Below are 57,671 nucleotides of genomic sequence, written 5' to 3' on the forward strand. Positions count from 1 at the left end.
TCGGGATTAATGTTGTGGAGCGTGTCGCCTTACAAGAGGGAAATAATCCACATAATCATGGATATTTAAAAACGAAGGCTAATAAGCTAGGCCATATGTTTGACACGTCTTTTATCAAGTAACCTGTCAGTAATAGGTATATACAGAGTAAAAAGCCATCTGAAAGGAGATGGCTTTTTATTTACAATGGTTTTTACAGGTATTTATTCACGATGCTGTCAATTTTACCTGCTGACTTTAAATTGCTGAGTCGTTGGTTGATGAATTTTTGTAGCTCTGGATCCATTTTGGGATCAAATGCTAAATAAATAGGGTAGTCGGGAATGACACTATTAAATGACGCCATGTTGAATTTATCTTTATTTTTATTCTGCTTGTTTAAGTTATATTTAATTCGTGACTCCATCTCGACGAAAGCGGTATCGCCAGGCAATTTATCGATGACCCGAAAAGCAGCACTATAGTCTTTGACGCGTAGTTCTTCGATATCACCTTTTTCAATATAGGGCTCTAGCTGTGGATAGTCGAAACCATGCAGCAATACCACTACCTTGTCTTCGAGATCTTGCATGGTGTTGAAATTAAAGGGCGTGCTATTACTGCTTAGCAGTACATGATGGACATTGTAGATGGGGCTGTCCGATAAGTTTTCGGCTTGTACGCCACCCCAGCTAGGGCTACCGTATGTGATCCAGTTTGACTCACCGCCCGCCTCCAATAAGGTGATCATGCGGTTGAAAGGATAGGTGTGGTACTCGATTTCGTACGGGCTTTCCTCAAAAATGGTTTTAACGATATCAGTGACAATTCCTCGGTGGTTATTGCCATCTTCAATCTGGAAAGGTTCAGCTTGCTTTGCGATAACGTAGTAATTGACGGTTTCTGCATGCTCAGCGTAGCTGGTGACAGCATATAGTGAAAGATTTGCTGCTATGGTTAATGAGAGCAATGTTTTTATCTTCATTTTCGTTCCTTGTCTAAATATTCCGTTTTGAAGGTCTATTATTAGGTTAGTAGAGTAATAGGAAGATGCGAGTTTAAGGATGAAGGACGTGACAAGGCCGTTAAAAAAAAGTCGTCGGCTTAGCTTGGCTAAGCAGTTACTGTTTTTGATTTTCTTGTTAAGCTCATTATTCACGCTGTTATTAACGAGTCTGAGTTTATTTCTGGAATATAAAGGTGAACTTCAAGAGGTAGACAACCGGTTTACTCAGATACAAGACAGTTACCTTTCTAGTCTAACTTCAAGCTTATGGGTGGAAGACCGTGAGTTGTTACAGACCCAGGCCGAAGGGGTGTTAAGTCTCCCTTCAATTTCTTATGTGAAAATCTTAGATGGCGATCATGTCATTATTGAGTTGGGTGATTTCTTAAATGAGGGGATGCTCGAGCGTCAGTGGCAGTTGTCCCATCAAGCAGCGAAAAAAGACTTTATTCTGGGAACCTTGCTGGTTCAGTCAGATCTTCAGCCTGTCTATCAGAACCTCTATGACACTTTCCTCTTGTTGCTATTTGGCCATAGCTTGCAAATCTTTTTTATTTCCGTGTGTATCTTGTTAATCGCTTATCGTCTGGTTGTGCAGCCATTGACGAAAATGTCTTTGGCCGTAACGAAGTTCGACGATCAAAACGTACCGCTTCCAGTACAGTTGTCCAAGCGTTGGTGTGACGACGAAATTACGACGTTGGCCTCGCAGTACAACCAATCAGCAGAGCATATACGTCATCACTACCGTGAGCTAGAGGCCGCCAAGAAAGCCGCTGAACAGGCAAACCTCAAAAAAAGCGAGTTTCTTGCCAATATGAGCCATGAGATCCGTACCCCGATGAATGGCATTATCGGGTTATCAGGTTTGATGAAGGAAATGGAGATGCCGGATAATCAAAAGGATTATATCAACATGCTCCATACCTCCTCGATGTCATTGTTGGATTTAATTAATGACATTCTAGATTTCTCCAAAATCGAAGCCGGCCAGTTTGAGTTGGAGTCTATTCCGTTGAACCTGTTCGAACTCAACAAGGAAGTCGAGTCCCTGTTTCTGGTGAAGGCCGCAGAGAAGGGGCTTAGTTTTTCATGTTCTGTCGAGAAGACAATCAGCCCGATGCTAATGGGGGATGGGGCGAAATTAAGGCAGATCCTCAATAATTTGGTTAGTAATGCGATCAAGTTTACTGACAAGGGGGAGGTATCCCTTGTCATGGCGCACGTAGAGAGTGATGACGATTCGTGCAAAGTGCAGTTTCGCGTTAGCGATACGGGAATTGGGGTTGCACAGGATAAGCAGGCTGCAATTTTTGAAAAATTCCAGCAGGCAGACGGCAGCACAACCAGGAAGTATGGCGGCACGGGGCTGGGATTGGCTATTTGCCGTGAAATGGTCAAGATGATGGGGGGAGAAATTGCTGTTGATAGTGAACCGGGCAAGGGCAGTACTTTTTCTTTTGAAATCGAGCTGCCCCGCGAGAAGACATCCATTCCCCAGGAAGAGCGGTTTATCCTCGACGGGCTAAATATTCTGCTGGTGGACGACAGCATGTTGAATATGCGTATCACAACGGTGCAGCTTGAGGGGTTTGGTGCACAGGCTGTGAGCTGCCTTGATCCTAATATGGCGATTACCATGGCCGAACAGGCTGCTTCGCAGAGACAGGCCTTTGATATTGTGATAATCGATAAGTTTATGCCAATTCTCAATGGCTTTGAGTTGGCAGAGCTTTTCCGGCAACACTTTGGCGTAAACTGTCCGAAACTGTTGATGATAACTGCGGTACCTGAAATAAATGATGAGGAGAAGGCAGCCAGCTGCGGGATAAAATCTTTCCTTACCCGTCCTTATAAAGATGCCCATTTGAAGTGGGCAATTTTAAAACTGGTGGCTCTTCCGCCTGAGTCACCCCATCCGGACAGGATACTTGAGGTTGAGGTGCATAATATTGATTTATCGGCTGATACCTCAGAGTTAGCGCATCACGAGCAAGCGCAATCTGACATTAGCGTACGGAAAAATGCTTTGCAGCAGCCAAATGATATGGCGATAACGGTTTTGGTTGTTGAAGATACGCTCATTAATCAGAAAGTGGCAAGAATGATGCTTGAGAAAGCCGGTGCTGTGGTCGACATAGTAGAAAATGGCGAGCTTGCAGTAGCCATATATCAAGAGAAACAGTTTGATGTGATATTTATGGACTGTCAGATGCCGGTTATGGACGGCTTTGAAGCAACTCGACAGATCCGCGAAATTGAAAAGCAAACTGGCCACTTTACACCGATTATTGCGCTTACCGCCAACGTCGTGAAAGAAGAGAAAGAGAAATGCTTCGCCGCAGGGATGAATGATTTTGTGTCAAAGCCGGTGTCTTTGCAGGTACTGAAGCAGAAACTCGAGCAGCATGCGTCATTGAGCGTCTCATGATAGCCATGTTTCTACTTGCCTCGTAAAAACAGCGCCTGTTTGGCGCTGAAAATTGATGAGTTGGGGCGTTTTTTAGCTTAGCGACCAATCATCCGTCGGTAGCAGGATTGGTTGGTTGTAGAGAGTGATCACAACGGTCAGCGTATTGTTGAAAGTATCTTCCGATATCTCGTCAATGACATAAAAGTCGCTGTTTTTGTTTTTTAAGGTGTTGTCCAGCAATAGCTGTAGGCTGTCGTTGATGTCACCGTCGATGACAAGTGTTTCTACGTGATCGAGTTGTGTGTTTGGGACTTCAAGCGGGACAAGCAGCTCCGGGGATGCGTAAGAGAATACGGAAGTTGTCAGTAATGCAAGTGCTGCGATAGTGCGCGAAATCATGGTTCTATCATGGGTTGTCAGTCAGTGGCATTACTTTGACATGGCTTTTGTTAGGAAATGTCAGCACAAGGTAAAAAGACTTAAAAATGGGCCTTTGAAGGCTTTTGTAGTTGCTGAAAGCTAAAAGTATATTAAAACACCGTTCATTAGGCTTAACTTGTTCAGAGTAAATTTCTATTTGTTGGTAATTTAACCATTGATTTAATTGAAAACAATGTTTTTAATTTCACCTGTGCCAGAGGTAAGCATGGTGTCAGCTTATTGATGATTCTCATAGAGTTTATCAAGTGCAATTGATAAACCGCTCTCTGTCACAACCCGAATATGTGACTTGTTCAAAAGCCTGGCATTGGTGACGCCGCAAGAGTGGGCAATAACCCCTAGTCCGTAATGTATGTATTTATTGTAATTAGCGACACGCTGTGTTTTGTCTGCCACGTTGAGTCCTTGCTGTAGCCGCTGATTGTGAGTCGTGATACCCGTAGGGCAAGTGTTTTTATTGCATTGAAGAGCCTGGATACAACCAAGGGCAAACATATGGCCTCGGGCAGAAACAATAAAGTCTGCTCCCAGAGCAATGGCCCACGCTACTTTCGACGGGGTGATCAGTTTACCTGAGGCGATGACCTTGATTTGATCTTTAAGTTGATGTTTTTCTAACCTTGCGACCACAAGAGGGAGGCTTTCTTTCAAAGGCAGGCCGACATAATCCATAAGAGGTTGGGGAGCAGCACCTGTACCACCGTCCGCACTGTCGATAGTGATGAAGTCAGGGGCGCAGGCTTTTCCTCGATGTTTAATTTCATCCAGTAATTCATCGAACCAGTTGAGCGAACCAATCACTGTTTTGAAGCCAACGGGTTTGCCAGTTGTTTGGCGAATAAAATCAATCATATCGAGCAAGTCGCCAACATTACGGATATCAGTGTGACCATTGGGGCTAATTGAGTCCTGGCCTTCTTGAATACCGCGAATCTTAGCAATTTCTGCCGTTACTTTTTCGCCTGGTAATATACCTCCTTTGCCGGGTTTTGCTCCTTGGCTGATTTTTATCTCAAACATTTTTACTTGCGGGTGTGCAGCGACTTCTTCGAGTTTCTCTTTGCTGAGACGGCCTTCGGTATTCCGGACTCCATATTTTGCTGTGCCAATCTGGAAGACGATATCTGCTCCGCCTTCGAGGTGGTAGGGGCTCAAGCCTCCCTCTCCGGTATTCATCCAGCAACCAGCGATTTTGGCTCCGTGGGATAGTGCCTGGACCGCCGGTTTAGATATCGCCCCATAGCTCATGCCGGAGATGTTGAAAATAGATGAAGTGGTATAGGGAAGGCGACAGTTGGGGCCGATAGTGATGGGGGCGGGTGCAACAGCGTCCTCTTCTAGAGTCGGGAAGGCGCAGTTCATGAACATGATAGTGCCGGCTGGCTCCAGGCTGCGGGTTGAGCCAAATGCAAGGGTACGGTCGACGTTTTTGGCTGCTTTATAGACCCAGCTCCTCTCGGCGCGATTAAATGGCATTTCTTCGCGATCCATGGCAAAAAAATATTGGCGGAAGAATTCTCCTTGTTTTTCGAATAAGTATCGGAATCGCCCAATAACAGGGTAGTTGTGTCTGATCGCGTGCTTATGCTGGCGGATGTCTGCAATGTACATGTATATCACTACCAGTACCCCAACACCGATACAGAAAATAAATAAGCCAGAGAGAAAGTTGATTGCAAAGAGTAAGAATTCGCCCACGGAGCCTCCCAACGAGATGCTTTAACTACAGCTTGCTTTATCAGGAGTATATACCCAAGCTACCTCAAGGTGCTGGATTCAGAGGGTTAAGCGACGTAGTGAACCCGCTAGGTCTCTTGCCAAGAAAAAGCCAAGCGCAGGATGCTTGGCTTTAAAGGGAGGAAAGTGTTGCCGATTAATCAGGCGGATGGCTTTCTATGCTGTTGCTACGCTATTTCTCTTTTCCGCACCACGCAGCATGGCATGTATAAGCTCATTGGCTTCAAATTTTGTCAGCGCTTCATGGGCACCCACTTGGTGGGCTTGGGATACACTGATCTCACTCGACAGCGACGTGTGTAAAATAATATAGGCGTGAGAGAGTTGCGGTGTATTTTGCACTTCAAAAGCGAGCTCGTAGCCGTCTAGCCCAGGCATTTCTATGTCGCTGACCAGTATATCAAACGGCGCGCCTGCGCCTGCCGCATGCTTGAGCATCTCAAGTGCGTCGTGGCCATTGGTCGCAATGAAATACGGGATCGATATACTGTCCAAAGCCTGCGACAGTTGGCGACGGGCCACTGCCGAGTCATCGACCAGTAATATTTTCAGCGGTCGCAGTACTTCGCGTTCCATATCAGTCAAGATCGGGTGCAGGCTATCCGGGTTGTCGGGGAATACTTTGGATAGCAGTAATTCAACGTCAAGGAGCTGAACCAGCTTATTATCGACATTGGTCACCCCGGTAACAAATACATTTTTGCCAAGTGAGCTAGGTGGCGCATCAATGTTGTGCCAGTTGCATTCGGTGATCCGGTCTATACCGCGAACCAGGAAGCCTACCAACATACGGCGGCAGTCGGTAATTATGATGTAGCTGCTTTTTAGCTCTTCTTTCGTAAGCGGCGGATACCCGACGGCTTTAGCCATATCAATAACCGGTAAGGTGTCACCTCTTAAGTTTGCAGCACCAAGCACGGTAGGGTGTGAGTGTGGAATGGCGGTGAGGGGAGTGTAGGGCACAATTTCTTTGACTTTTAGCGTGCCGATGGCAAAAGACTGCCTGTGGGTCAGTTTGAATAACAGCATTCCTTGAGATTGATTAGTTGCTGCTTTAATCATTGGCCAATCCCTTATTCAATATGTTGGCCACACGGCGATGTAGTGGCTAAAGCTGTGTGGAAATATATAGTTGCCTATATCTTAGCGGTTAATCCATAAGATGGAACAGGTGTATGGAGATAATTGGGCACTCATTGATCTTTTCTCGCTTTACACCGATAAAAATAGGCTGAATGGGCTCGGAAGGAGGTTTGCAGTGGTGGGATTTTGAACGCCCATCGCCTTTTTCTCTATGTATTACATGTCACTTACATATTGATTTGAAATGACATTAAAAAAGGTATTCCTCTGAGATGAATATCGGGCGAACCCTAAAATACTTGCTAACACTTAATGGGACTTTTTTGAGGGCGAAAAAAATGTGCCCTCATTGTTTTAATTTCAATAAACCATTACGTGGAGATCAAAATGCAAAAGGGATTACGACTGAGTAAACTGGCCGGCACAATGGCTGTAATGCTATTGGCAGGTACTGCCGCAAGTGCGCACTCTGCGCCAGCTCATGACAAAAATGTCATTGGCTACATCACTCAGTGGGAAGCATGGAAAGGAACGAATGCTGGGTTCAGTGTAAAGGGTGAAGCCACGCACTTGAATGTGAATATGGATATTTACTCTATTTTGAATTTCTCTTTCTTTGGGGTAGCAAAAGATGGTTCGCTGCACAGTGGCGATCTGCGCAATAAAAGCATTTACCAGCCCGGTGCGGTACAGGAGCCGGGGCCACTGCTCCATCCTGATGTTTATTCGAGTTGGGACTTTCATATTTTGTGGGGCGAATTAGAGTATATCCACCAGTATCCAGGTAATGAAGCCTGGGAAGCGGATACGCTGCGCAAAGTCCAAGAGCAGGGCTTCGTGAAATCAGGCAGCGGCTGGTTACATACCCCAACCGGTGTATCTGGTCAGTTCCCAATTCCTCTCAAGAAAACTGGTGGGGCACCGGGGCTTATCGATCTCGCCCACCAGAAAGGGGTGAAAGTTATGGCTTCGCTGGGGGGATGGAGTATGTCTAAGCACTTCCCCGAAATGGCTGCCGACCCGGTCAAAAAGGCCCGCTTCCTCGCAGATATCGATAAGCTCATGGCGTTGGGCTTTGACGGTATCGACATCGACTGGGAGTACCCGGGAACGGGCGGGATGAATTTTGAGGGAAGCCCTGAAGATTACGCAAACTTCGAGCAGTTAATGGAAGATATCCGCGAGCGCATTGGCCCTGATAAATTGCTGACGGCGGCATTCTCGGCCTCGACAGCCAAACTGGAAGGATATAACTGGCCGCGTCTGGTAGCGTCGATGGATTACTTTAACATGATGACCTACGACCTCAACGGCGGATGGTCGAATGTGGCCGGGCATAATGCGCCGCTCTATCCGTACCCCGAAGAAGAGTATCCGGGCCTTGTTCTTGACCATCTGCGTTCATGGATGGCAGCCAAAGGCATTCCTTCAGGAAAAATTAACTTCGGTGCCGCTTTCTATGGTCGAGGTGTCCAAACCACAGAAGCAACGGCTTATGTCGGGGCCCCGACAGACAAACGGCTGGTCAATTTCAGCGTGGATGGCCCGACAGAATCGGCTGTTGATTTAGATAACTGGAAAGAGTTTGAAGGCCAGCCTAACTATAACTATATCGTGCAGACTCCGGGGTGGGAGCACCTTTGGGATAGCAACGCGGAAGTACCGTATGCAGTGAAAGGCAAATACTTCCTCAGCTATGACGATGTGCCGTCGATTGAGAAAAAAGCCCAATATATTGTCGACAATCAGCTAGGAGGAGTGATCGTTTGGCAGGTGCATGGTGATATCAAGTGCGAAGGGACATTTGTCAGTTACGGTGCCAAGCTCAAGCAATGTACCAATCTTAGCTCGCCGTTGGCCGAAGCCATTGACCGGGTATTTACGACCGGCGGCAGCCTGAATTCGGCACCGGTACTGACAGTGCCGCCGGCACAGATAATAGATGCGGGGGTGGTTATCAGCTTCGATGTATCGGCAACTGATGCCGATGGCGATCTACTCAGTTTTACGGTGACTAATGCGACGGTTGTCGATAATGGCAATGGCACCGCGACGGTGACATACCAAGCACCTAATAGCGCAACCGATCTGCAGGATACGGTTGTGGTGAAAGTGTCTGATGGCCGGACATCAGCGTCCGATACCGTTGTTATCAACGTGAAGGGCAGTGGTGGTGCAGGCAATAGCGCGCCGGTATTAACGGCACCAGCTAGTGCTTCGGTGGATAGCGGGCAGAGCGTTGTTATCAGTGTGTCGGCTGATGACGCCGATGGCGATCTGCTTACTTATACGGCTTCGGCAGGAACGGTTACTCCGACTGCTACAGGCGCTGAAGTTACCTTTGTAGCGCCGAGTGTGACTGTGGATACGGTTATTGATTTGGTCGTTACCGTGTCAGATGGTATAGCCAGTGACACAGTAACTATTCCCGTGACTGTGCTTGCCGATACTACCGGGGGAGTGACAACCTGGGATCCAAACCAAGTGTATAACACCGGTGATAGCGTGATGTTCGAAGGGGTTAAATATACCGCTAAATGGTGGACCAAAGGTGATCAGCCTGGCACGAGCTCAGCGTGGGAAGCGTTCGATGATGGCAGTGTCGGCGAATGGAGTGCGACCAAGGCCTACAATGGCGGCGAAGAGGTGATTTTCAACGGTCAAACATACCGTGCAAAGTGGTGGACTCAAGGCGATCAACCCGGTAGTGCGGGCGGCCCTTGGGAGCTCGTTTAGTACTCTTGCTCCCCGTTGTTTGATTGTTTTGCCTGCACGTCAACGTTAGACCGAGTCAAGGCCCGCGATTTGCGGGCCTTGTTTTTACAGCAGGACAAGTCTTCGTAAGGCCACTATATTTAAGGTGGTGAAAGGGCGTTTTGAAGGGTGGACAGATATGGAACTACGTAACAAATCAGGTGAAATTGCTAAATTGGCCGATAATCTGACTTTGAAAGAAATCGTTGATATGGGCTTTACCCTGGATATTTGTGATGAGGCGTATGATCCGAACGAGCACTGGAAAGTGAAGGGGGAGATAGAAAAAGACAAGACCGGCGAGTACCCCTCAAAGTAACACATTGTTGATTTCGAAGAAAAACCAGCATCTTGTTGGTTTTTTTTTTAGCTATTGCTTAGTGCTGTCCATAGTATTTTAAATCAACGGCTTATACGAGGAGGTTAGCTATGTGCTAGTCGTTATCAGCTGTCAATGAGTCGCTTACGTTTTTTGCTGAATGAAGAATAAAATTTCATCTAGTTCTTGGTTTTAGTCATAAAACGGTTCTTGCACGAATATTTTGCACAGATTTGTAAGTGTGATCGGAGTAAAGCTTTCAACCATATTCGGTTGTCCGTTATGTCTGGGTGACATAGTATCTGCTTCAAGAAAGCGCTTTCTTGAAGCAGGAAGCACAGGCGATTTTTTATAAGAATGTCCCGATATAACATCGCCAAGCATAAAAGAAAGCGCTTTCTTTTGTGATTATTCCAAATGTGAAGGATTATGTGATGCATAGTAAAAAGGTATTGGCTTCCTTAGTATGCGGCTTGATGCTAACTGCAAATGGTGTTGTAGCTGATGAAATCAAGCAAGGTGGTACATTGACAGTGCCAATTATTGGTACTGGGTTTGTTGAAAACTTCAACCCATATACAACCAAAGACCTACTGCATGGTGTGATGTTCGAACCTCTGCTGGTTTTCAACAACATGACAGGCAAAACAGAGTACCGCTTGGCTGAGTCCGTTGAGTACTCTGACGATTTGAAGAAAGTCTACGTGACGTTGCGTGATGGCTTGAAGTGGTCTGATGGCTCTGCGCTGACGGCTAACGATGTCGCATTTAGTTTCAACATGACCAAAGACGCAGCAGCATTTGACCAGAAAGGTATCTGGAGTGGCGGTAACCTAGTAAGTGTAACTGCTAGCGACGCGAAGACAGTTGTCTTTGAGCTTAATGAAGCGGACTCTACTTTTGTTTGGTCACTGCCTGCATACCACGTGGTACCGGAGAAAGTATGGAGTAAGGTTGAAGACCTAACAATCTTCACCAACCCCGATCCAATTGGCAGTGGGCCAATGACTTCAGTGAAATACGTGAATGCGCAGCAAATGGAGCTGTGCCGCAACCCGCATTATTATCTTGAGAACCGCCCGTATCTTGACTGCTTGACTTACCGTTCTTACAACGATAACTCGCAAATTCAGCCTGCATTAATGAAGGGTGAAATTGATTGGGGGTCAAACTTTATTGCCGATGTCGAGAATACATTTGTCAAAGCGAACCCGGAAAACCACCACTTTTGGTACCCGGCCAATGATGCGATTCACCTTTACGTAAATACCAAAGAAGCACCATTTGATAACTTACAGGTACGTCAAGCCCTTTCGGTGGCTCTGGATCGTGAAGCCATTGTCGATATCGCCGCTTATGGTTACCCGACAGCAAACTTCAACGTTGGTGGTATCGGTGAGCTCTATAGTACGCACATCAGTAAAGATGTTAGCGAGAATTATAAAGAGTTGACTCAGTACAATCCTGAAAAAGCCAAAGCACTATTGGATGAGGCAGGACTTAAAGATCGTAATGGTGATGGCTTCCGCGATATGCCAAATGGCGAGACGGTGGAGTTCGACATTGAGGTGGTCAATGGTTGGACTGACTGGATCCAGGTCGTCCAGATGGTCACAGAGTATTACGAAGAAATCGGTATTAAAGCCAATGTTAAAACCGTGGACTGGGCGGTGTATGACAAGTCACTGAAAGACAGCGAATATAAGATGTCTATCAACTGGTCTATGGTCGCGACAAACCCGATCTTGGCTTATCAGGAGTACTTCTCGACATCGCGAATCGGTAAGACTTGGCATGCAGGCCATGGCGTCAACTCGCCAGAGATCGATAAGCTGATCGACAGTTTCGGTAAAACCAATGAGCCAGCACAGCAAAAAGAAATTCTAGATGAGCTTCAAGTGTTTACGGCCGAAAATCTACCGTTTATCCCACTGTTCTCAAACCCGACCTGGTTCCAGTATAACAGCTCAAAAATTGCTGGTTGGCCAAGCGAAGACAACCCATATGTACAGCCGGTATGGTATGACGGCGGTAAGCGAGTGCTAATCCTCAACAATCTTCACCTTAAGTAATTGCTAAATAGTTTAAAGAGCCAGGTTATGGCTCTTTAAACTCCGGGGTTTATTATGAGCTTTATCTTACGCAGACTCAGTTTTTATTTTGTTGCTTTTGTTATAGCAATTTCCTTTAACTTTCTTCTTCCTCGGCTGATGCCTGGCGATCCCGTCGATGCTTTATTCGCAGCAGCACAGGGCCGCATGGACCCGGCCCAGATGGATGCTGTGCGTGAAATGTATGGCTTTGTCGATGGCTCTGTATTTGAGCAATATATTGCCTATATTAAAAGTGTTTTCACGTTGGATTTGGGCCCTTCGGTGCTGATGTTTCCGGTGAGTGTGACCGAAGTGATTAGCCAGGCACTGCCGTGGACAATTTTTCTGGCACTAGGCTCCTTGATTGTTGCTTTGATCATCGGCGTCTCCATCGGTACCTATGCCTCATATCGGCGTGAAGGCCTATTTGGTCAAATCGTACCGCCGACTCTGGCTTTCATCAGTAACTTCCCTTATATCGTGACAGCATTGCTGCTGTTCTATTTCTTCGGCCTGAAGCTCGAACTGTTGCCGCTTGCCTATACCTATGATCCGTCTTTAACCCCTGGCTTTAACTGGGAGTTCATTTCCAGTGTCGCCAAGCACGCTGTTTTGCCTATGGGCTCAATGATCATCGTTGGTATTTCGACCTGGGTGTTCAATATGCGCAATGCCATGATCAACGTGTTGGGCGAAGACTATGTCACCATGGCTGAAGCCAAGGGCTTGAGCAGTTTGCGTGTCATGTATCGCTATGCCGGGCGAAATGCCATCCTCCCAGTGGCCACAGCCATTGCGATGGCTATAGGTTTCTCATTTGCCGGTTCAATTATGACCGAAGTCGTTTTTAACTATCAGGGGCTGGGGAATGTATTGCTAAAAGGCATTGTTGCCCGTGATTACCCTCTGATCCAGGCAATTCTGCTGATTCTTGTTACCGCAGTCCTAACTGCAAACTTCATCGCAGACCTTCTTTACGTCTGGCTAGATCCTCGGATTTCTAAATAAGGTTTGAATATGAGCAAGTTAATAGATTCGATCGACAATAATATGTCTGTTCAACAGCCTAATCCGCTTGTCAAAAAGGGTAAAGAGATCCTCTCGACATTGTATGCGTTCTTCCATGGCAACCCACCAGCGATTATCGGAACCTTTCTTATCTCGATTGTCCTGATTGGTGCGTTGATGGCACCGGTGCTGGCGAGCCATGATCCGAACAAGCGTGTTGCTAGGCCACATGTGGCACCGAATGCCGAACATGTTCTGGGCACCACCCGAAGTGGCCGCGATGTCTACAGCCAGGTACTGTACGGGGCGAGAAAATCGCTTGCCGTTGCCCTGTCTGCTGGGGTGATAGCAATGACGCTGGCGGTCGCAATTGGTGTTACGTCTGGTTACATGGGCGGCAAGGTGGATGAATGGCTTAACTTCATTACTAATGTTTTCCTGGTCTTTCCCCAACTGCCACTGCTGATCGTTTTAGCAGCCTTTCTTGGCCAGGTTGGCTCACTGGTTATCACCATATTACTCGGGGTGACCTCCTGGCCCTGGGGGGCGCGAGTTATACGTTCGCAAACCATGGCGATCAGAAACAAAGAGTTCATTATCTCTGCTGAGGTAATGGGGGAGTCGAAAATCCGGATCATTCTTGTAGAAATTCTGCCAAACCTTGTTTCGATTGTATTCGGTGGCTTCCTGGGGACGGTAATTTACGCGATGGGCTCGGAAGCCGGGTTGGGGATCCTTGGCCTAGGTGATGCGACAGAAGTGAGTTGGGGCTCGATGCTCTACTGGGCTCAGACCTCGTCATCACTCTATACCGGGGCATGGTGGGAAATGATTGTTCCTGCAACCGCTCTGGCGATCACTGGGGGGGGATTGGCATTGATTAATATGTCTATTGACCAGGTTAGTAACCCTAAACTTAAGACAGGTCCACATATGAAGTTGTGGAAAAAACTGAAAAGAGAAGCTGATCAGCGCCGAGGTTTGCTATGAAAGATGTACTGCTAGAGATCAACAATCTTTGTGTCGATTATGTTTCTCCTAACGGGGTTGCACGGGCAGTCAACAATGTCAGCTTGAGTATTGCTCCCGGGGAAACTCTGGGTATTGCCGGCGAGTCGGGCTGTGGTAAAAGTACTCTGGCATTTGCCATTTCTCGCTTGCACAAGGCACCTGCGCTGATCTCCGAAGGGGAGATCCTCTACAAGGGGCGCGATGTGCTGAAAATGTCAGACAAAGAGCTGCGCAACTTTCGTTGGAAAGATGTTTCAGTGGTGTTCCAGAGCGCAATGAACTCGCTCAACCCTGTTATCACCATTGGTGAGCAGCTGGTGGATGTGATTCTGGCCCATAAGAAAGTCCGTTATGAAGAAGCTCACGCGAAGGCCGTGGAGCTATTGAACATTGTCGGTATTCACGGCGACAGGATGGCCAGTTTCCCACACCAGCTCAGTGGCGGGATGAGACAGCGTGTGGTTATCGCGGTCGCATTGGCACTGGAGCCGAAGCTGATCATTATGGATGAGCCGACAACTGCACTCGATGTAGTGGTCGAGCGTGAAATCCTCAATGAACTTTACGACTTAAAGACGAAATTTGGCTTTTCAATCCTCTTTATCAGCCATGATTTGAGTTTGATGGGGGAGATTGCGGATCGGATTGGTGTGATGTATGCCGGTAACCTGATTGAGCTTGGTGATGCAGCCACCGTTTTTGGCAAGCCTTCCCATCCCTATACCCAAGGCTTGATTGCATCATTCCCGACCATTCATGGCCCTAAGGAAAGGCTCTATGGCATTCCAGGCAATCCGGTTGACCTGCTGCGTATCCCCCAGGGATGTAACTTCCAGGATCGCTGCAGCCACTGTATTGCTGCTTGCAGACAGCAAGAGCCTGAACTGCTCAAGCTAAACGAAAGCCACTATGCCGCTTGTCATCGGATCTAAGGACGAAGAGATGGAAACGATAGAGAATAAAGAAGTTGTACTCTCTGTACGAAATTTGGTGAAAGATTTTCCGATTGGAAGTGGCAAAAACCAGCATATGCGCGCCGTCAATGATGTGTCGTTCGATTTGTGCAAAGGCGAGGCGCTGGCGATCGTAGGTGAGTCGGGGTCTGGCAAAAGTACAGGCGCGAGGATCTTGACCCGTATTTATGACAAGACGGATGGGCAAATCACCTTCAAGGGGCAACCGCTAGAGGAGTACACCAAAGAGCACGGCAGCCTTGAGTATGCCCGTCAGGTGCAGATGATCTTCCAAGACCCGTTTGGCTCGCTCAATCCGGTGCACAACATATACCACCATATTGCCAGGCCGCTATTGATCCACAACCGGGTAGGCAAGAACGATGTCAGGAAGCTGGTCTACGAGCTACTGGAAATGGTGGGGCTTAACCCGGCAGTAGAAACATCGGAAAAGTACCCGCACCAGCTAAGTGGTGGTCAGCGCCAGCGGGTGGCTATTGCGCGTGCCATTGCGGTTTCGCCGGAAGTTATCTTGGCCGATGAGCCGATTTCGATGCTCGACGTGTCGGTGCGACTCGGGATCCTGAACCTGATGGCAGATCTGAAAGACAAGCACGGCATTTCGTTTATGTACATTACCCATGATATTGCGACTGCGCGCTATTTTGCCGAGAAAACAGCGGTTATGTATGTCGGCCATATGGTCGAGTGGGGAAACAGCGATAAGGTTACCCAAACACCGCAGCATCCTTATACCCAGTTACTCTTGTCTGCGGTTCCGGAAGCGGGTCGCTCGGGGCGTCGTGAGCTAAGTGCGAAGAAAGGCGAAATTCCGCTTTGGAAGCCCGATAGTTACGGTTGTCCGTTCGCAGCGCGCTGCCCTAGGGCGAGCGAGGCTTGCTCTCTGGTTCTGCCTCCTGTTACTCAGATCGCAGACGATCATTTTATTCGATGCCACTCCATCTGATTGGGTCATGGTAAAAATTTTAGCGCGACAAGAAAGCGCTTTCAGCAGCTTCGGTTAAAGATATGGCAAGTAAAACTCATACACAGTCAAAAGATATTACAGGTAAGTTCGTTACACTCGACGGTGAAAAATACTACCTGATTGAAAATGTCGACCATATGGCACCCTTCTTTATCAGTGTGGTGTCGGCAAGTAACCATTGGTTATTTATTTCCTCAACGGGCAGCCTGACTGCGGGGCGAACTAAGCCGGAAAATGCCCTGTTTCCTTACAAATCGGTCGATTACATTCATGAGAGTGCCGAGAATACCGGCAGCAAAACCCTTGTACGGGTAACGGGGGATGATGGCATCAAGCTATGGGAACCGTTCAATACCCACCATGATGGTCTCTACCAAATTCAGCGGAACCTTTATAAAAATGCCGCAGGTGACAAGATTGTTTTTGAGGAAGTGAATACGGACCTGTCTCTGGCATTTAAGTATCAGTGGAGCACCAGTGACAAGTATGGCTTCGTGCGGGCCTCAACGCTGACCAACACCGGCGCGGATCCTGTTCAGCTCGAACTCATTGACGGCATCCAAAACATTCTGCCGTCTGGTGCCCCGTTGTCAGCAATGCAGGATCGCAGTGCACTGGTTGACGCCTACAAATGGAACGAGCTGCTGCCTGAATCGGTCCTGGCGACCTATAGTATGTATGCCAAATTAAGTGACCGTGCCGAGCCGGCTGAGTCCCTGAAGGCAACCACGGTATTTAGCATTGCTGATGACTGTGAGGCAATTTTGCTGTCAAGTGAGCAGCTGGGCACGTTCCGTCGCGGGGGGCAAGTCGCGACCGAAACTCTGCGCCGAGGCCTGCGCGGGGCATATTTCGTCAATAAGCAGTGCGAACTGGCGGCAGGCGAAGCGAGTGTTTGGCAGATCGTTGCTGATATTGATCAGACTCATGCCGAGGTTGTTGAATTGAAGCAGAGCCTGTTGGCGGCGAAGGCGGTAGGCAGTGATATCAACCGCTCGGTGAAAGAAAATCACAAGGAGCTGCTGGTACTGATGTCTGGCAGTGATGCCTGGCAGAAAACCGCGGAAGAAGAGACGACGGTTCATCACTATGCCAATGTGCTGTTTAACAACATGCGTGGCGGTGTGGTTGTCGATAACTACTGGGTGGATAAAAAAGATTTTGTAACAACACTAACCAGCGCCAATATTACCGTTGCGACGCGCCATGGTGCATTCCTTGCCGCTCTGCCAGAGCGCATTGGATATGAGGATTTGCTTGCCATGGCGGCAGAGCAAAACGATAACCAGCTTGTGCGCCTTTGTTATGAATATCTACCGCTGACGTTTGGACGTCGCCATGGTGATCCGAGCCGTCCGTGGAACCACTTTGAGATCAAAGTCAAAGACAAGAACGGCGAACGTCTGCTGTCATACCAGGGGAACTGGCGTGATATCTTCCAGAACTGGGAAGCTCTTGCCGTCAGTTACCCTAACTTTATCAAGTCGTTTATTGCCAAGTTTGTCAATGCCTCAACGGCTGACGGCTATAACCCTTACCGCATCACCAAAGACGGTGTGGATTGGGAAGTGCTGGAGCCGGAAGACCCATGGAGCAATATCGGTTATTGGGGTGACCACCAGATTATCTATCTGCTGAAGTTCCTTGAGTTGTCGAAAAAATATCAGCCACAGGAGCTGAGCTCGCTCCTTGGCAGTGACATCTTCAGCTACGCCAACGTCCCTTATGTTATCAAGGGCACGGAAGAGTTGTTTGATGATCCGAAAAACACTGTCGATTTCAACCAAGAGCTGCATGATCTCATCAATGATAAGGTTGAAGAGCTTGGTAGCGATGGCCGGCTTCTGCTCGATGATGACGGCGATGTTTACCTGGTCAACCTGACTGAAAAGCTGCTGGTACCATTACTAGCAAAACTGGGTAACTTGGTTGTCGATGGCGGTATTTGGCTTAATACCCAGCGTCCGGAATGGAATGATGCCAACAATGCCATCGTGGGTAACGGCTTGTCGATGGTGACCCTGTTCTATATGCGCCGTTACGTGACTTTCATGCAAGCATTGTTGAAGGACAACGCGATGGCGGTTGATCTCTCTTCGGAGCTGGTTGACTGGGTTATTGCCACTGCCGAGATTTTAACCGAGGCCAAGAAAGAGCTTAAACACAAGAGTATTACTCGCCAGACTCGCAAAGCTTTGCTGAGCAAGCTAGCAGGCGCAGCGAGTGATTACCGCGCGGCGGTTTATCAACATAGCGGCTTCTCTGGAAAAACCAAAGTCGACAGCCAGCTTATCCAGCGCCTGCTTGATATCAGCCTGGATGTAATTGACGAAGGCATTGCCGCCAACCGTCGCGAGGACGGCTTGTACAATGCGTATAACATCATTAGCTATTCAGCGGAGAATGCTTGTGTTAAAGAGCTTTACCCGATGCTGGAAGGACAGGTTGCGGTTCTTAGTTCAGGGGTACTGACACCAGCACAAGCGGTGGAGTTGCTCGATAACCTGTATGCCAGTGAGATGTTCCGCGATGACCAGCAGAGCTTTATGCTTTATCCAGATCGCGAACTAACCACATTCATGAATAAGAACAAGGTAACTGCGTCGCGTATCGATAGCAACGCACTGCTCAAAAAGATGGTACACAATAGCGATCACCGCTTGGTTGAGCCTGATGCCGATGGCGACTACCACTTCAATGCTGATTTCGAGAATGCCGGTTTCTTGCTGACTGCGTTGAGTGCAATCGAATCGGAGTACAAGGATATTGAGCGCGAGACAATCAAGGACGTGATTGATTGCTACGAAGAAGTTTTCAACCACCAAGCCTTCACTGGGCGCTCGGGTACCATGTTCGGCTATGAAGGCTTGGGCTGTATCTACTGGCACATGGTTTCTAAGTTGTTGCTTGCGGTACAGGAAAACTACTTTGCGGCTAGGGATAAAGCCCCGAATTCCGAGGAAACCCAGAAACTCGCGGAGTACTACTATAAGGTCCGCGCCGGGATCGGCTTCAATAAAACGCCCGAGAACTACGGTGCCTTCCCAACCGACCCATATTCCCACACGCCTAAGCATGCAGGTGCCCAGCAACCGGGAATGACAGGGCAGGTGAAGGAGGAAATCCTGACTCGCTTTGGTGAACTTGGAGTATGTGTGGAAGACGGAGTGATCCACTTTGCCCCTTCCTTGCTGAGAAAGGTGGAGTTCCTGCCTGCGGCGAGCCGGTTTGATTTCATTAATATTGATAGCGAGAACCAGACAATACTATTGCCAGAGAAGGCATTGGCATTTACTTATTGCCAGGTTCCTGTTGTCTACAAAATGGTACAAGAAGGTGATGGTCAGATCGAAGTGCTGATGAAGGATAGCAAGCAGCTCCTGCTGTCAGGGATGTCTCTGAATGCCGAGCTTAGCCGCCATCTCTTTGCACGCACCGGTGAAGTTAAGCAAATCACCGTCCATGTTCCGGCAACACTGCTAATGGGCTGAGAGCTACGGAGAGAATGTGAAGGCCAACAAACCATTATTAGAGGTGTCTGAATATAACGCGGAAGGTTACTCGCCAATGATTGACTATCAATCATGGCGGGTTGCCATGCTGAATTATATTGATGAGCTCGAAACAGACAAGATTGATAACTTTCAGTGCCACGAAGAGACTGATGAAGTCTTTGTCCTACTGGAGGGTAAATGCATTCTGTTCTGCGCAGAAGTCGACGAAGAGAACAATATTGTTGATATTGTCAGCTGGGATATGGAACCGAATAAGGCCTACAACATTAAGCGGGGGGTGTACCACACTCATACCCTGAGTAATGATGGCAAGGTTTTGATCATCGAAAACAGCGACACCAATGATAGCAATTCTCCGAAGATATTGATTGATGACACTGTCCGTTACAAGTTGGGGCAATTAGTGTCTGTATTGTGGAGCTAGTTGTTTTAATTTGTTTTTAAAGGCAGTTTATCTGCCTTTTTTTTTTGATGGGATTTGAGATGGGAAACAGGTAGTGGGGAGGTGACTCCCCATCTATTTGACTATTCGCCAATCTTGCTCACAGAGTCGCGGATAATGAGCTCTGGCGTTAATTTGTTACGTAGGCTTTGCTTGTCTTGATTGAGCAGGGATAAGACGCCATTAGCGGCTTCTACACCCATTTCCCGCACCGGGAAGTTAACGGTTGTAAGGCGTGGACGGATATGTTGGCTATATGTGTCGTTATCAAAACCAACAACCGAAAGTTCTTTGCCGATAGTTATACCGCGTTCGCTGCAAACATCATAAACGGCCAGAGCAATATTATCGTTCTGGCAGAAAATCGCGGTAATATTTTCATTTCTATCAAGCAGTCTTCTTACGGCCTCATGGTTGCCGTCATGGTCGAAGCGCCCTTCGACAATAAGGTTAGTGTCGTATTGAATGCCATATTCGGCCAGTGCATTGCGATATCCCTGCAGGCGATCACGACTATCTATTTTACTCATCTGGCCGGTAATACAGGCGACAGTGGTATGGCCGTTTTCTAGTAGGTGTTTGGTTGCCAGGTAACCGCCAAGTTCGTTATCAATACAGATACATTTTTCGGCTAGCTCTGGAATATAGCGGTTCAGAATAATGGTCGATTCCGTTTGCTGAGCTATCTTGATCAGCTCATCATCGGATAGCTTGTCAGAGTGAATGATCAGCCCATCTACCTGTCGGGATTGGAGGAAACGGATCGAATCGGCTTCTTTATCATGGGATTCCTGGCCGCTGGTGACAATCAAATGAAGATTTTTTTGCCGGACAGTATCTTCAGTCATGTGCATTAGCGGGCCGTAGAACGGACCATCCAGTGAGCCGACCAACATACCGATGCTGTTTGAACGGCTCGATGCCAAGGCTTGTGCAAAGGCATTGGGCTTATATCCCAACTTTTCGATTGCGGCAAAAACCTTCGCTCTGTTGGCTTCTTTGACAGTAGGGTGTCCATTTAAGGCTCTGGAAACGGTTGACTGAGAGACTTGTGCCAGCTCAGATACTTCTTTAATTGTAATCAACGGGACTTCCTTACGATGAATGGCTCATTACGTTACAAAACAATACCTAGTTTTAGTATTCATATAGTCAGAAATAGCGATATGTTACTTCTGAAAAGGTTTATAAGATAGGAATTAACGTAATAAGTTTGAGCTAATTAACACTTTAAAGCAAGCGCTTTCTTGGGGTTTTGAAAATGCATTTCAAATATAACCTTTTAAAACTCAGTTGCTTATGGTTTCTGTGTTGTGGTCAATCCACATGATAAGCAGGTTGATCTGACTGCCGTTGCTTACTTGTTGTTGAAGTGTGCTACGGAGTAACGGGCGTTGGCTTTATCACATTCGGCTGTTGTTTATATCACTAGGTAAGCACATCGCAATGAAATTTGTTTTTATTCAACAGATAAGGTTCTTATTCGTCCACCGTATTAGCAATATGGCAAATACTCAGCATGGTAGATAGGCATTGAGAGTGCGACACAAGCACATACAGTGAAAGGGCTTTCATGATGGGTTTAATTGCCTTGGTGAATGTGATTTTATTTTATCCTTTATATTCATGGTTTTATTTGTTGTTTGTGGCTAAGGGGAATTGCTGAAGTTGGATTGAAGCTTTTGGTTGCATATGCTTGCTGCTGATCGGTCGGTTGGTTATATTCGCTATAACTTTTGGTTACCATTAGTATTGTTTCTTGTAAAAGCTAATTATTTCAAGTGCTTGCTTAGTATCTTGTGAGTTTTTGCCCTTTCGTGCTTATTGGAGTTTTCTTCTTGGTGTGTGAGTTTGATCTCGTGAAAGCGCTTGCTTTGGTGATTATGATCACTTTAATAGCGCATTTTTATCCATATAATCATCAATAAAAGTGGTTAGCAGCTAATTGGCTGAGCAATATCTTCTCATTTGTCTGTTCTTTCAGCATTTGGTTAAGGGGATATACAGCGATTAACGTATTAAACAACTATTTTTTTGAATGCTTAAGAAAGCGCTTTCTTTTGTGTTTTACGGAAGAATCTAAAAACAATTCTTGGAGTTATAATGAAACTATCGAACCTTACCCTTGCATGCCTACTAGCAACCTCAACTCTATCTGTATCCAACTTTGCTATGGCGGAAACGGACGATTTCGCCTTTACCGGTTATGCCCGTTACGGTTTTCACTATGCAGATAATGGCAATGACTATGTTTCTGCTGATGGCCAGCTTGCTGGTAATGCTGCAGGTCGTTTGGGTAATGAGACTAACGGTGGTGAATGGCAGTTTTCTAAAGGCTTTACTGGTGTCAACGGCACACAATGGGATGTTGTTGTAATGCTGGAAAACTGGTGGAAGTCACCAACGGATTATGGTGATGTGGCCCTGAAAAAAGCTTATGCGGGTGTCTCCAATGTATTCGCTTCCCAGCCAAATGCCTATATCTGGGCCGGTAGGGATTTCCACCAGCGTCCACAGCAAGGGCTGAACGACTATTTCTTCATGACCCACGATGGTCAGGGGGCGGGTATCAAGAACCTAGACTTGGGTGGCGCTCAGTTAAATGTTGGTTTTGTTGGCCAGACAGGTGAAGGTACCGGTGATAGTGGTAACTATGCCCTGACAACCAAACTGCACGATATCACTTTGGCTGAAAATATTTCACTGGATATTTACGCCAACTACGGTTTGTCATCTGACAAAGCTTTTGATAAAGAAAATGGCGAAAGCAAGAAAGATGATGCATACCAAATTGGTACTGTGTTCAAAATTTATGGCAACTCACTTAGCCTTCGTTATTCAGAGAACTCGGATAACTCGGTCTTTAACAAAACAGATGATCTAAAAACAATTTACGCAAGCTGGGAGGGTGGGGTATCTCTTGGTCAGAATACATCAATGGATTATCAGCTGGCCTACCACAATACCGATGGTGCTAACAAACTAGTTGATGACCGCACTAACTACAGTGTGATTGTGCGTCCTATGCACTCATGGAACGATATCCACTCAACGTGGTTGGAAGCAGGCTACTCGCTGGTTGATTATGATAATTCTGACGAAAACTCAGCTTGGAAAGTGACGCTATCGCAGAATATCGCTGTCGGAAAGAATGCTTGGGACCGCCCAATGCTGCGTTTCTATGCAACGGTAGGTGAAGCAGACAATAAAGTTGACTCTGCGACAGGTACTCGAGCAACTGGTGACACGACTCGTGACACATTCGCTGTAGGTGCAATGTGGGAAGCATGGTGGTAATAGCGGTTTAATTAATACCTAGTGAGCAGCCAGATAAATGGCTGCTCTTTTTTTAGCCTATCTCAAAACAAAAATGGAAATTGTATGCGCCATAATAAAAAAATATTGCCGTGCTTAATTGCATTGGCATTAATTGCAGGATGCAATGAATCAAATAATAGCAATACAAATAATGATAAAGCACAGGTCAAAGTGCCATATTTTGGCGACTGGCCAGTAATCAAAAGTGCGATTGAAAAAGATCAAAATATTGAAAACAAAATTACAGAAATATTAGCTCAAATGACTTTAGAAGAGAAAGTTGGCCAGATGATCCAGCCCAACCTTCTTGAGGTCACACCAGAAGAGGCCGCAGAATATAAACTAGGCTCATTGCTGAATGGCGGTGGAGCCTGGCCCAATGAAGACAAATACTCGAGCGCGGAAGACTGGGCCAAAGAGTCAGATAAATATTGGCTCGCCCTTGAGGGCGCTTACGAAAACCGCGGCTTTAGAATCCCGTTCATGTGGGCGACCGATGCGGTGCATGGCCACAACAACGTATTCAGGGCGACAGTTTTCCCGCATAACATTGGGTTGGGGGCCGCAAATAACCCTGATCTTATTTACCGAATTGGTCAGGCAACGGCCGTGGAAATAGCTGCAACCGGATTGGACTGGACGTTTGCTCCAACCGTTGCTTCGCCGCGTGACTACCGCTGGGGGCGGGTATATGAAGGTTACTCCGAAGACCCAGAAATTATCTACCAATATGCCGGCAAGATGGTTGAAGGTATCCAGGGCGGTGCCGCAGGCCTAGCCAGTGAGCATAACGTTATTTCGAACGTTAAACATTGGGTTGGCGATGGCGGCACAATGGATGGTGTCGACCGAGGCGAGAACCATTACACCGAAGAGTATCTGAGGAATATTCATGCCACGGGCTACTTTGCTGGTTTGAATGCCGGTGCCCAGGTGGTGATGTCTTCATTTAACTCCTGGCACGCGGATGCCAACTATGACCAGACTGAAAGCGGCGAGTACAACAAGAAAATCCATGGCAGTAAGTACCTGATCACCGATGTACTGAAAAACAAAATGGGCTTTGACGGTATAGTGGTCACCGACTGGAATGGCCAAGGGGAAATTAATGGTTGCAGTGCCTCGAACTGCCCAGAAGCGGTCAATGCCGGTAATGATGTCTTCATGGTGACGGCAAATAGCGATTGGAAAGCGTTCTATGACAATGTGATTGCCCAAGTGAATGACGGTACGATTGCCATGGCCCGCATTGATGATGCGGTAAGCCGGATCCTGCGGGTTAAATTGCGTGCCAACTTATGGGAAAAACCGATGCCATCCGAGCGTGCCCTTGCCGGCCAGCAGGAGTTGCTGGGTTCCGCAGAACACCGCGCTTTGGCACGTGAAGCCGTGAGTCAGTCTCTGGTGTTGCTCAAAAATGAAGGCGGTATCTTGCCGTTGTCACAGCAGCAGAAAATCTTGGTCGCTGGTAGCGCAGTCAATGATATCCAGAAGCAAACTGGGGGATGGTCGCTGACTTGGCAGGGTAACGAAAACACCATTGAACAGGACTTCCCTGGGGCCACCACGATGCAGATGGCGTTGGCCGAGATGGTGGGGGCTGAAAATATCATCACAGATCTTGCGGATGCAACGGAAGATACCATCGCGGTGGTGGTCATTGGTGAAGATCCGTATGCCGAGATGTTCGGTGATATCAAGTCCAACAAAACGTTGGAGTTCTCGTCACTGAAAGCGTCGTATAAGGACGATTTGGACAAGGTGAAGGAACTGAAAGCCGCAGGATTGAAAGTCGTCACCGTGTTTTATTCTGGGCGCCCGCTGTATGTCAATGAGGAGATCAACAACTCTGATGCCTTTGTCGCAGCATGGTTGCCGGGTACGGAAGCCGGGGGGATCACCGATGTTCTGTTTAACCAGGACGGCAAAGATTTCACCGGTCGCCTGTCATATTCATGGCCGATGAAGAAATGTTCGACCGCAATTAACCGTGTTGCTCCGAATATTGCTGATTACGTGACACCTGCAACCGAGCAGGATATTACCGGAGAGCACAAACCGCTATTTCCATATGGTTACGGTCTTTCATATGAATCGGATAATAAGCCGGGATATGATTTAGCCAATTTGCCTCTTGATCCGCGGGACTACGGCTGTGGCCAGGAAGCCCCTGATAACGGGGTGGCGACCACCAACCTGGAAATCTACGGTGCCCAGTCTGGGGGCGAATTCGTAGCCCGTATTGGCGGCCCAGCCAGCGGATGGGCGGGGATTGCCGTATCGAATGGCTCGGAAACAACCACGGGCTCGTTAACCACCAAACCAATCAATTACCAGCACCAGCAAGATGCGATCAATGTAACATTTGATGGTTCTGATGTCGCCCAGGTGTACCTGCAGACTCTCAATGAGAAAGCGGTCGATAAGAATGCCTACATGAACGCCGATTCGACCCTGCAGTTCGATATCAAAATGCATCAGGCTGCGACAGATGAAGTGACGTTGGCTATGCATTGCGAATGGCCATGTCTTGGTGATATCAAGATCAACGACGTGCTGCCGCCGGTCTCTGAGGACTGGACGACGATGAAGTTTGCCCTTAGCTGCTTTGCCGAGGAAGGCATGGAGTTTTCCATGCTCAATACGCCATTTCTGCTGACAACGGCAGGTAGCATGCAGTTTGACTTGGGTGAAATTCGTTTTGTTCCGCGCAGTTTGGATGCAGCCAATGACGAAGTCGACTGTGACGCTCTGGCCGAGCCGCCTCTTCCGCCGCTTGATGAAGCCATTTCCAATATTTGGAGTGATACCTGGAACCCAAGTGTTGGCGTATGGAGCGCACATACCGGAACCGACTGGAGTCCAGCTCCTGACCATGTCTCGGCTACCGAGAGTGTTGATGGTGATGGTGCGGTAGTGGTCAGTGTATCTTACAACCCCGCGAGCCCTGTTGATGATAAAGCTGTCGTTTTCTTGGTGGGCGAAACTCAGAACCTCGTCAACTATGTAGATACAGGTAGCCTCGAGTTTGATTTGTATGTCGATTCGTATGGCGAGAATATCGATGGCTTGGTCATAAAGATGGAATCTACCAAGGAGAATTCGGGTAGTCCCGATCATTTCCTCGGAGAAATTCCAACCGGCGCATGGACTTCGATTTCAGTACCGGTCAGTGACTTGGGCATCGGCGAGATTGCACAAAGTGTCGATAAACCTTTTGCCATCTTGCCGGCATGGGCTAACTCACAGGCTGGCGTTGCGTTTAGTTTCAAAAATGTTCGTCTCGTGAAATAACACGTCTGGCAGAAGAGGCATGTTCTCTTCTGCCTTTTTTATTTATTACCTACCCACTGTTCTCTCACCGATACCCGCCAGCGAACCAGACGTTTGCTGCTTTGCTATTTATTGCCTATGTCGGTTGGGATATGGCATTAATTACATGAAAAAGAAACGACAAACTTCAGTCATAAAGCGCATGTATGTCGGATTTGCGCTGATGGTGCTTCTGCTGGTCGCAACCGTCGTCATGATGCTTGATGGCAATAAACGTATTCATAGTCAGCTAGAGTCTGTGACGTCAAATGTATTTCCGCTGGTGACGCTGGCAAACGAAACCAGTGTCAAATTGTTAGCAGCGGATAAAATCTTCAAGGATGTACTGACTAACCAGAATGTGGAATACATTGAGGAATATGAGGAGAAATTCAGCAAGGCACATCAAGAGTTCTCTGCGGTGCTGGAGTTGCTTACTGTTTTTTCTCGCTCGAACCCGGCACTTTCGCAGCAGCTTGAGGCATTGGCGGTAATAGAACAACGCTATTTCAGTGAATCTCGTCGTGCGATGGACAATTACCAGGCACAGCAGATTGCCAGAGCAGAGCGACAGAAAGCGTCCCGCCGTTTCCAACAGCTGCAAATGGCGTTGTGGGTCGGGATGAAAGAGCATATTAGTAGTCAGGGTAACCTTGCGATTAAGCTGATGGCAGAAAGTTATTTTGCCAAGCTCAAACAAACCGAAACGATCACCTCTGATGCGCTGGCCAGCGATGAACTTGAGTTTATAGGCAAAGCGATAAGGGATAACAAACGAAGTGTCACTCGTCTCAATTATGCCTACGACAGCCTTGTGGCGCAGTTGCCGTCGTTAAAGGAGGCTTTTGAGCAGCCAGTAGCGCAATTCACGTCGGATATCGGCCGGAAGGGAGGGGTATTGGACCAACATTTTATATATGTCGAGGCGTCCAACCGTCTTTATCAGAACATTGCTGTATTATCGAAAGAAGTCGATCAGGCGATGGCTATTCTGGCAACCTTCCGTGCCGAAGCCGAGCAGTTGATGAGTGCCGCCATCAGCAATGCCGATGACAGTTATGCTGATAGCTTTACCCGAGCCTCCCTTGCCGGAGGGATGGTTACGCTTTTCGCTATGGCTCTAGGCTGGTTGCTTGCGAGGAATGTTCGAAAACCTTTATTCAGTGTACTGAACACCCTTGAGGCGCTAACCGATGGGGACATGACCCGTAGGGTGAGCGGGAATACCTTCAGTGAGTTCGATCAGCTCAGTAACCATATCAATACGCTGGCTACCAATCTGCAAGGTATCTTGAATCAGATGAGCGTCGCGTCTGGCAATTTGGCTAAGGTCGCGATGGAAAACCAGGCCACAACGGCGGAATCAAATTCTCGTTTGAACATACAGCGTCAGCAGACGGTATCGGTTGCCGCAGCAATGACGGAGATGGAGCAATCGGTCATCGATGTGGCTGATAGAGCGCAGCATTCCATGGAAAAGGTACAGGACGTCGAGGAGGCAGCCCAGACGGGCATGGCAGTGATAGCCAGCACTAGCTCTACTATCCACCAACTTTCTGAACGTCTTGACGAGTCGGTCGCTGTCGTGTCGACGTTGCAGGCGGTGAGTAGCGAAATTGGTTCGATCCTTGATGTGATTCGAAATATCGCGGATCAAACCAATTTGCTAGCGTTGAATGCAGCAGTTGAAGCCGCGCGAGCGGGCGAGCAAGGTCGCGGGTTTACCGTGGTGGCTGACGAGGTGAGGGTGTTGGCAAAACGGACTGCCGACTCAACCGCAGAAATAGAAAGTATGATCCAGAATTTGCAGCAGAATGCAGGCTTGGCTTCATCGGTTATGCAAGCGTGTGTCAGCGAAATGCATAAAAGTATCACGCAATCTTCGGATGCCAGTCACGCGATGGAGGACATCCAAGTGATTATCAGAGCGATCAGCGAGATGAGTAGCCATATCGCCCAAGCTGCCGAAGAGCAGACAACCACGACTCATTCGATAGCAAGAAGCCTTGAGGATATCAGCCATATTGCGGATGCCAACTTCCGGGCAATGGAGCGTGTTGCTGATGGGTGTGTGGCGCTCGATACGCTGGCGAAAGAACAGAACACCTTGGTTAAGAAGTTTATCGTCTAGGGGCTTAAGGCATTTTGTTGTGAGAAAAGACTGAATATTTCACCACCAATTGCCAGTTAATAGATGGTTAAACCGCGAGGAATCTAAATGCTCAATAAAATTAACCAGTTGAGGTTGTTTTTTAAACGTTATGCGATGAATATTGAGGTCTGGAGCATGTAAGCGCTTTCACTTAAGGTAAAAGTTAAGATTACTTGGATAACCTTAACTTTTACCTCAACAGCTATTTACGTTCTGAACAGATCAAGCCATACCATTTGGCATCGATACATATTCCTTTGAGAGTTTGCTTGTCCGTTACGACTTCACACCTGTGCGTCACTTGTTTTAGCTTGCATGCTTGCTGTATCTCCGCAAGACTGGGTGATGCATCTTGTGCCGCCATGGCAGAGGGTACAGCGATTAACAAAGCAACTGACATGGATATAAACCACTTCATAATAGCTCCTTTTAACTTGTTGCCGGTGTACTCAGTTATAATTTTAGGCTGTTAATTAAATGGCTGCATAAAAATTCACCACAAGCTCTGCTCCACCACCGAAGTGGGCTTTCACAATACCCGGTCAATCCATAAGAAAAGAGCCGTTAGTAAACGGCTCTTTTGCTATTTGATTTTGGTTAAGTGTTTATGGCTTTAGGCGATCTCTTCGGCTGGAACCAGTTCGCTTCCGCTTTCTTCGACCGAGTCGGATACCTTGTCAATCAGCAGGGCAATAACACCGTCACCGGTGACGTTGCAGGCTGTACCGAAGCTGTCCTGGGCGAGGTGAAGCACGATTTGCAGGGCAATCATCTCTTCAGTGAAACCGAGCATAGAGCCAAGTAGGCCGGCTGATGCCATTACTGCACCGCCTGGTGCACCTGGAGCCGCAACCATCGTGATACCCAGCATGGCAAGGAACGGCAGGGCTTCTAGCAGGCTAGGAACTTGGCCGGCACCGGTCATGATAATGACGGCAACAGCGACACTGGCAATACTGATCACCGAGCCAGACATGTGGATATTGGCACACAGCGGCACAACAAAGTTAGCGATAGAGTTCGATACCCCGTTGCGCTTGGTTTGCTGCAGGGTAACCGGTACTGTGGCGGCAGAGGACATGGTACCAACAGCGGTGAAATAGGCTGGTAACATGGTGCGCAGGATTTTAAGCGGTGAGCGTTGCAGGGCAACACCGGTGGTCACGAACTGGAAGCTTAGCCAGAACCAGTGCATAGCGACGACCGCAAGCAGTACTAAGCTGAAAGTTTGTAGGGTTGCGAAGACTGTACCTTTGACCGTCATATCAGCAAATACACCGGCAATGTAGAACGGCAGCGCAGGGATCATCACCTTGTTGAGGAACAGCTCGATGATATCACGACCCTGGTCACTGATTTTTTTCAGGTTTTCAGCACCGGTGTTGGAGATACCCAAGCCAAAAATGAAGGCGACTGTCAGAGCGGTCATGATGTTCATGATCGGCGGGATCTGAAGCTCTAAGAAAGGGGACAAAATGGTTTCGGCTTCAGGAAGCTGGCCGGCACCGCTGAGCAGGGTTGGGAAAAGGCTCTTGGCTACCATGAAGGCTAGGATACCGGCTCCCAACGTTGATATATAAGCCAAGCCAACGGTTTTGCTCAGCAATTTTCCGGAGTTTTTAGGTAGGCTGGCAATACCGCTGGTGACGTAGAAGAGGATAAGTAGCGGGATGGTAAATGTAATTAACTGGCTAACTAAATACTTAGCAGTAATTAGGGCTTGAACCATAACGTCAGGGGCAAACATGCCCATGAGAATACCGGCGAATATTCCACACAATAACTTAATAATTAAGTTCATCTTGTTGACCTTTTTATTTATTAGGATACAGAGTTCATATAATGGTATGTAGGATTGTAAATGTACTAGTTAAATAATTAATAATTAGAATATTTTAAAACCTTCTCATCCAATATATTTGTTAACATAAAAGATGAGTCAGTGTTATTAATGTTACAACTGGATGGTATGATTATTCTGTTGGCTTGTGAAATGCAGAAAAAAAAGGCTTGGTTATTAAAATGCATCAAGAGAAATTCAGGGATTGTGATCAAGTTAATAGACAGATGTTAATAACTAATCGATCCTTACAGCTTTCTGCGACTGACCTATCATTATCTTGCTAATAGCCGCTGCTTTCGTTGGGTTGTTAGAGGATGACGACTGCCATAGATAGATGTTTATTGAGTAAAATAAATGAAAAACATAGAGACAAAATGGCTGCAAGACTTTCTTACTCTTGCTGAGTTAAAAAACTTCTCCCATGCTGCAGCTGTCCGTAATGTTACCCAACCCGCATTCAGCCGCAGGATAAAGTCGCTGGAGGCCGAGTTAGGCTTGGTGTTAATTGAACGTAGCAAAACACCTATCGAGCTCACCCTCTGCGGTAAGCAGTTTAAAACGACAGCGCTGTCGATTCTCCAGCAGATAGACGAGGAAGTCAGCCGTCTCGCCGGCAGCTCTTTCGATGGTAGGCATACGGTACGCCTGAGCGCCGCTCACTCGATATCCATTAGCTTGCTGCCAAAGCTGCACTCGTGCCTACTCGATCCCCAGCTAAACACCCGTTTATCCGTTGTTGCCAACGAAGTTGATGATGCTGTAGAGCTACTGATAGACGGCAAGTGTGACTTCCTGTTTTCGTTTTATGAAGACAGATTACAGGTCGCTCCTTACCGCTCAATTTATCTTGGCCGCAGTTATCTTTACTGTGTTTCAGCAGTCGATGAAAATGGCGAAGTACTGTTCGATTTGGCCAATAAGGATGATGTTCCTTGCCTCGATTATACGCCGGAAAGTTATATGGGAAGGGCACTTCATCGCGCCAATAGCAAGTTGACCAACAATACCGTCTGTTCTTCTTCTATGACTGATTTTATTAAGGCATTGGTTTTACAAGGAAAGGGAATCAGCTGGTTACCTGATTATGCCATCAAAGATGAATTAGCCTCAGGACAGTTAAAAATACTGCCGCAGAGGGAGCCGGTTCCTCTAGATTTGTATGTCTATCGCTATTATTCCAAATTACACTCATCCTGTGAGGCTATGTGGAATGAATTAAGCAAAATTTGCCCAATAAAAGAACTGACTGGTCAAAGTTTGATTGAGCTTTCACAGCCAGAAAGTCAGTTAACGGATAAAAAATAAAAAAGGGGCTTTATCAAGCCCCTTAATATCAATTTTAGTTGTAGAGCTTGGCTTTGTATTCTGGGTGCATCAGGTTGTTCACCGAGAAGATTTCGTCCAGTTGCTCTTCACCAAGCAAGTTACGCTCAAGGGCGACATCTTTAACACTTCGGCCTGTTTCGGCACAGATTTTACCGATGATATCGCCTTCGTGGTGACCAATGAACGGGTTTAGGTAAGTCACAATGCCGATTGAGTTAAATACGAAGTGCTCGCAGACCTCTTTGTTGACAGTGATACCGCTGATGCACTTATCTGCCAGGTTGATACAGGCATTGCCCAGTAGCTCAATCGACTCAAAAACAGCTTGGCCAATCACAGGCTCCATGACATTCAGCTGCAACTGACCGGCTTCGGCGGCAAATGTTACCGTGGTGTCGTTGCCGATCACTTTGAAGCACACCTGATTTACGACTTCTGGGATCACTGGGTTGACTTTGGCTGGCATAATCGATGAGCCGGCCTGCATTTCAGGTAGGTTGATTTCGTTGAGGCCAGCACGAGGACCAGAAGATAGCAGACGCAGGTCGTTACAAACTTTTGACAGTTTAACGGCAAGGCGTTTCAATGCAGCGTGGACAGTTACATAGGCACCACAGTCAGAGGTTGCTTCGATCAGGTCTTCTGATGGAACGCAGGCCAGCCCTGTGGCTTCAGCAAGGTATTTGACTGCTAACTCTTGATAGCCTTCGGCAGCGTTCAGGCCGGTACCGATAGCTGTCGCGCCCAAGTTAACTTCCAGCAACAGGGCGGCGGCGTATTTCAGGTTTTTGACTTCTTCTTTCAGCAAGGTGCTGAAGGCGTGGAATTCCTGGCCAACCGTCATTGGAACGGCGTCTTGCAGCTGGGTACGGCCCATTTTCAGGGTGTCGTGGTACTCTTCGCTCTTGGCATCGAAAGCGGTACGTAGGTATTCAATAGAGTCGATCATCTTGATGATGCTGTTGTAGACAGCAACACGGAAACCAGTCGGGTAGGCACAGTTGGTTGACTGGCTCTTGTTGACATGATCGTTGGGGTTGATGATGTGGTATTCGCCTTTTTCATTGCCTTTAAGCTCAAGTGCAACGTTGGCGATCACTTCATTGGCGTTCATGTTAACAGAAGTGCCGGCGCCGCCTTGGTAAACATCAGAGATAAACTGATCCATACATTTGCCGGTGTCCAGGATCAGATCACAGGCTTGGATAATGTACTGGCCAACATCGCTCGGGATTGTCCCAAGTTCCATATTGGCCTTAGCGGCTGCTTTCTTAGTAAACACCATGCCGCGCACAAACTCTGGCACATCAGAAATCTTTGTCGACGAGATATTAAAGTTCTCATACGCACGAAGCGTGTGGATACCATAATAGGCATCAGCCGGAATTTCACGCTTACCAAGTAGATCTTCTTCAATACGAGTTTTATTAAAATTGTCGGTCATGGTGGGTACCTTTGTTTAATGATAAGACACCAACACAATGTTCTTTTTGATTTCTAATGTGAAATGCTTAAAACTTAGCAATAATGCATTTATTGCATAGCGGATATTTATGTCAAAACGAAGGTTGAAACATTATTCGTCGATATCGATTAAGGGGGGCGAATGTTTGCAATTAATAACGTTATATCGCTGTTGTTTGATAAATATCGATAATGTTTCTGTGTTTTTAATACATAGCAATTAATAAATTAAGCAAAAATTCTTGTAATATAGCTTGAAAGTTATCCTAGGCGGGAAATGCTGTTGCGAGCAGAGCGGTTTAAAGCCTATGTGATTGAATCTTAAGCGTTTGGTGGTTTGTTTTGTGATGAGTGTCAGGTTTTGGGAATCATTGCTTTCATTCACGGCGAATTCTGACATTATGAATCTCAATTCGATGCAACATCTCTGGTCTACTAGCCAGTAACCTTAAAGCGGGCATCGTATAATGGCTATTACCTCAGCCTTCCAAGCTGATGATGCGGGTTCGATTCCCGCTGCCCGCTCCAAGTTTCTTATCTCGCAATAACTAATCTATCTGCTTGAAAATAAAGCGCTTAATGGCGTGTTTTGCTGTGTCTGGCGGTTAGAATTACAGTTGTGCTAAAAGCCAATTGATACAGTTGGGGACCACAAAGGGACCAAGGTGGGGACCACATTGGATTTATTGGTGAGTGACCTCTTTCGGTATGGACTAAACCAGATGAGATATACTACGACCATAATGCTGAGTCGTGTGTACTAAATATATCTACTTAACCTGACTTTGACGATAGTGCTATGAATGGTACATAGACTTAATCCGATATGGAGAGGGCTACCTCCCTCTTCTAAAGGAGAAAATAAGAGAGAGGCCGCCAAAACAAACTTAGTTTCCAGCGAGTTGCTTAGCTGCGGAGCGCATAAGGGCAGGTGCCTTGTTTTCACCAAACCCAGAGTGATATGGATTGGTCGAGTAGACTACTCCCACAAAGTCACGCTTTGGGTCGATGTATAAAAATTGACCTAAGTTACCACTTTTGGCCATCGCGCCATCTTTGAAGATGTAGTCAAACTGGTAAGAATTGTATTGTGCTGCTTCGTTAAATGCGTGCACAGAGCTTTCTTCTTTGGTTGTTCCTGCGTAAGCGTTATGGTCACCACTGGCTTGGATTCGTTCAATGACTGCTTGTGATATGATCGGTTGGTCAGAAACGGCTTTCCAGCTTGGGGTAAACAGCGTTCCCCAACGCGCCATGTCCTCTAGTGTCGTAGAGACTAATCCAACAGCGATTGCCATACCATCAGGAGTTTGGTTAATAAGCATAGGCTGGCGAGCTTTCACTTTTGACCAAACGCGATCCTCAAATACTTTTGCCCATGTAGTCCCTTCGATATTTTCAACCATTTGCGTGAGGACAATGGTGTTCATCGAGGCATAACGGAACTGTTTGCCGGGCTTGTCTCCTTCGATTTTTTGTGTATCACGTGCGACCTCTAACCAGCTCTCTTTTTGTCCAGTCGAATAACGAGGAGAGCCAAAGGCTGAGGCGAAGAAGCGCACAACGGGAGAATCTGGGTTCATGATTGATTCGCCAGTTTCTTCATTATCTAGAGCAGTAGCATGGTTAAGAACATTTAAAACCGTAACATCGTTCCAAACTGTTCCTTTGAGCTCTGGTAAGTATTCGGTGATTTTTTGGTTTGGGTCTACTTTACCCTCTTCAACCAGCATTGCGACTACTGTACCAACCGTTGTTTTCGCTGCGGATGCCCAAATATGACGATCCGTCGGTTTCATGCCAGGGTAGGATTCATAGACAATTTCACCTTTATGAATCAACATAAAGCCTTGGGTACGAAATTGAGGGGCAGATAAATAGTCTTCCATCGTCATTTCGCCTTTCGTCTCAGTATGGACTGTCAGTTTTGCGAGTTCAGGCTTCAGGTTTTTAGTGAGAGGTTGATAATCATAACTAGGTGATACCACTGCTGTAGGCATAAACTCACTCATGTGCATGTTGTAGTAGAGCGAGTGATCTCCTCCCATTTGCCAGTGGAAGTTATTAAAGCCGTCACGAGCAGCATCGACAAATTGATTGCTAAAAGAGTTCTTTGCGGCTTCGACCGGTAGCGTGACTTGAGCGCCTTCCGCTTTGAGTGCCGCTGCCACAGGGTTTTCTTCTGTGGCAGTAGAAACCTGGCCATAAAGCATAGATCCAATAATAAGTGCGAGAGCTTGGGTTTTCATTATTTCGTCTCCTATTTGGTTATGCGTCTATATTATTTGATAGTAGAATGGATTTTTAGGTCATATAGCGCCAAGGAGTGCCGTGTTAACTAATATTAATACCACTAGTTCCAATAACCTTAGTCCCTTTTGTTCGGTTTTTCTGAAAACACAGAATTGAATAAAAAAACTCGCTGAGGTGCATCAAATCCCAGAAGATTTAACCAGTCGTACTGTGTGGTTTTTTTCACAGCAAGTAATATCGTTCCCCATGGCCATGATGCGCCATAGTAATAAAAGAGTTGGAATAGAAGTCGGAAAGCTAATAACTCTTGGTCAAATATCAACTTCGTTAGAAGAAAGCCTCAAGCAGTGTCAAGATTTGGGGGAAGCCATCGTAACCCTGATTAAGTTGATGCTCGAACTTAATAGTCACGTTGTCATTTGGGTAGACCAAATCGAAGGTCATTGGTATCTGTGTCATAGGGGGGCTATCACCCGTCTACTCCTGGCTTTGATCAGGCGGAGTGGTTTAGGTCTTTTGCTTTATTATCAATGTGCCGATTATTTATGGGTAAAGATTGGGTACCAGATCATGCGTTTATGAGTTTTTCTGAACACTTAACAAAAGGCTTACCAATTGGTTTTGCTAAAACAGCGTTTAGCTTTGACCATTCTTTCGGCGCAATTAGGATAGATCTTGATGATGGTTTTAAGCCGATTCCTCCTTCACCCGTAAGTGAACTAGAGTGGTCGCAAAGGGTGAAACGTCTATCACAAACTTATGTTGTGTTACCATTTTTTACTGTTGATTGGTTTGCTAAATTTTTGAGTATGTCTGCTAGGACATTACAGAGACGGCTGGCAGAGCATGGGTTGACGGTGAAACAATTGCGAGATGAAGCGAGAAGAGATGTTTGATGGTTATCTGAATATGGGTAGAAATGGGCGCTTACCCAAGAAATGGACGATGCCGATTAGAAACTGGCGAGAAGCACTAAACCGCTTTGCGATTATGTTTGAAGACCGACTCACTGAATACAGTTACCCCGACAGTTACACAGAATTATTTACAGGGTCATATGTGCAGTTGAGAGGTGTTGAAGCATGAGAGTTACACCTTTTGCGTTTTGATTTAAGATTCGACACCTTTATCAAAACGGGTAACTCTCACTTGTTTCAAGTAGATGTGTCAGCTATTGTCTGAACTAATACAGATTAAACCATTTGATCTAATTAGTTTACTATGACACTAATCTTGGTTTCAGATTTTGCACCATTACTGTCGGTCGCAACCGCTTTGATTTCTTGCTCTCCAACTTTGTCAAGAACATGATTCCAGTAACGATAAGGTGAGTGATTTTCAATCCTTACACTTTCACCATTAACAAAGAACTCAACGTTGGCAATGATTACACCTTCTTGGGTTGATTGAGCCGTAGCCTCAACTTTAGGAATGATGTCGCCCAAATAGTATTCTTTACCGTCAAAAGGGACCACAATTTCAACTTCTGGTGCAATAGGTACTTCAGTGTCTTTTACGAACACTTTAATGATTGATTCTGATTTGGCACCTTTACTATCAGTCGCAACTGCTTTGATTTCGTGCTCTCCAACCTTATCCAGAACATGATTCCAGTAACGATATGGTGAGTGATTTTCAACTCTAACGCTCTCACCATTTACAAAGAACTCAACGTTGGCGATGGTTACACCTTCTTGAGTTGAATGAGCCGTAGCATCAACTTTAGGAATGGTGTCACCTAAACTGTATTCTTTACCATCATAAGGAACCACAATTTCAACTTCTGGTAAAATTGGAACTTCAGAGTCCACACCGTAAATAGTAATGGTTTCGCTGCTAGTTGCGCCTTGATCATCAATTGCTACTGCTTTGAGTGTATGCACGCCTTTGGTGACTTCCCATTCTGGAATTCGATTTGAACCATGTGAAGTTTTTTTAACACTTTCACCATTGATGAACATTTCAAGGCTTTCAATTTCTCCATCTTCATCTTCAGCATAAGCCCTGATAACGATCAAAGAGCCGGTTTCAAACTGTTCTCCATTAGTCGGTCTATGGAACCAAACTGTTGGTGGTTTATTCGCTTCTACAGGTTTACCTGTAATGTTTACCTCTGACGTTGCTGTTGCCCCTTTATCATCGGTCGCGACGGCTGATAAAGTAAAGTTACCTAGACCAACGGTGTAGTTATTGTATTGATACGGAGGTTGTGTCACCGTCGCTAAACGTTTGCCGTTGACAAAGAACTCAACCTTTTCAACTTCTCCATTTTCATCATCAGCAATAGCTAAAATCCTTTCAATAACATGGCCTTCTTCAAATTCAGCACCATTTGTTGGTTCAACAATGCTAACGGTTGGAGGCAGGTTATCCATTTCAACCCCCATAATAGTGATAGATGAAACACTCTTACCATTGTCGTTATCAATAGCTATGACATCGATTTTGTTTACACCTTCTTGGACAACAAAGTCTGTTAATCGGTAAGGTGCTTGATTCAAAATCTTTATGCTATTGTTGTTAACGAAAAACGTAACACTTTCAATTTCACCATCAGTATCCGTTGCATCAGCTTCGATAGTTATTTTACTACCTATAGGATATTTAGCTCCATCTGAAGGAGAGGTGATATTAACCACGGGTAATTCATTTTCACTATTACTTACTTTAATGAAGCTATTTTTTATTACCGTATCTGAATCATTGTCAGAAAATGCGGTTAACTTCACCGAGTGCTCACCAGGTGTATTGTAAGTGACAGTGGGGGATTTTGATGTACTGGTTGCAGGTGTACCACCTTCAAACACCCATTCCCAACGATTAGCGTTATGTGAACTTTCATTAGCAAAGTTTACTGATTCGCCTAATCTGATTTCCTGCCTGATGGCGGAAAAATCAGCTTCTAGATCAGATGAAATACCTATGTATGTCACTGGATTTGAAGGAATTACATCACCATTAACATCAACCGCTTTTGCAACTATGGTATGTTCACCTGTTGCTGAAACTTCCCAATTGTTCAAATTGTAAGGAGGATTGCGTCTTTTGCTTACAAAATCTCCGTTGATATAAAACTCAACGAAATCAATTTTCCCACCATTGTCATTAGTTTGTGATTTTACCGTAAATATATGACCTTGATAGAATTGGATGTTATCAGTTGGCTCATAGATTTTAATCGTAGGTGGTTTATCCGCACTTTCAACGATAATCTTACCTTGCCAAGTTTCTTGATCGCTTTCTACATCGTTGCTTACCTTCAATGTAACATCATATACACCCTCTGAAGCATAAGTTACACTCGGTGATTTACCTGTGCTAGTGCTTGGTGAGCCACCAGGGAAGCTCCATTCATAATCAAGGTTATGACCCTGACTGCGATTAGAGAACTTGATGCTATCATCAGGCTCAATATTTGTTTTGTCAGCCTTGAAGCTTGCAAATACCGTATCTTTTGTTGTGTTAGCGTATTTGGCATCATCAAAGTACTCAACCAAGTTCAGATATTGGCGATTGACTTGTTTAATTGATGAAGTCAATTCCTCGTATGGGCGATGCCACATATCGAACATCCCTTTGTTTGAAACGCTTTCATTTTTAGGGTTGTCAATATGGTTGTTATCTTGGTATTCAAACCACGTCCAGCCAACATTACCTTTACTTTGCATCCAAGTTAATGTCGCATTTTGGTAATAATGGCCACGATCTTTTTGAGTATTGGTAACTAAACCTGCACCTTCTATGTTGTCATGGTATTCAAAAGAAGTACCTTTGGCATAGAATGCAGAAACAAGCCATGGCTTACCGCCCCACTTAATCATATTGTCCATGATTTCAGTCGGCTCACTCCAATAGCCAAAGCGGTTAACAGATAGAACATCCGCATGTTGCGCATAAGTTTCAACAAAAACTTTATTGGTTAATAGGTCGGTTTGGAATACGCGAGAGCCTAAATATAAGTGATTTGGTGCGTATTTTTTCATCGCAGCACTAACAGGTGCGTAGTAACTATCAACGTAATGCCTAAAAAACTCTTCTTTCTCTAATTCAGTGATGTTGTCTATTGTTACAGGATCTGAATTACCGCGAAACTCTTGCACCCAATTTACGGCATACAAATAGTTAAAGTGAGTTTTTGACTCTTCAAGGCTTAGCTTTAACACTTCCACATCAAAAGGCATTTCAATATCGACATACAAGCCTAAGAAGCGCGGGTCGCCATTATATTTTGATAAGTATTCACGTAGATCATTGTCAATAAAATCGGCATGATCTTCATGAAAAACAGGTAGGATTTTCAGATCTTTTGGACGCGGAAAACCAAGATAATCAGTAAACTCAGTAAGGGCATTTCTTACTGGGGTATAGTTCATCTTGTGCTCAGTCCTAACCATCTGCTCAGGTGTAACCGGGCCACCCCCAGTGTAAATACCAATGGATTTTAGATAAGGGAATTGTGTTTCAGCCCAGTGGTCAAAGTCTCTAAAAGGGGAGAACTCATCGAATGGGCCTGGTCTTAATGCCACCACACTAGACATAAAAGTTAAATGTCCATTAGGGTCAATCATCCACCAGCGGCCATTAATTTCTTCCACACGGAAAAAACCAGTCGCTTCGTACTGGGTACTTAAGAACCCGCCATATTCTGACAGTGGGGTTGATAGATCTTGCTGATAACCAGCGAGGTTATCAACAATAACAGTTGGCTCTTTCGTCCACACAAAGCCCGCATTAGATTTGGCCCTGTCTACATGAATGTATTTTTGGACATATTTTTCTGGGATAACCGCATAGCTGCGCAGAGGAATACCCACTATGAAAGATAGCAAGGTTAATTTTGCTATCTTTGATTCAAACTTTTTTTTCATGAAAATCACCACTAATAGTTAATTAATTTAGGAACAATTTCAGTGTGATGAGATCGTTACCTTATTTGTATAGTGCATGTTGCATCAAAAATTTAAAGTCAATCCCTTGTTTGGCTTTTGCGCTAAATGAAAAAGAAAAGGATTTGGCCTAGATATAATCTTACAGACATCATGTTGAAAAGTGGGTAACTGGCAGGTCAGGTACTAATTTAGTGTATGGCTGCATATTTTCAATGTTAGACATGAAAACTTCTCTTAACTCTATTTCTTATCGGTTGTCGCTGCATGCTGCTCGTATTTATTCCCAACGCAAGGAAGCTGAACTTCGGACGTTGTTCTTTTCAGATCTTGCATTCTGTCACTATGTTCTGATATGAGTTTTTTCCCTCCCATATAGTTTGGATATTTCGAGTTTATCTGATGTTCCAGAAGTTTTGGTTCCTGATTTAGCTGGTTATTAAGCGAAAGCGCCGTCTTACGAACAGCATCAAGCCAACGGGATAATGTCCGTATCACGATTGGTAGGCGCTCAGGGCCCACTACAATCAGTCCTACCAAGGAGATCTGTATCAATTCCCAAAAACTGATATCAAACACGTATCAAACCTACTCTTTATTTTGATGACTCTTCTTGGCAGGCCCATCAAACTGCTCCGCAAGTTTCTTTTGCACCTAGTCTTTATCAACAAATTCATTATCTTTTTCGGTGGAAGAACCTTCATCGTTGATCGTATTTTTGAAGCCCTTTACGGCGGAACCTAAGTCCCCCCCAAAAGTACGCAACTTATTGGTTCCGAACAATAGAACAATGATTAATGCAATAATTAGTAATTGCCAAATACTGATACCACCCATACTTGTTTTACCTCAACTAGTTGTGGTTAATTACGAACTCCCCCATCTGTAGTGCATACTTAATGATGATTATCGAAAGGTATGAAACCTACGTGATCCAATTTTAGCACTTTCTTTTAGCTACGATGGCTGCGCTGATTTACAGCCAATCGCTAATCAGTAATTTGGGCATATAGCCAGATGGGCAAGAAACTCGCGAAGCTTTGATTTTCTAAACCAGTACTCATAGTATACGGCTTAGGAAGTAGCCGTTTATTGGTTCAAACAGCTCCGAAAGAGTGGCAGTGTGGCTGGAGTAATACCACTACCCGAATTGGGATTTAGCGCAGGAAACAATGTGTTGATAGCGGTGTTACTTAGACCTAACCATGCTAGTAGTGATGCGTGTACCTGATCTGTTGATAGTGTTGGGATTACACGGGCTCGTGAAATCAAGTAAGGGCTTTGTGGTGATAAGTCAGGATATTCACCATAGAATTTTTTGCCAATTACATCACCGCCCATAATCAATGAGTGGCTTGCCCATCCATGATCCGTTCCCTTTGTGCCATTAGGGATTAATGTGCGTCCAAAGTCGGAATGAGTAAATGTAGTCACGTGATGTGATAACCCATGTACATTTAGAGCATTCTGGAAGGCAGCCATGGCTTGTGCTACTTCACCTAAAAGTCTTTCTTGCGTTTCAGCTTGGTTATTATGGGTATCAAAGCCACCAATTTTACAACTAAAATATTGAGCTGGCTGTTGGAATTGCTCACGATTTAGTATCATTTTAAATACGGCTTCTAACTGTTCACCAATCTTAGTGTCTGGGAACGATGTGCCTGTATTTGTTTCAAAAATGCCTTTATAGAGATCGTAATCTTCTAATGCATTTTGAGCTAAATTTGTATAGTGCCTTTCAAAAGGACTGCTATAGGCTTGGCTATTCTGTAATTTTTGATACAAGTCTCTTGATATATCATTGTTAAACATATCTTTTGGTAGGCTTGAACCAACAGAATTAGATTGTGCCTGCAAGCAGTTAGTCCAAATCTGTAACCCACCCATATCATACATAGGCGCATTGATCTCAGAAGCCCCAAGGACGATAGCTGCAAGTGCCCCAAAACCTTCTTTAGATAGCTGTTGTGTACAATGCGACTGGATCATTTGAGACTGATGGCTATGACTAAACAAGTGTGAAGGGCGAGTTAAGTCACTGTAATTTGATGCCGTTACTTTCTCTGTAAGTGTGCCAACATTAAGAATGGCTGCTAATTGGCCATCTTTCCAGTATGGTTCCAGTGCCTCCATTGCTGGGTGCATAGCTAATTCAGTTGGGTTGCTCTCGCTATTCAGTGGAATTGTGCTGCTCTTGTCAATAGCAAGGTAATCTCGCAAAGTTTGATATTGAGTGTAAGCAGAGCTTTCTGTCGGAACAAGCATATTGTATCCATCATTACCGCCGGCAAGATCAATACCAACGATAGCTTTATAGCCACCATCACAAGATGCTAGATTACTTGCTAGAGCAGGAAAAGCAGATAAATTTAGAGCGGCGACACCGGTGCCCGCTGCGCCCATTTGTAAAAAACGACGACGAGTAAGTTTCATTTTTAATTACCTCTGAATAGTGAATTCTGGAGAAATGAGTGAGTTCATAATGAGTGCTTTTATGTCTTGAGTTCGTCCTTCATGTCTTCTAGTACATTGACTTAGAAAATCAAAATAAGACTGTTTCGCATAGTCACTCATTTGGAAATCAAATAGATTCTCATTGAGATAATTCACCACCCCTTCATCATCAAAATTGTTATATAGCTCAAATAAGATTGGGTCTATATACTGCTCTCTCTCTTCGCTTTGAAGTCGCATATATGAGCCAAATAAACTGCCGTGTTCATAAAGGTTGTGCCACTGATATACGTTAAACTCAGGTGCTACTAAATTTTTGAATAGCTCATTATTCGGCTTATCATCTGGTTTATAGTGATAAAAAACAGAAGGCGCACCCATTGGCATTAAACGGCTGTATGCTGCTATCGCTGGCCAAACCTTATTTTCATTTGTGCGTCTAAGGCCAAAAGCTTTCATTGCATGGGTAAAGACAATAATAGGATCTCTCACCTTTACACACTTATCATCCGTTCTTAATGCATCCTTATCAGTTAAGATGGCTTTAGCTAATACCAGTAAATCACCACGAGACTCACTAAATGCATTGCGTACACGTCGAATGTAGTGAGGGCTCGGATTACTGGTTACCATCTTAGTGATAAAAAACTTGGCGACAAAAGTATAAAGCTGCTCACGACTCATTAATCTGTCTATTAGCATTTCAAGGTCTTGTTCCGCTGTTTGACCTGCAGGAAACGTTTTACCCAGAATAACTTTTGACCCCATATCATGTTCACCAGTCGGGACCATAGGTGCAGAGTATTTAATTGGAGTTGTGCGATCATGCCATTCCCAGCCAGTGAATACACGTGCTAATTCTTCGATATCTTCTTGAGTATAAGCAGGTCTTTCATTACCGTTTTCATCATACTTGACGCTACCATCCCAAGCTAATTGGGTAGTACCAAGTGTAAATAGTTGTAGCAGCTCTCGAGCATAGTTTTCATCAGGAGCAGTGCTCTCATTTGATACGTTATCCACGAACGTTAGATATTCGCCCATAATTGGTGATGTGGAAACAAAACGGATCACATCTGCAAAGTTACCAAGCCCATTGGTTAACAGGCCATCATAGTAATTGCACATGTATTCACGTCGACTATGGGGCGTTAGAGCAAGATCGTTTGTACTTACAACAAACAATTGCGATAGCACATAGGCTATGCGCTGTCTTAATAGGTCTTTCCCTTCCATGTTCAGGGCATCCCAGCTTGAGACATAAGCGTAAACACCATTCCAAGTATCTGCCGCTGCTGATTCCTTGTAGAGCTCGCGCCATGAACTTGCAGGAAGAAAGGCTTGCTCATCAATCCAATTTTCAATTCCACCTAGAGCAATTACTTGCTCAACGTCTTCTTTTCGATAACCTAGGGTACACTGCTTTAGGCTTCTCGCGGCATTTATATAATCAATATTCATACAGCTCCTCAACACTTAACATCTTATTTACACCACACTCACGGCACTAAGTTTTCTATAATTACCTGCTTATTCGAGGTTATTGATTTTCGTCAGTAATATAAAACTCCCTAGTTAAATAAACTTTTTCAAGTCAGAAGAACTTAAAACGTATTCGATTATTAGTTCGCAACACGTGCCACTGAAAATAGGACAACAAAATATGAAGTTTTAGGACCAACATCAGCCTGTCACACAAACTTTTACAAACTAGAACTTGAAAATGTTTCATAATGTAACAAGTTCAATATCGAATAATGGCTTTGGTACAACCATGCTAGAAGGGAGGTGCGTCAATCACATCAAAGCCCTTCCAAGCGACAAGGCTTTCGTGAGCTTCTCGGTACTTGATAGATAACTGTTGAAGTAGAAAATTGGCATGAGACTAAGACGGTTAATGGGGGTATCAGATCGTAGCTTCTTGATTTAGTTCCACCGATTTACGAAACATATCAAAGTTTCATATGAACTAAGTAAATAAATCTTATAAAAGAGCTTTGTTTACTTTGTGAACAAAGGAACTATCCTTATACCAAAGAGTTGACAGCGAACATTAGAATCAATTACTTACCTGCTGGATGTTCGAGTAACAACATGGAGATTAAAATTGGCAGAATTTTTCAAAGGTAATCAAGTTGTGAAGTTGCTTTGTCTAGCGGCTGATGATTTGAAATTAGTACAAGGTGGAAGTGCTTTGCAGCTTTACAACCCTAGTATAAACTATAACGTCATAGATAATATACATTGCTTTTACGAATCGTACTTTAAGCTAATAAGCATCAATCATATAGACAAAATTGTAAGATATGTACTATCTTCAGATGTGGCCTTTATTGACAGGGAAAATGAATTAAACAGCCTGGCTAGTGTGTGTTCTTTATTATCTTCAGCTACTCCCGAGTGTCAAAATATATTTATTACTTTTAGTTGTAATAAGATTGTAATCAGTTGCATTAGAAGCTCAAGTATTCCTTTTTCATATTTTGCTTACACTTTAAGTTGTTCTTTACTTATTGAAACACTTAATCTATTTACTAAGCCACGTCGTAATATAACTATTGATCTATATAAACCATTGAAGTTTTATTTCCCTAATGTAAATTATCGTCAACATAAGAATGTTGAAGATGGACGTTTGTTTGATATTGTGATTCATCAGAATACAAATGGTTGACTGAAAGCTTTATTAGGACGGTGATGTGCGGATACCATCAAGGCCAGAGGACAAAGATTGCTCGCGAATAGTCCGGATACATTGACGCAAACGACTACTGAAATCGAACCTCTCTTGTAATTTAGGAGCAGACCATACATTTTGTAGTACTTCCTTGTCCATCTTTAGTTGCTCGATCTCCTTCTTGAGCCTGGAGATCTCCCTTTGTTCGTCAGTAATGGGCTTGGCTTAAACAGGATTGCCATCCTGTTCATCACGAACCTGGCGAACCCATTTGCCAAGACTGGAAACACCGACCTCAAGGGCCTTGGCAACATCAGTAACAGAGCGGCCCTAGTTAATAACCATCTGAACAGCTTCCATCTTGTACTCGGCACTGAAGCGGCGTCGTGATTTCTTAGTTATTTTGTCACCCGTAGTAATGCGAGATGATGATATCACTTGTTATCAGGTGGTCAAATTTAGTGTGCCACTACACTTATCCCAGTTGTATGCTGCTACTTCATAACCCGTCAGGTAGTCCTTTTCAGAAGAGTTCACAATATCATGATGGGGTAACCTATCGTCCCAACCTAGTACTTGTTAGCTGCAACCTTTTCCGCTGGGGAGCAGCTGACGTTATCCTAGATGCACTACAAGCGGACGCTATGAGCAATGATGATGACTACCTTGATGTCTTCTACACCATAGAAAGGAATTTGCACTACGCAGACTATCCCGGCGCCTCGGCAAATGCCGTTATATCACTCACTCCAAGAGGCTTTCATTCTAGAGACTGATTGTTGGGCATATTATAAAAGAAAAAAGTGCCACCCTCTCTTGAAAGTGGCTTTATTTGCAAGTAATAAGTGCGGATGATTTTTTATTATAATATAAATTCGCTATGCTAAAAGAAATTCAGTGAGTGTAGTGATGTTCACTGATAACTGCAAGCCGCTATTTTATTGGTGCTTTGGTCAAAGACTCATCAAGCTGATCATTGATCTCTATATAGTTTTTTCCTTCAACATCAAAAATTGATGGCTTCTCTGTTATTGGGTTTTCACCTGTCCAGAACTCAATAGAGTTAAAAACCAGATAGTCGACAGTTGTCGTTGCGGCATAGACTGGTGCCATAGCGATGTTTAATCCGCCACGAGCATAACGGTTATCGACAGCATCCATATTGAACTCCATCGTTTTATTCGTAACGGCCATTTGCCCGGCACAGCCTGATAATGTAAGTAAAGCAAATAGTGATAAAGCAGCTTTCATAACTTCCTCAAATTTTATTTTGTATAGGTTCACTTCATGAATCTATACGACATATAGTAAAATTGAATTGAAATATACTTTTAACTTAACCTCAATATTGAATTTTCATGCTCCCAAAATTGAGTAATATAATCCAGGGTTTTGTATCAAGGTTCATAATAGGAATAAAATCAATGATTATAATCAAATATGAGTTTTCAGTGGCTCGTTAATTAAAATTTAAAAAAGTTATTTTAAAAGGATAGTAACACCAAAAATATAACGACGTATAGAAAAGGTATAAATAAATGAACCACGGATTTTCACCAAAAGCGGCTATGTTAGCATGTTTGCTAATTTCATCTGCATCAATGGCTAGTGACAGAAATCAGTCAATTGATGCCGGTGTTACATTTATTGGTGATATGGAAATGGCTACACTAGGGTATAGTAAAACACTCGCTCATAACATTGTTACTAGTGCAGGTTTCATGATTGGAAATGATGAATATGATTTCAATTTGCCTGAAGGGATGAGTGATGATCAAGATGCATGGGGACTTTATACATCTGTAGGATATAAAATCGAAATCGCTGAATTTGATATTATACCAAAAATTAGCCTTAACTATTTAAATGCGGATGTGAATTTTAAAGATGAGAGTGGCTCTGAATTTAGTGCGTTAAACATCGATAATGTCTATGGTTCAATTGGTGGAACAGTTAACTGGCGTATGGTGGGAATTACAGTTGACTATGGTAAGATACAAGAGAGCAATGTCATGCTCCCAGGACAATCAGAACCAAATGATATAGAGGAAGATGTGGTTCGTGTAATGGCTAGTTTCAATTTTTAATTAGTTAAAAATATAATATAAGCTCTTATCAACTTGATTTAGTAGTAGCCATATTATTAGATGATAAAAAACCTCTTCGGCATAACCGAAGAGGTTTTTTTGAATATAATTTTTATGGGTGATGAATGTTATTATTTCAGCTATATTAAACCTGTACTGCAATGAGGCAACGGCTATTACGAAATTAAATTAGTTAAACTTTACGGTTACTGGAAGTCCTTCAATTTCTAACTGTTCGGGGATTCTTTCATCAAGAACTAACTTTACTTTTAGCATGCTTTTCTGCCCTTCAAAGGGATCGGCCAGAGAAGATGGAATCTTATCGGATAACTCAACCTTTTGTCCTACATGAGCCATCAAAGTATGGCCACTAGCAAATTGTATTTCGGCCTTTTTTCCTAGCTGTACTTGTTCAATGAACTTAGGTGAAACATAGGAAATAACTTGATAATGATATGTGCTGGAATACAGAGCTAACGGCATCTGCTTAAAAACTCTATCGCCTTTTTTTACCAATATATCAATGATTTGTCCGTTTTTTGGTGCTGTCGGTTGAAGTTGGCTCAATTTACTATTCATCTCTGCCAACTCACGATTAATTTCATTTTTCGCCATCGATAGGGGGCCTGAAGATGAAAGCTCTTGGATTTTTCTCATCTCATCAATTTTTTTCTGCAAGGCCTGTTGATAGCTCAGTTTAGACTGGGTGAAAATTTGCAGTACTGCCGCAAACTCTGCGCTAGAGACTAGGTTCTGTGTTTTGTACTTCTCATATTCAAGGTAAACTTTTTCTTGTTTTCTAGTAGCCTCAAGTGCTATGCGAATTTCTTCATTAAGTGCAGTGATTTTTACCTTATTATAGCTCTCCCAATCAAACTCTAGCTGCATTAATTGATTTTGTCGTTCAGCAATACTTGATTGAAGCGATGACGAGATGACTTTCATAAGCTTGTTTCCTTGTTTTACGTCTTCGCCGATGCTGAAATAAATCTCATCAATCGTACCTTCGCCGCTGGCAACGATAAGTTGCGGTTCAGTTGTAACAATGCCAGGTGCCGATGTGACTATCCAATCATGGCTTATATACCAAATTAATAAAGCAACAGGACTAAATGTTAATAGCAGGATAAAGTACCAGCGTATCTTAAATGCGACCCTCGTAACCGAAGTATATGGGACCTTTACGCCTGCATCTATTTGTGCATTATTCTTTTTAGGTGAGTTGAAGACTACTTTCATTTATTCCTCTCGCTCTTTGTTACTTTCCATAAATGAAATTTATGCCCTCGTTTAATTACCCACCAAGGCGCCATTCCACTCTCTTCGTGCGAACGCCTGAATAATTCATTAAGTATTGCTACGGTTGCCCACATCCGGATTGAAAATGTATAAATAGGGTAGGCGAGCAGCCACAACAACAACTTGAGATCCTTAAAGGGTTTTTCGGAGATTACGACAATAATGTAAATGTAACTGAAAGCACTAATTATCAAATGAATAATATATAGCAGCAGCAATATTGCAGCGATGTATTTTGAGGGGTAGGTGAATACTAACCACCACAGGTGAATTGTCATCAAGAGCGGCAAAAGAATGCTTTGAACAATGCCAAAGACTAACGTATAGATGAATGTCTTCCAGCCCAGAAGTCGTGGTGTTAATGAAAAAATATGCTTGCGAAGATAAAGAAATAACAAATCACCATCCCAGCGAAGCCTCTGTTTTGCAAGGCTTATCACAGTATTTGGGACATTAGTGTATCCTACCGCCAGAGGAGAAAACGGAATTCTCAGATTAGGGTGTCTTCGCAGGTAATGCTTTATTCTAATCGTAAGGTCAAGATCTTCAGCTGTGTGTGTATCCCAGCCTCCAATATTAACAAGAAAATCACGCCGGAATGCTCCGAATGCACCCGAGATGTTGTTTATTAGGTTCCATTCGCTCAATCCAGTTTTGCACCCAAGGAGAGATATTATATATTCAATTCCTTGCATCCTAGTCACTAGGCTGTCATTGAGATTACGTACTCGCAATGCCCCGGCAACGGCTGGTACATTGGGATCATCGAACGTGTGGATAATTTCATCAACCATATTATTATCGAAAGAAGTATCACCATCTACATTGATAATAATTTCTCCCTTAGCAATCGCTAAACCAGAGTTGAGAGTTGACACACGTCCGCCACGTTGCCATTTTGGTAGGATAACCAGCTCGCGTTCGGGATTATTTTTAAAACTACCTTTGCTGCAAAGTGCTGCTTGATAGGTTTCTGGATTCTGCGAAGCACCGTCGATAACAGCGATGATTTCAATCTTTCCTGGGTAACGTTGTTCGCGCAACGAATCAATCGTGATAGTTATCGAGTCTCCTTCCGAATAGCAAGTTACGATACATGATACATTGGGTAATCTCTTGTGATAATGTTGCGGCTTGCTTTGGTATCTTATTATGGCCCATTTAAATAACCCGCTATAAGTAAGAAGCATAAGCGGTAGTTCAAAAGCTAATAACATGGGGAAAAACAGGACCAATATATATAAGATGTTACTAGTGTTCCTGCATAGCTCAACGAGGATATAGATTATTCCGAGCAGCCACTCAACCATGGTGTGTGACTTCCTCAATCCAGCGTGCTAGCCAGTCCTCGACTTTTTCACTGTCGGGGATGGGCAACCTGTTGAATTCAATAACTAACTTGAGTTGATCCAGGCCTTCAATCGCATTCATATGCGTTATTTTATTGAAAATGATTTGGCTTACATTTGTGTTGGTATGGGGCAGAATAAAAATCAACAAATCATTAGCGTATCGGCATATAACATCCGTGTCGCGGAATATTGCTTGCAAACGTCTGGTCAACTCATTGATCCGCTCTTGGCTTTTTGTCTTGCCAAGTAGTAGCGTTATTTGTGATAGGTTGGAAAGCCATACAGCCATCAATGTATTATCACCACCATATCGCCTCTGATTAGCACTTACCCAGCGAAGCAGCCACGGAAGGTGAGATTTACTGACAGGCGACTGCCAGAGAAGAGGTCGGGTAGAGTCATGAAATCCTTCTATCGAAATCTGTCTCGCATGCTTTCCAACCTCCAGTTCATGAATATGCGCTATTGCTAAATCATCAGAACTTTGACTTTTATTGCAATCATGGCAACGTACTTTAACCGCGGCCTCCACAAAGCGTGCCTGACATGATCTGCATCGGTAGCGTTCTAGTGGCCTGTCGTAATCTACACCTATGTGTCGAAGTTTAGTGGTACAGTTTGGGCACTGCATAATACCAGTCGCCGAGAACACTTCTTGTTCATTGACATAGCCACAAACAAAACAATGAACACCAGGTGAGAGCTGGATGTTGATATCACTACACTTAGGACAAACATCAATATAATTAATGCGCACGCTACTGCACGAACTGCACAAACGGATGCGATCGACCAGTTTAGCTGGCACTAAAATATTGTGTTCTATCGCACGAAGTAAAGCCTGACTCGATTCTCCATTGTTCAAACAGTCAAGCAGTGGGTAAGAGTACCCAGTGCGGTGCTCGGGGGACCAAACGGGTTTTAATCTAAAATTGCCTCTAGACCAGCAATACCAGGCAATAATCTCCAAAATGTCTGGATGTGGCGTTTCATGACGTAATGCCAACCTATCAATAATAGTTGGTATTTTTTGAGCCATCTGGGTTAAATCGCCATCTGAAAGTATTTCGGATAGTTTACTTTGATTAACACAAAAGACAGGTTGATACCGGCGTGTATGATCACTTCTAATTTGGATAAGTAATTTATCTTGTAATTCAGGGTTGACATTCAGTAACGCAGTTGGATGTGTCTTTATATTCCAGCTGTTAACTTCATTTGTATATGGGTATGGAGTGGTAATAGCATCGCCAATAACTTGAATGTTGTTGTATAAATTGAATTCATCTGGCATATACCCATATCCTTTTACTAGCGGTATAAAATAATAAAATCACTTCATTGTTAATTAAGTCCATGGTTGTACTTAAAATTATCAAATTAGAGTTTACAAATTTATACGAAACTAAGGTAAATATACTATTGATTAAAATGAATATGTACAGTTTAAATGTTGAGTGCTTTACCAATCAAAAGTGAGCTCATGGTTGTATGCATAATCAATTTTTATTCAGCAAATGTTAAGTTTCATAAAGCATATAAAAGTTAGTTTCTTTTATATGAGTTTACTATTTTTCTCCAATCGACGGATACGAGTAGGTTAAAAATGAGATTAATGTCAATTATGTTAGTCACTTATGGGTTTGCTTTACTATCTATGCCATTGACTGTTGTTATCGTTGCTTTTGCATCACATTTTTTATATTTCAATCATGACCCTGGCTTACCTGGTGGGGGGTATAAAAATTTACTATCTCAAATTTTCATTATTGAACATGAAGATTTAGAGCGGGACAGCGAAGCTCCTACAAGCTGGAATGAACTCATTGACTTAAGTAAGTATAATAAAACCAAGTTTTGATAGTACATTGATATGCCTAAATTTGATACTTATTAACGTTAAAAAAGACAATCAAAATTGAACGGTATATAAGGGTTAACACCTGCTGTTGAACGGGTGTTTTAATGATTATTTAAATGGTGTACAAAGTGAAAATTTCAGTTCAGAGTTGTTCTATCTCAGAGAAACTATATTTATTACAAATAGGAGGTTTTATTACTTGATTAGTTTATAAAAAGTTGGATTAATTAGTCAGCTTTTTGTTTGTCCATCAAGAATGACTATAAATATTATCATTAATGAATGCCATATAGGGATACCTTATTTATTCTATGATTGGGTGCTTTTTAGCAAACATATACAAAAGTAAATACTACAGTTCATGTTTTCGTAATTATGCTAATTAATATGTAGACAGTGTTTTAGTCAGAGCGCTAGATATGATTATCGATTGAATTACACAAATAAAGATAGATTTTGCAATATGGTAATGCCTTAGAATCAATGGTAAATGAAAGAGTGATTGAAATGAATAATAAGACAATTTTACTTACTGCCCTATTGGCTGCTGTTTCAGCCAATACTAACGCCCAAGATAAATTTTCAACCTTAGCTGAACATCTACCAAAGAAAGGCGTACCGACAGAGTTGCAGCTTAAGTATGAAGGTGGAATTCCAGTAATAAATGAAAACTTTATTCTTGCTGAATCCGATAAGTATTTTTTTGAGCAGCAAGAATATTCGGGAATCAATAACTTTGAACATGATAAGAACCTAACCACCCCTGAGTCACAAACCGTGGTCAGACAAAACCGCGATACCTTATATTCTAAAGGTGTTTTCGATACTGCGGGAGGTGCAAAATTTGAGTTGCCGATACATGACACCTACCAAAGCATGCAGATTATAGATGAACAACATCGAACTGTTGCGGTACTTTACGCTGAAATAGGCAAAAATAAGATAACAGTTACTCCAGATATGCTTTCTTCTGGTGATCATGTATGGATTGTTATTCGCACACAAGTTAAGTCAATGGCTGAGAGTGATTTAAATGTTGGACGTCTAAAACAACATATGGTTAAAGCGACGGTAGCCTCAGCGTATCCTTATGTTGCTAAAGGTTTTGATCAGCAATCTCGGGAAAATATCCGTATCGCCGAAGAAAAGAATATCTTGAAAGTTGATTTTGTAGAAGCCTTTGGGGCACCAGGCTCCGAACGTGTGAAATCATTCGATGCGCGGGTAGCAACTGCAATGGGGTTTGGTGGCCTGCCATCTGAGCATGCATATTACAAAGTGTTGCTTGCTGAAGATCGTTCTGGTACTTGTCAAACTATGACATTTGAGCAGCCTCCACTGCAAGAAAAAGGCTTCTTTTCAATAACAACTTATGGGCCGGATGCTTATATTCATGCTTATAACTACGCAACTTCTAGTCGTGAGATTAAGCCGAATAACGATGGTACGATTACCGTAAACTTCAATTGTGAAGGGGCTATTAATAACCTAGATGTACTCGCTGGATGGACAGGGGTTTTACGCATGTATATGCCTCAAGATCTTAATGAAATTGTTGAATATGCAAAAACCGTAAAAATGCCTCATAGCATTTAAAACAATAAGGCCATGATTTAATTATGGCCTTGTCTATAAGCTTATAAATTCTCGCTTAACCTGCATCTTGAAGTAGCCTGGGTATAAATGTTTTTATGGGCCGACAAAGTGCTGTTATTTTAGTCGATGTCAGCCCAATAACCAGATTGATATTGTTGGCGCTTAGTTCAGTGCTACATACTTCTTATCAATCATACAATTACGCAGCACATTTTCGTATGCTTCTGCATTTGACTGGTGCCCGCTTTGCTCGGCATTTCTTCCCCCTAAACGACCACCTACGGCACCGACAGCGGCACCGACCTTTGCAGCATCACTGCCGGAACCGCCAGATATAGCACCGACAGCGGCACCTGCTGCAGCCCCCCTTGCTGCGCCACGAACAGCAGTGCCTTGTGGGTCTTGTACAGTTTTCTGCGTACTTAACGCTACCTCTTGGCAGTATTGTAGCTCTTGTATGGCTGTTTCTTGGCTGACATTATCAAAGTCGAAAATAAGTCCTGTCTTAGAATCCTTGACAATACCGCCACCGGCAAAAGCTGTAGCTGTAAACATTACTGTGGTTATTAATAGTATTTTTTTCATCCAATCCCCCAAGATATTAAGATGGTATTTGTAAGTATTCATTAGATTTGTATGAAAAGCTGTTTATGCGGATGGTGTTGCGCATACCTTACTATTTCCATTCCTTAAAATAGTAACTCGTACTCGATAGAGACATGGGAAAATATCACATTGGTGTAATAATTTTGAATATAAGAAAAATCATAATTGATTGAGCATAGGTGATAACCATCTAAGAGACGGTGCTGTTAATAACGTCTTTTATTAGTAGGGGGTAACAATCATCAAGAATGTATCTAGACCACCTGCGATATTAATTATTCAAATATCAGTTATGCCTAAGTGTAATTTGTTATTGATACGTTAACAATTAAACTAGCCTAATATACCTGTTGTATTTGGAGATAAAATGGCTCGTTACGTCAATACTGATGAGATTGATATAAAAAGTATAAAAGTACTATCAAGTTTGTATGAAACCCGTAATACCTATAAGACGGCTGAAGAGTTATCAATATCCCAATCGCAAGTTACTCGCATACTATCAAAGCTGCGGAGTAACTTGAATGATAGGCTATTGGTCAGGGTGGGTAATGTACTTGTCCCTACAGAGTACTTCGAACAAATTCATAATAAACTTCCAGAATTAGTCGAATGTATTCAATCAACATTTTCCATCTCCACTGATTTCAATCCCGAAACTTATGAGGGGGAAATAAATATATCGTTAAATAAGGTTATTTTAAATCGTTATGGATTGGTTATATATCAGGAATTGTCTCATAATTGCCCGAGGGCATTTTTAAAAATTGAGGATTGGAATGTTGACTCCGTAGAAAAAATATCGAGCAATGAATTGCTTGTGGGTGTTAACTACTTAAATCATAATATTCCGGATAGTATAGAGCAGGTTGAAATAAAAGATGAGAGTTTCTTTCTGTTGAGTTCGAAATCACACCCTATTCTTGATGCTAGTTTGATTTCTGTCGATGTTCTTATTAATCAGTCATTTATTGTTTGGAACCCAAACAGTTGGAAAGAACAAAAGCAGATAATCAACGAGCTACAGAGAAAATTTAAACGAGAGTTAAAAGTTGTTTTGAAAACAGATAGCCTCGATGTGGCCCTTGAGGCATGTCGAAATAATAAAGGTATCATGATTGCTTCTAATACCATTATTAATGATTTTAATAATCTCGCTGTTTCACCGTTGCCAGTTTCATTGCTTGAAGGTGAAGATAAAGCGGAGGTGAAAAAAATAAATTTTTATTACTCATACATTAATAGACGGAGTGGAAAACTAATTTGGGTCAAGGATTGTATATTAAATGCAATATGCAAAGTCGATAATCGAATTACGCAAAATCGTATATAGGTCTCGCTCTTTTGTTTGGGCTTAAGTATTCTACTCCAAACTTAAGAGGTGTTCATATATGCAAAATAAAATTATATTGGGATGTGCTTTATTTTTTCTATCTACTACGAACGTGTGTGCTCAAGACGAAAGTTTTCACGATGCAGACCCAAGGAATAGCGACTGGCGAGGTGGGATTGCTGCTTCACATGATGGAGAAATAAAGTTAGTAGCAGGCGGTGGTTTTACTAATTTGACGGGTAGAAATACACAAACCAATATGCTCCTTGAATATTATACTGACTCCAATAACGCCCGTTTCCGCTCGATCCATTTTGATGAGCGTTTCGGTGGTTTGTACATTGATTTAATTCATACCGAAGAAGTGAGTAATACCTATACGGCAGGTTACATGTTGCCATTAAAAACTGAAAGTGGATTAATGTTTTTCCCATCGGTTAACTATTCATATGTTGACTGGGACTCGAAGTCCTTAGGCAATAACTTGGAGTCTGCTTGCTATAGTTACGCTGATCTGGAGCAAGGTCGGTGTAATAGCCTCAAAAGCTTTGGTGGTCAAAATGCGGTTAATGCATACCTTAAAGACGACACTGCGCACCTCGCTAGCGTGAGCATTTATGCGGTAAAGCCATGGAACGAGACACACTATACTGTTCTGCAAGCTAACTCCGGCTCATCGTTTGAAGGAACAGACATGAACGTTCTAAATTTATTCCTTCTTCAGGGTATCCGTACTCATCTTGGTGAAAATATCCTGAATATTTATCTGGAACTTAAATATGATGTTGTTGAAGTGCAGGGGAGCCAGTACAACCCAGTGACACAGCAAGGTGATGTAAAGTCCGAAGAAACAACAGCTTCTGTTGGTTTTGATTTTAGATTCTAGACTAATCATAAAGAGCTTTATAACTCTTTAGTAATACCAGTTATGCAAAAGGGTAATTTGTTCAAGATGCCCCTACTGATTACTCTCTCTGCGTTATTCATGACGTAGAGAGAGTGTTTCAGATGGCGAATAACCATTTTCGCATAATAGGTTTATCACTTGTTGTTGGCTGTTCTTATGCAGAGGCAAGTGGTTTTTTTTTGCCAGAAGCAACCTATGCCAACCTAGGGACAGGAGGAGCGGGAGATGGCGTCTATACGGGCTCAGCAGCGGCTATATGGGCTAATCCTGCGGTAATGCCCCACATGAATGATGATCTCACAACCCTTACCGGGAGTGTGCTGAATCTAGATATTCAGTACAAAGGCCTGGGTGAAGACGGTTCTTCAAATAGCACCCTACCTATTGCAGGCTTTTTTCATACCCAGCAGATAAATGAGGACCTCTATCTAGGCCTGGCATTGGGATCATTGGGCGGTGCAACAATTGATTATGGCACTGACTGGCAGGGTGCTGCCCAAGTCAGCGATGTGGCACTGCTGACTTATCAAATCAATCCATCAATCAGTTATAAAGTCAATCCGAAAGTCTCGGTGGCTGCCGGCTTGCAGTTCAATTATGCTTTTTTACAGGCCAATACCCGGGGAGTCGAGCTGGATAGCGTATCGGATTGGGCCTTTGGGTATAATTTGGGGCTTGTCTATGAAGCTTCAGAATCAACACGCTTGGGGCTATCTTATCGATCCAAACTAGAGCATCATTTTGAATCGGATACCACTGTTTCTGACCAATACCAAGGTAAGTACTCCACCGGGCTCATTATGCCCAATACGATAGATGCCAGTATCAGTTTTAAAGGAAGTGATAAACTGACTCTGATGGGCACTATACAGTGGCACCAATGGAGTAGTATGGAAAACACTATTATTCCAATGGAGTTTCAGCGGGTTGATCCTATATATGTTATTGATCGTCAATGGGATGATGTCTGGCACTTAGGGCTCGGTGGTGAATATGATGTGGGTAATAAATGGGCGCTAAAGCTGGGTTACTCTTATGAAACCTCTCCTTTAGACAATCCAGCACTTCAAACCCCTGAACTACCTGTTGGCGAACAACATCGATATTCAATAGGGGTATCTAGAACATGGGATGATCAGTCTTTCGATATTTATTACCAATATACTGATCTAGGTGATATTGATATCGATCAAAGCAAGTACA

General features: G+C 44.0%; 42 protein-coding genes, 1 tRNA gene and 1 pseudogene (2 of these 44 only partly in view). 24 read left to right on the plus strand and 20 right to left on the minus strand.

Annotation, left to right across the window (positions count from 1 at the left end; genetic code table 11):
• A protein-coding gene (gene ribA / locus PTW35_RS19800) for a GTP cyclohydrolase II (protein ID WP_281028640.1) crosses the window boundary here: on the plus strand, positions 1-122 show its 3' end. It extends 931 nt beyond the left edge of the window; 122 of the gene's 1,053 nt are visible here — the last part of the coding sequence; its start codon lies beyond the left edge, outside the window; it ends in the stop codon at positions 120-122.
• Between the two features lie 71 nt (positions 123-193).
• Here ribA and PTW35_RS19805 read toward each other — a convergent pair whose 3' ends face one another.
• The gene (locus PTW35_RS19805) at positions 194-964 is read right to left on the minus strand and encodes a transporter substrate-binding domain-containing protein (RefSeq protein WP_281028641.1); all 771 of its coding nucleotides are present in this window, start codon (positions 962-964) and stop codon (positions 194-196) included.
• Positions 965-1,043: 79 nt separating this feature from the next.
• Between PTW35_RS19805 and PTW35_RS19810 the strand changes: the two genes are divergently transcribed.
• The gene (locus PTW35_RS19810) at positions 1,044-3,416 is read left to right on the plus strand and encodes a response regulator (protein ID WP_281028642.1); all 2,373 of its coding nucleotides are present in this window, start codon (positions 1,044-1,046) and stop codon (positions 3,414-3,416) included.
• A 72-nt stretch (positions 3,417-3,488) separates the two neighbouring features.
• Here PTW35_RS19810 and PTW35_RS19815 read toward each other — a convergent pair whose 3' ends face one another.
• From PTW35_RS19815 to PTW35_RS19825, 3 genes are all read right to left on the minus strand, one after another.
• Positions 3,489-3,797: a hypothetical protein gene (locus PTW35_RS19815; protein ID WP_281028643.1), complete on the minus strand. Its 309-nt coding sequence runs from the start codon at positions 3,795-3,797 to the stop codon at positions 3,489-3,491.
• 258 nt (positions 3,798-4,055) lie between these two features.
• Positions 4,056-5,537, minus strand: a complete 1,482-nt coding sequence (locus PTW35_RS19820) for an FMN-binding glutamate synthase family protein (protein WP_281028644.1) — start codon at positions 5,535-5,537, stop codon at positions 4,056-4,058.
• Between the two features lie 195 nt (positions 5,538-5,732).
• A complete protein-coding gene (locus PTW35_RS19825; protein WP_281028645.1) occupies positions 5,733-6,638 on the minus strand; it encodes a chemotaxis protein in 906 nt (301 codons plus the stop codon).
• A gap of 408 nt (positions 6,639-7,046) precedes the next feature.
• Between PTW35_RS19825 and PTW35_RS19830 the strand changes: the two genes are divergently transcribed.
• The 9 genes from PTW35_RS19830 (at position 7,047) to PTW35_RS19870 (ending at position 19,724) form a co-directional block, all read left to right on the plus strand.
• Positions 7,047-9,395 (plus strand): glycosyl hydrolase family 18 protein, encoded by a 2,349-nt coding sequence (locus tag PTW35_RS19830; RefSeq protein ID WP_281028646.1) that lies wholly within the window; start codon positions 7,047-7,049, stop codon positions 9,393-9,395.
• A 157-nt stretch (positions 9,396-9,552) separates the two neighbouring features.
• Positions 9,553-9,732 (plus strand): hypothetical protein, encoded by a 180-nt coding sequence (locus tag PTW35_RS19835; protein ID WP_281028647.1) that lies wholly within the window; start codon positions 9,553-9,555, stop codon positions 9,730-9,732.
• 434 nt (positions 9,733-10,166) lie between these two features.
• Positions 10,167-11,804 (plus strand): ABC transporter substrate-binding protein, encoded by a 1,638-nt coding sequence (locus PTW35_RS19840; protein WP_281028648.1) that lies wholly within the window; start codon positions 10,167-10,169, stop codon positions 11,802-11,804.
• A gap of 54 nt (positions 11,805-11,858) precedes the next feature.
• Positions 11,859-12,833 carry an ABC transporter permease gene (locus tag PTW35_RS19845; protein ID WP_039456067.1) on the plus strand — a complete coding sequence of 325 codons (975 nt, stop codon included), beginning with the start codon at positions 11,859-11,861 and terminating at the stop codon, positions 12,831-12,833.
• A 42-nt stretch (positions 12,834-12,875) separates the two neighbouring features.
• Positions 12,876-13,823, plus strand: a complete 948-nt coding sequence (locus tag PTW35_RS19850; protein WP_281029109.1) for an ABC transporter permease — start codon at positions 12,876-12,878, stop codon at positions 13,821-13,823.
• Positions 13,820-14,776, plus strand: a complete 957-nt coding sequence (locus tag PTW35_RS19855; RefSeq protein ID WP_281028649.1) for an ABC transporter ATP-binding protein — start codon at positions 13,820-13,822, stop codon at positions 14,774-14,776. Before PTW35_RS19850 ends, PTW35_RS19855 begins: the two co-directional genes overlap by 4 nt.
• 10 nt (positions 14,777-14,786) lie before the next feature.
• A complete protein-coding gene (locus PTW35_RS19860) occupies positions 14,787-15,764 on the plus strand; it encodes an ABC transporter ATP-binding protein (protein ID WP_044621380.1) in 978 nt (325 codons plus the stop codon).
• Positions 15,765-15,826: 62 nt separating this feature from the next.
• Positions 15,827-19,276: a hypothetical protein gene (locus tag PTW35_RS19865; protein WP_281028650.1), complete on the plus strand. Its 3,450-nt coding sequence runs from the start codon at positions 15,827-15,829 to the stop codon at positions 19,274-19,276.
• A gap of 16 nt (positions 19,277-19,292) precedes the next feature.
• Complete coding sequence (locus PTW35_RS19870) at positions 19,293-19,724, plus strand: hypothetical protein (protein WP_197078553.1); 432 nt, start codon at positions 19,293-19,295, stop codon at positions 19,722-19,724.
• 101 nt (positions 19,725-19,825) lie between these two features.
• Here the strand turns inward: PTW35_RS19870 and PTW35_RS19875 are convergent, their stop codons facing one another.
• Complete coding sequence (locus PTW35_RS19875) at positions 19,826-20,827, minus strand: LacI family DNA-binding transcriptional regulator (protein WP_281028651.1); 1,002 nt, start codon at positions 20,825-20,827, stop codon at positions 19,826-19,828.
• 1,018 nt (positions 20,828-21,845) lie between these two features.
• Between PTW35_RS19875 and PTW35_RS19880 the strand changes: the two genes are divergently transcribed.
• The 3 genes from PTW35_RS19880 (at position 21,846) to PTW35_RS19890 (ending at position 28,503) form a co-directional block, all read left to right on the plus strand.
• Positions 21,846-23,039, plus strand: coding sequence for a carbohydrate porin (locus tag PTW35_RS19880; RefSeq protein WP_052829645.1), 1,194 nt, complete (start codon positions 21,846-21,848; stop codon positions 23,037-23,039).
• Between the two features lie 84 nt (positions 23,040-23,123).
• Complete coding sequence (locus tag PTW35_RS19885) at positions 23,124-26,354, plus strand: glycoside hydrolase family 3 protein (RefSeq protein ID WP_281028652.1); 3,231 nt, start codon at positions 23,124-23,126, stop codon at positions 26,352-26,354.
• Positions 26,355-26,499: 145 nt separating this feature from the next.
• Positions 26,500-28,503, plus strand: coding sequence for a methyl-accepting chemotaxis protein (locus PTW35_RS19890; RefSeq protein ID WP_281028653.1), 2,004 nt, complete (start codon positions 26,500-26,502; stop codon positions 28,501-28,503).
• Between the two features lie 223 nt (positions 28,504-28,726).
• Here the strand turns inward: PTW35_RS19890 and PTW35_RS19895 are convergent, their stop codons facing one another.
• Positions 28,727-28,942: a hypothetical protein gene (locus PTW35_RS19895; RefSeq protein WP_281028654.1), complete on the minus strand. Its 216-nt coding sequence runs from the start codon at positions 28,940-28,942 to the stop codon at positions 28,727-28,729.
• 195 nt (positions 28,943-29,137) lie between these two features.
• Positions 29,138-30,325, minus strand: a complete 1,188-nt coding sequence (locus PTW35_RS19900) for a dicarboxylate/amino acid:cation symporter (RefSeq protein WP_281028655.1) — start codon at positions 30,323-30,325, stop codon at positions 29,138-29,140.
• Positions 30,326-30,721: 396 nt separating this feature from the next.
• On the opposite strand from PTW35_RS19900, the gene PTW35_RS19905 reads away from it, so the two are divergent.
• A complete protein-coding gene (locus PTW35_RS19905; protein ID WP_281028656.1) occupies positions 30,722-31,672 on the plus strand; it encodes a LysR substrate-binding domain-containing protein in 951 nt (316 codons plus the stop codon).
• 34 nt (positions 31,673-31,706) lie between these two features.
• On the opposite strand, the gene aspA is transcribed toward PTW35_RS19905, so the two are convergent.
• Positions 31,707-33,137, minus strand: a complete 1,431-nt coding sequence (gene aspA, locus PTW35_RS19910; RefSeq protein WP_281028657.1) for an aspartate ammonia-lyase — start codon at positions 33,135-33,137, stop codon at positions 31,707-31,709.
• A 473-nt stretch (positions 33,138-33,610) separates the two neighbouring features.
• Between aspA and PTW35_RS19915 the strand changes: the two genes are divergently transcribed.
• Positions 33,611-33,685, plus strand: a tRNA-Gly gene (locus tag PTW35_RS19915).
• 359 nt (positions 33,686-34,044) lie between these two features.
• Here PTW35_RS19915 and PTW35_RS19920 read toward each other — a convergent pair.
• On the minus strand, positions 34,045-35,406 hold the full coding sequence (locus tag PTW35_RS19920) for a serine hydrolase domain-containing protein (protein WP_281028658.1): 1,362 nt from the start codon (positions 35,404-35,406) through the stop codon (positions 34,045-34,047).
• A 331-nt stretch (positions 35,407-35,737) separates the two neighbouring features.
• Entirely contained in the window at positions 35,738-35,869 is a 132-nt protein-coding gene (locus PTW35_RS19925; protein WP_281028659.1) for a hypothetical protein, read from the minus strand.
• A gap of 86 nt (positions 35,870-35,955) precedes the next feature.
• On the opposite strand from PTW35_RS19925, the gene PTW35_RS19930 reads away from it, so the two are divergent.
• The gene (locus PTW35_RS19930) at positions 35,956-36,306 is read left to right on the plus strand and encodes a hypothetical protein (protein WP_281028660.1); all 351 of its coding nucleotides are present in this window, start codon (positions 35,956-35,958) and stop codon (positions 36,304-36,306) included.
• 315 nt (positions 36,307-36,621) lie between these two features.
• Here PTW35_RS19930 and PTW35_RS19935 read toward each other — a convergent pair whose 3' ends face one another.
• The 5 genes and pseudogenes from PTW35_RS19935 to PTW35_RS19955 form a co-directional block, all read right to left on the minus strand.
• Positions 36,622-40,278: an Ig-like domain-containing protein gene (locus tag PTW35_RS19935; RefSeq protein WP_281028661.1), complete on the minus strand. Its 3,657-nt coding sequence runs from the start codon at positions 40,276-40,278 to the stop codon at positions 36,622-36,624.
• Positions 40,279-40,539: 261 nt separating this feature from the next.
• Positions 40,540-40,875, minus strand: coding sequence for a Sec-independent protein translocase protein TatB (gene tatB, locus PTW35_RS19940; protein ID WP_281028662.1), 336 nt, complete (start codon positions 40,873-40,875; stop codon positions 40,540-40,542).
• Positions 40,876-40,884: 9 nt separating this feature from the next.
• Positions 40,885-41,133: pseudogene (tatA, locus tag PTW35_RS19945) on the minus strand (twin-arginine translocase TatA/TatE family subunit).
• Positions 41,134-41,385: 252 nt separating this feature from the next.
• The gene (locus PTW35_RS19950; RefSeq protein ID WP_281028663.1) at positions 41,386-42,729 is read right to left on the minus strand and encodes a DUF1501 domain-containing protein; all 1,344 of its coding nucleotides are present in this window, start codon (positions 42,727-42,729) and stop codon (positions 41,386-41,388) included.
• A 6-nt stretch (positions 42,730-42,735) separates the two neighbouring features.
• Positions 42,736-44,211 carry a DUF1800 family protein gene (locus PTW35_RS19955; protein ID WP_281028664.1) on the minus strand — a complete coding sequence of 492 codons (1,476 nt, stop codon included), beginning with the start codon at positions 44,209-44,211 and terminating at the stop codon, positions 42,736-42,738.
• A 646-nt stretch (positions 44,212-44,857) separates the two neighbouring features.
• Here PTW35_RS19955 and PTW35_RS19960 point away from each other — a divergent pair.
• Positions 44,858-45,424 carry a hypothetical protein gene (locus PTW35_RS19960; protein ID WP_281028665.1) on the plus strand — a complete coding sequence of 189 codons (567 nt, stop codon included), beginning with the start codon at positions 44,858-44,860 and terminating at the stop codon, positions 45,422-45,424.
• A gap of 936 nt (positions 45,425-46,360) precedes the next feature.
• Here the strand turns inward: PTW35_RS19960 and PTW35_RS19965 are convergent.
• Positions 46,361-46,678, minus strand: coding sequence for a DUF3332 family protein (locus PTW35_RS19965; protein WP_281028666.1), 318 nt, complete (start codon positions 46,676-46,678; stop codon positions 46,361-46,363).
• Between the two features lie 287 nt (positions 46,679-46,965).
• Here PTW35_RS19965 and PTW35_RS19970 point away from each other — a divergent pair, with 287 nt between their 5' ends.
• On the plus strand, positions 46,966-47,514 hold the full coding sequence (locus PTW35_RS19970; RefSeq protein WP_281028667.1) for an autotransporter domain-containing protein: 549 nt from the start codon (positions 46,966-46,968) through the stop codon (positions 47,512-47,514).
• A 189-nt stretch (positions 47,515-47,703) separates the two neighbouring features.
• Here the strand turns inward: PTW35_RS19970 and PTW35_RS19975 are convergent, their stop codons facing one another.
• The 3 genes from PTW35_RS19975 to PTW35_RS19985 are packed head-to-tail and all read right to left on the minus strand — an operon-like array spanning position 47,704 to position 51,459.
• The gene (locus tag PTW35_RS19975) at positions 47,704-48,753 is read right to left on the minus strand and encodes a hemolysin D (RefSeq protein WP_281028668.1); all 1,050 of its coding nucleotides are present in this window, start codon (positions 48,751-48,753) and stop codon (positions 47,704-47,706) included.
• Complete coding sequence (locus PTW35_RS19980) at positions 48,750-50,123, minus strand: glycosyltransferase (protein WP_281028669.1); 1,374 nt, start codon at positions 50,121-50,123, stop codon at positions 48,750-48,752. The genes PTW35_RS19975 and PTW35_RS19980 overlap by 4 nt, the downstream gene beginning before the upstream one ends.
• Positions 50,116-51,459 (minus strand): diguanylate cyclase, encoded by a 1,344-nt coding sequence (locus PTW35_RS19985; RefSeq protein WP_281028670.1) that lies wholly within the window; start codon positions 51,457-51,459, stop codon positions 50,116-50,118. Before PTW35_RS19985 ends, PTW35_RS19980 begins: the two co-directional genes overlap by 8 nt.
• A 321-nt stretch (positions 51,460-51,780) precedes the next feature.
• On the opposite strand from PTW35_RS19985, the gene PTW35_RS19990 reads away from it, so the two are divergent.
• Together PTW35_RS19990 and PTW35_RS19995 are read left to right on the plus strand one after the other, a co-directional pair.
• Positions 51,781-52,026, plus strand: a complete 246-nt coding sequence (locus tag PTW35_RS19990) for a hypothetical protein (protein ID WP_281028671.1) — start codon at positions 51,781-51,783, stop codon at positions 52,024-52,026.
• Positions 52,027-52,533: 507 nt separating this feature from the next.
• Positions 52,534-53,622 carry a DUF1254 domain-containing protein gene (locus tag PTW35_RS19995; protein ID WP_281028672.1) on the plus strand — a complete coding sequence of 363 codons (1,089 nt, stop codon included), beginning with the start codon at positions 52,534-52,536 and terminating at the stop codon, positions 53,620-53,622.
• A gap of 162 nt (positions 53,623-53,784) precedes the next feature.
• Here PTW35_RS19995 and PTW35_RS20000 read toward each other — a convergent pair whose 3' ends face one another.
• Complete coding sequence (locus PTW35_RS20000; protein ID WP_281028673.1) at positions 53,785-54,249, minus strand: glycine zipper domain-containing protein; 465 nt, start codon at positions 54,247-54,249, stop codon at positions 53,785-53,787.
• Between the two features lie 346 nt (positions 54,250-54,595).
• On the opposite strand from PTW35_RS20000, the gene PTW35_RS20005 reads away from it, so the two are divergent.
• The 3 genes from PTW35_RS20005 to PTW35_RS20015 all read left to right on the plus strand — a co-directional run.
• Positions 54,596-55,561, plus strand: coding sequence for a LysR family transcriptional regulator (locus PTW35_RS20005; RefSeq protein WP_281028674.1), 966 nt, complete (start codon positions 54,596-54,598; stop codon positions 55,559-55,561).
• 58 nt (positions 55,562-55,619) lie between these two features.
• Complete coding sequence (locus tag PTW35_RS20010) at positions 55,620-56,447, plus strand: hypothetical protein (RefSeq protein WP_281028675.1); 828 nt, start codon at positions 55,620-55,622, stop codon at positions 56,445-56,447.
• Between the two features lie 122 nt (positions 56,448-56,569).
• Positions 56,570-57,671: the 5' portion of an outer membrane protein transport protein gene (locus PTW35_RS20015; RefSeq protein ID WP_281028676.1), read on the plus strand. It continues 65 nt past the right edge of the window; only the first 1,102 of its 1,167 coding nucleotides appear in the window; its start codon is at positions 56,570-56,572; its stop codon lies beyond the right edge, outside the window.

This window comes from Photobacterium sp. DA100, from assembly GCF_029223585.1.
In the GTDB taxonomy this organism is placed as follows: Bacteria; Pseudomonadota; Gammaproteobacteria; order Enterobacterales; family Vibrionaceae; genus Photobacterium.

Bases quoted from the DNA above. Each gene is read 5' to 3' on its own strand.
- PTW35_RS19805 (WP_281028641.1), bottom strand. From the start codon at position 964: ATGAAGATAAAAACATTGCTCTCATTAACCATAGCAGCAAATCTTTCA.
- PTW35_RS19810 (WP_281028642.1), top strand. From the start codon at position 1,044: ATGAAGGACGTGACAAGGCCGTTAAAAAAAAGTCGTCGGCTTAGCTTG.
- PTW35_RS19815 (WP_281028643.1), bottom strand. From the start codon at position 3,797: ATGATTTCGCGCACTATCGCAGCACTTGCATTACTGACAACTTCCGTA.
- PTW35_RS19825 (WP_281028645.1), bottom strand. From the start codon at position 6,638: ATGATTAAAGCAGCAACTAATCAATCTCAAGGAATGCTGTTATTCAAA.
- PTW35_RS19830 (WP_281028646.1), top strand. From the start codon at position 7,047: ATGCAAAAGGGATTACGACTGAGTAAACTGGCCGGCACAATGGCTGTA.
- PTW35_RS19835 (WP_281028647.1), top strand. From the start codon at position 9,553: ATGGAACTACGTAACAAATCAGGTGAAATTGCTAAATTGGCCGATAAT.
- PTW35_RS19840 (WP_281028648.1), top strand. From the start codon at position 10,167: ATGCATAGTAAAAAGGTATTGGCTTCCTTAGTATGCGGCTTGATGCTA.
- PTW35_RS19845 (WP_039456067.1), top strand. From the start codon at position 11,859: ATGAGCTTTATCTTACGCAGACTCAGTTTTTATTTTGTTGCTTTTGTT.
- PTW35_RS19850 (WP_281029109.1), top strand. From the start codon at position 12,876: ATGTCTGTTCAACAGCCTAATCCGCTTGTCAAAAAGGGTAAAGAGATC.
- PTW35_RS19855 (WP_281028649.1), top strand. From the start codon at position 13,820: ATGAAAGATGTACTGCTAGAGATCAACAATCTTTGTGTCGATTATGTT.
- PTW35_RS19860 (WP_044621380.1), top strand. From the start codon at position 14,787: ATGGAAACGATAGAGAATAAAGAAGTTGTACTCTCTGTACGAAATTTG.
- PTW35_RS19865 (WP_281028650.1), top strand. From the start codon at position 15,827: ATGGCAAGTAAAACTCATACACAGTCAAAAGATATTACAGGTAAGTTC.
- PTW35_RS19880 (WP_052829645.1), top strand. From the start codon at position 21,846: ATGAAACTATCGAACCTTACCCTTGCATGCCTACTAGCAACCTCAACT.
- PTW35_RS19885 (WP_281028652.1), top strand. From the start codon at position 23,124: ATGCGCCATAATAAAAAAATATTGCCGTGCTTAATTGCATTGGCATTA.
- PTW35_RS19890 (WP_281028653.1), top strand. From the start codon at position 26,500: ATGAAAAAGAAACGACAAACTTCAGTCATAAAGCGCATGTATGTCGGA.
- PTW35_RS19895 (WP_281028654.1), bottom strand. From the start codon at position 28,942: ATGAAGTGGTTTATATCCATGTCAGTTGCTTTGTTAATCGCTGTACCC.
- PTW35_RS19900 (WP_281028655.1), bottom strand. From the start codon at position 30,325: ATGAACTTAATTATTAAGTTATTGTGTGGAATATTCGCCGGTATTCTC.
- PTW35_RS19905 (WP_281028656.1), top strand. From the start codon at position 30,722: ATGAAAAACATAGAGACAAAATGGCTGCAAGACTTTCTTACTCTTGCT.
- aspA (WP_281028657.1), bottom strand. From the start codon at position 33,137: ATGACCGACAATTTTAATAAAACTCGTATTGAAGAAGATCTACTTGGT.
- PTW35_RS19920 (WP_281028658.1), bottom strand. From the start codon at position 35,406: ATGAAAACCCAAGCTCTCGCACTTATTATTGGATCTATGCTTTATGGC.
- PTW35_RS19925 (WP_281028659.1), bottom strand. From the start codon at position 35,869: ATGACACAGATACCAATGACCTTCGATTTGGTCTACCCAAATGACAAC.
- PTW35_RS19930 (WP_281028660.1), top strand. From the start codon at position 35,956: ATGGGTAAAGATTGGGTACCAGATCATGCGTTTATGAGTTTTTCTGAA.
- PTW35_RS19935 (WP_281028661.1), bottom strand. From the start codon at position 40,278: ATGAAAAAAAAGTTTGAATCAAAGATAGCAAAATTAACCTTGCTATCT.
- PTW35_RS19950 (WP_281028663.1), bottom strand. From the start codon at position 42,729: ATGAAACTTACTCGTCGTCGTTTTTTACAAATGGGCGCAGCGGGCACC.
- PTW35_RS19955 (WP_281028664.1), bottom strand. From the start codon at position 44,211: ATGAATATTGATTATATAAATGCCGCGAGAAGCCTAAAGCAGTGTACC.
- PTW35_RS19965 (WP_281028666.1), bottom strand. From the start codon at position 46,678: ATGAAAGCTGCTTTATCACTATTTGCTTTACTTACATTATCAGGCTGT.
- PTW35_RS19970 (WP_281028667.1), top strand. From the start codon at position 46,966: ATGAACCACGGATTTTCACCAAAAGCGGCTATGTTAGCATGTTTGCTA.
- PTW35_RS19975 (WP_281028668.1), bottom strand. From the start codon at position 48,753: ATGAAAGTAGTCTTCAACTCACCTAAAAAGAATAATGCACAAATAGAT.
- PTW35_RS19980 (WP_281028669.1), bottom strand. From the start codon at position 50,123: ATGGTTGAGTGGCTGCTCGGAATAATCTATATCCTCGTTGAGCTATGC.
- PTW35_RS19985 (WP_281028670.1), bottom strand. From the start codon at position 51,459: ATGCCAGATGAATTCAATTTATACAACAACATTCAAGTTATTGGCGAT.
- PTW35_RS19990 (WP_281028671.1), top strand. From the start codon at position 51,781: ATGTCAATTATGTTAGTCACTTATGGGTTTGCTTTACTATCTATGCCA.
- PTW35_RS19995 (WP_281028672.1), top strand. From the start codon at position 52,534: ATGAATAATAAGACAATTTTACTTACTGCCCTATTGGCTGCTGTTTCA.
- PTW35_RS20000 (WP_281028673.1), bottom strand. From the start codon at position 54,249: ATGAATACTTACAAATACCATCTTAATATCTTGGGGGATTGGATGAAA.
- PTW35_RS20005 (WP_281028674.1), top strand. From the start codon at position 54,596: ATGGCTCGTTACGTCAATACTGATGAGATTGATATAAAAAGTATAAAA.
- PTW35_RS20010 (WP_281028675.1), top strand. From the start codon at position 55,620: ATGCAAAATAAAATTATATTGGGATGTGCTTTATTTTTTCTATCTACT.